This window comes from Vibrio scophthalmi LMG 19158, assembly GCF_000222585.1.
Lineage (GTDB): Bacteria > Pseudomonadota > Gammaproteobacteria > Enterobacterales > Vibrionaceae > Vibrio > Vibrio scophthalmi.
This window is the reverse complement of record NZ_AFWE01000220.1, coordinates 1-57671: the sequence shown is the minus strand read 5'-3', so window position 1 is coordinate 57671 and position 57671 is coordinate 1. Positions and strand designations below refer to the sequence as shown.

Here is a 57671-nt window from a genome sequence, read left to right as displayed (position 1 = left end):
TCTAAAGAACAAATCAGCAAAAAATGGCGTTAAAGAAATCGCGGTAAACCAACTCAACATCAAAGAGATCAATAACACCGTAAATAAAGTACCGCAATATTCACCCGTTGAGTCTTCCGAGAGGCCGATAGGGGCAAACGCTGTCACCGCAATCACTGTCGCACCGAGCAATGGCCACTTGGTTTGCGTGACAATATCAGTTGCAGCTTGTAGTCTTGTCCTCCCTCGCTGAGTACCAATTAAGATCCCTTCCACCACCACGATGGCATTATCCACCAGCATCCCAAGCGCAATCACTAATGCACCTAAAGAAATACGTTGTAAATCGATTTGGAAATACTTCATAAAAATGAAAGTCCCCAGAACCGTCAGCAATAAGATCAAACCAATCAGCAAACCTGATCGCAGCCCCATAAAGAACAACAGCACAATGATCACAATCGCAACGGCTTGCCCCAAACTCACCACAAAGCCTTGTACCGATTTATCAACTTCTTTCGGTTGGCTGTAGATTTCAGAAATCCCCACACCGACCGGTTGTTGATACTTCAGCTCCGCCAGTCTGCGATCAAACCGCTCGCCAACCTCGACGACGTTGACACCTTGAGCAAAAGAGACCCCAACATTGAGCGCTAATCGACCATTAAACGTAATAATATTGCTCGGAACTTCAATATAACCGCGGGTGATGTCCGCTACATCGCGTAAATAAATCAACCCTTGCGCACCACTTTCGGTAATGATCAAATCGCCAAGTTGGTCGACATTTTCAAACTCGCCAGTGGGATGAATACGGATATACTCATCGCTAATCCGCACCGCTCCCGCAGAAGAGACGATGTTTTGAGTGGAAAGTAAGTCGAAGACGGTATTGGGGGCAAGACCAAGACTGCTCAAACGTTTCATCGATATTTCAATAAAGACTTGTTCTTGCTGCTCGCCAGAGACTGAGACCTTGCTGACACCATCAATCAATTCCAGCTCACGCCGCAAATAATCAACATAGTCCAACAGTTCTTTATAGCTATATCCTTCACCAGTGACCGCGAGCAAAATACCGTACACATCGCCAAAATCATCAATGACCTGTGGGTCGTTAACGCCCGGAGGTAGCTGGCCTTTAAGATCGTTAACTTTGCGACGTAATTCATCCCAAATTTGCGGCAGATCATCCGGCCCATAGTTATTTTTCATCGTCACGGTAATTTGTGATAAGCCACGACTCGAGATGGAGTTAATTTCATCGACATACGTCAGTTGTTGAATCGCTTTCTCTAGCGGATAGGTCACCTCTTCTTCCACTTGCTGCGGTGTTGCCCCCGGATAAGAGGTCACCACCATGGCGTCTTTGATGGTAAAAGCTGGATCTTCTAAGCGGCCCAAACCAAAAAATGAAGCCACGCCACCAATTAAGAAAATTAAGGCAATCATCCAGCTGATCACACGATTACGAATAAAGTAAGCCGCTACGCCTGTGATTTCACTATCATCTTGCGGTGTGTTTGAGGTATTACTCATTATCAGCCTCCTTGCCAATGACCTCGACTTTCATACCATCTCGAAGCTTCGCTACGCCTGCTACCACCACTCTTTGCTTAGCCTGTAACCCAGCCAGCACTTGAATCGTTTTCTGACTTGCTTTTCCTACCGTTATTTTTTGTTTGGTCACCGTACTGTCATCGTTTAATACCCAGACGAACTTGTTGCTTGGATCCAAATCATCACCATCAGCGTTAAAGATCGCCTCAATCGGAATTTGAACTCCACGCTTTAAGTCCAAGCCAACTTGCTCACTCCTAGAGGTCACTTCAACGGCCATGCCATCCAAGATATATTCATCTTCGGGCATTGGCAGTGAAAGCGTAACATTGAATGTGCCTGTTTTTGGATCTGGCTCAGTGGTGAATTCTTTGATGGTGGCGTGATATTCTTTACCACTTTGTACTTTGACGATGGCGTCTATACGCGCCAAATTATCTTGCTGTGGCTGATTAACATAGATGCGGTCTGGTAGTTGAATTAAAACCTCCACATCATCAAGACTGTGAATATTGACGATTTGCTGCCCCACTTGCACATTTTCAAACTGATCGACTGACACGCGCGATATGATGCCATCCACTGGAGCTTTTAATTGTGTAAAGGACAAACGTAGCTGTGCTAGTTGCAATTCAGCCCACGCAATTTGGCGCTGTGCAGCAATTTCATCAAATTGTGACTTAGCCAGCAGCCCCTTATCAACTAATGGCTTTGAGCGACGATACTGGCTGTTGATTACCGAATAGCGCGCAGAGGCATTATCCACATCAAGTTGAAAATCGGTCGGTTCAAGTTGGGCAATCATCGCGCCTTGCTCAACTTTGTCGCCTTCTTTCACGTAGAGCTTGTTGATTTCACCAGAGACACGAAAACTCAAATGAGAGCGCTCGGCGGCATTCGCCACAGCGGGAAAATAGAGACTGTCTCCTTGAGAGGCGCTATCAATCGTGACCACCGTAACCTTAGGCAAACCAAAATCGGCGTACTCCACTTTTTCCCCACAGCCAACCATGGCAAGTACGACGGTTATTGTGGATAAAATCACTGTAGTTTTCATTTTATAATCCCCGTTCTTTCACCCACTCACGTACTTTGATGCCCGCTTGAATACCACTAACGCCGGAAATCACAATTTGATCGCCATCTTCTAAGCCCGAAACAACTTGTTGACGGTCATTAAGTTCTACCGAGACTTTCTCAACAATCCCATCGGCTTTTACACGCCATACGCAGGTATTGCCGTTCTCTTGAAATAACGCAGACCCGGGAATACGAGTTGCCGTCGATGAAGCGGCAACCACCTGAACCGCCCCTGACATACCGGGTAAAATGCCAACATTAGCCGGGCGCTCCATCACCATGGTGACTTTATATGAACCCGTTTTAGGATCGGCCTCAGTATCTATTTCTTGAAACGTAAGCGGGTACTGACTATCAGGAAACGCATCAAATATCATATTTGCTTCAGGATCAGCACCGCTTGAAAAACGGTTGAGGAGATGATCAGGCAGTTGGAAGAATACCTTGATCAATTGATTGGTTTGAATATTCATCACCCCTTGTTTCGCGGCAATGTACTCGTAGTTTTCACCGGGGATCAGTGAGATAGTGCCATGATAAGGCGCAATTAACTGGGTGTATCTGAGGTTCGCTTTCGCTTGATCTAAAGTGGCACGCGCTGAGTTGCGATTGGCTTTGGCTTGATCAAAATCTTGCTCGGAGACCACTTTATTCTGGCGCAGTTTTCTGTAGCGCTGATACTGCACATCTGCTAAACGAAACTGCGCTTGAGCTTGCTGAGCAAGCAGTTCATATTCATCTGGATTCAGTGAGGCAAGTACATCACCTTTTGCCACCGCCTGACCTGCAACCACATCAATCATTTGCAGTTGGCCGGGTACCCTAAAGGCCAATACCGCCCTATCGCCCGCTTCTGACGTAGCAGGAAAAGTGCGTACAAAGGCCGAATTACCAACAGTAACAGAAAAGAGTTTTGCGGGACGCGAGTCGGGTTCAGGAACGGGGGGGAGATCTTTACCGCAGCCATAAAGCATGATAGCCATGGCGAGTAGAAGACAGGTCTTGTGCATAATCAATCATCCCTAATGCTGGCTAACAAATTGCTGGCAAACAAAGCCTTAAACCAAAGATAGATGACCGTTGCATACTCTGCCACTTTGCGTGGCACTTTTCCCATGGATGATTCATTAATAAAATGAACAGTTTGAGAGGTGATGAACACCCCTCAACGCTGTCAATCACTTGCGCTATAACCGTTTTCTGTGGTGATTATAACTTGCTAAACTCTCGGTTAACTTTAAACGTATCAGACGTCACGTAGGCTTCTATACCACGCACTTTACCCTCCAACTGTTCAAAGTCTTTCTCCAGTGTGTTAAGTAGCTGCTCCGGAGATTGACCTGCTTGCCACGGTTTATTTTTCAGCTTGTGCTCTTGCTGATTCTTCAAGCTCTCAACATAATTATCAGGCTGCTTTTCCAGCATAAAGCTAAGCGCGACATAGGCCAACAGCACTAAGAAAGAGCCTCCCAGCAAAGCGGCTGAAATGAATAAAATCCTCACCAACCATACTTCTGCACCGATGTAGTGAGCAAGACCTGCACACACGCCGCTTAATTTACCATTGCGCGTGTCGCGATAAAGTTCTTTACTCATAACGGCGCCTCCACGTTGGCGACTCCGCATCTAAAATGCGTTCGAGAGTGTCGACGCGTTTTTGCATCGATTCTGCACGCTCTGACAACTTTTCTAAACGCTGGTAATCTTCTTGCGATAAACCACTGCTGGTTTTTCGCTTACTGCGATAATGGAGAATCAGCCATATTGGAGCCACAAAGATCATAAAAACGACCAGTGGTAATGCGATCCAAAACGAAGACATAAGTCACTCCTAAATTAGTCATTAGGCAGGCTGTTAACCTGCCATCTAGTTATTTTCCGTCTAGCAAAGTAGCCAATGTGCTGATTACTTTTTCTCTTCCATTTGCTGCTTGAGTTTCGCCAGCTCTTGTTCGATTTCGTCTTGCGCTTGCAGTTCTGCAAACTCTTGATCAAGCGATTTACCTTGGCCGGTTTTCGCGTAAATATCCGCTTCGGCTTCTAACTCATCGATTTTACGTGAATATTGATCAAACTTTGCCATCGCCTCATTAGTACGAGCGGTATGCAAATGACGCTGAACATCACGGCGGTTTGAAGCCGTTTGACTGCGAATAGCTAACGCTTGTTGCTTAGCGCGTGTTTCGGTAATTTTACTTTCTAGTTTACCGATTTCGCCCGTCAATTTATTAATGGTCTCTTCCACCAGTGTTTGCTCTGTGTGCAAACCTTTCAAAACGTCTTGCAGTTTTTGCTTTTCAATCAATGCTGCACGAGCCAAGTCGTCGCGTTGTTTTGTCAGTGCCAACGTGGCTTTTTGTTGCCAATCTTGCACTTGATCATCAATCGCTTCCACTTTGCGTGCTAACTCTTTCTTATCCGCAATCGCTTTAGCAGAATTAGTACGAACCTCAACTAACGTGTCTTCCATCTCTTGAATAATGAGGCGGATCATTTTTTCTGGATCTTCCGCTTTGTCTAAAAGCGAACTGATGTTTGAATTTACGATGTCGGCAAAACGAGAGAAAATACCCATGAATGACTCCTTATCAATGTTCATATCTGCGTAGCTTACTTACCATTACCTATATCAAATCGCATGCCAACTTTAATTAGAAGCAAAAACAAACACTTACAAAAACTCGTCGTAAACAAGACTTGTATGCATGACAATTTTAACCAACTATAGGTAAAATTTACCAATCGGCTTACTGACTCTTAAACTGGACAGGTAAATCCATTGATTGCTCCACTACGCTAGCTTTAGGTGAACTATGAATCAGAACCTCATCGGCGAGTCCCCTGCTTTTCTCGCTGTCCTTGATAAAGTATCAAAACTTGCCGCAATTGAGCGTCCTGTTCTTATCATTGGTGAACGAGGCACCGGCAAAGAATTAATTGCCCAACGCCTGCACTACCTATCAAAACGTTGGGATCAGCCTTTAATCTCCCTCAACTGTTCAACACTGAGCGAAGGTTTAATTGATTCGGAACTGTTTGGCCACGAGTCAGGATCATTCACAGGGTCAAAAGGCCGCCATAAAGGTCGCTTTGAGAGAGCAGAAAATGGCACTCTATTTCTTGATGAATTAGCCACTGCACCTTTGTTAGTGCAAGAGAAGCTGTTGCGCGTAATTGAATATGGTCAATATGAACGTGTTGGCGGCCATGAATTACGCAATGCGAATGTACGGTTGGTGTGTGCCACCAACGCTGATCTACCAGCGATGGCCGATCAAGGTAGTTTCCGTCCGGATTTACTTGATCGTCTCGCGTTTGATGTCATCCACCTACCTTCGCTACGTGAACGTCAGGAAGACATTTTGTTGTTGGCGCAGTATTACGCCATCAAGATGTGCCGTGAACTCGGTTTCGACTATTTTGTTGGGTTTAGTGAACAGGCACAGCAGAGTCTACTCAACTACCCTTGGCCGGGCAATGTTCGTGAACTTAAGAACGTCGTTGAACGCGCGATTTATCAACATGGTGAATCTGAGTTTATGATTGACACATTAGTGTTTGATCCCTTTCAGCGACCAAATGAAACCGAAACCAACAAAGAGACTGTCACGCAAACGAGCGACACCGCTGCCCCAATCGGTTTTCAATTTCCTCTCGATTACAAAGCGTGGCAAGAGCAGCAAGATCAACAACTACTCAATGCCGCACTTGAACAAAGCAAGTTCAATCAACGCAAAGCGGCCGAACTATTAGGCCTTAGCTACCATCAATTACGTGGCATGGTAAGAAAGTACGACCTAACACGCGAAGATTAGCTGCCAAACATCGATTAGGCAGGAGTTCCATCGAGGGGGCTTCTATATTGACGGTATCGGTATAAACTAATAACAGTCGAGTTGATTGATCAAATCAGGTTGAAAAACCGTTTGTCATCAACAATTAGTAGTCAATGGAGTCTTGAATCGGGCATAATGGGGAGTTCCGTTGTGCTTTAAAAGCCAAAATTATATGAAAGCATTCATACAACTGACCCTGAGCTTTGTCGCCGCTGGCTTATTAGCCGGATGTGGGGAAGAAATCAGTCACGAAAAAATACGCCAAAACGGTTTTGTGTTTTGTGGTCAAGCCGGCCCTACCACATTTAACCCACAATTGGTGGACAGTGGCATTACGTCAGAAACATTAAGCTCTCAGCTTTTCGATACCTTATTAACACTTGATGCCAACACTTACCAACCGGTCGCAAGTTTGGCTGAAAGTTGGCAAGTAAACGAAGAAGGCACCGAGTACATATTCACGCTTAAGCCGAATGTCGCGTTTCAAACGACTTCATGGTTCACGCCTTCGCGCACTTTAACCGCTGATGATGTCGTGTTTAGCTTTGAGCGCATTATCGATACCAACCATCCATTCCATTACGTTGGCGGTGGGCTTTACCCTTGGTTTACCGGTATTGATTTACAAAATTTGTTAGTCGATGTCCAAGCTCTGGACGAGTTGACGGTTAAATTTACCCTTGCACGCCCTAATAATACTTTCCTATCAAATATTGCGACCAGTCATGCGGTCATCCACTCAAAAGAGTATGCCAATCAATTACTATTGAGTGACGAGCTTTCAATGATTGATAGCCATCCGGTAGGCACAGGGCCTTTCTATCTGGATGATTACCAGATCAATGATTTGGTTCGCCTAAAACGCCACTCGCAATACTGGGCGGGACAAGCAAAAATGCAACAAGTGGTGTTCGATATTTCTCATCGCGGTACAGGGACGCTAGCTAAATTGCTGCGCAATGAATGCGATGTACTTACCGCCCCTCGTTCCAGCCAAATTCCAACTATCGAAAATCATGATGCGATAACGCTTACCGCTGATCCCGCCATGAACATTTCGTTTATTGCCGTCAATACAGCGCATAAAGCCTTGAGTGATTCACGTGTGCGTAAGGCTCTCAACTACGCGATCAATCGCCAAAATATCTTAGATTCGGTTTATTACGGCACCGGTAGCCAAGCATATTCGGTATTACCACCAAGTTCGTGGGCTTATAACGGCGACAGCATTCAAGTGCGTTATGATCGCAATTATGCTATTGCGCTGTTACATGACGCAGGCTACAGCAAAGGATTGACCTTAAATATGTCAGTGCCTCTGGAGCCACGTTCATACAACCCAAGCCCACGTAAAACGGCCGAGTTAATCCAAGCGAACTTGGCTGAAATTGGCATAACATTGAACCTGTTTATGGATGATCGCCTCGACCGTTCTGAAGTGAAAAACATCGACGATATGGACCTATATCTAACGGGTTGGATTGCTAACACCGGCGATCCTGACAACTTTTTGCGTCCATTGCTCTCTTGCGACTCAAAGCGAGCTGGCTTAAACGTTGCCAGTTGGTGTGACCCTGATTTTGACTTCTTGCTCGATCTCGCACTGGAAGTTGATAAGCCGCGCTATCGCCTTAACTTGTACAAGCAAGCGCAAAATATTTTGAATGAAGAGTTTCCGGTGATTCCATTGAACCATGGCATGCAATTCCAAGCTCATGATAATTCGTTGACCGGCTTTAAAGCGAGTCCATTTCACGCTCAGCCTTTTGATAGTATTGAGAGGATAAAATAGATGTTGATCTATACCATCCGCCGACTAAATCTATTTTTCATCACCTTGCTGATCTTAACGATTATCGGTTATAGCCTATTACGTCTCGATCCAACCTCGCCGTGGGCTCTGCAAGAGTACTGGAGTGGTTGGACGACCTACCTTGGTGAACTTTCACACCTTAACTTTGGCGTCAACAAAGCCGGCGTGCCGATCATTGATGAACTTCGCGCTGTTTTTCCGGCGACACTTGAGCTGTGCATCATCGCCTTTACCATCTCACTTCTGGTCGGTATTCCTATTGGTACGATCGCCGGAATGAAACAGGGTAAATGGCTAGATACGGTGATTTCATTTACCTCTATGTCAGGATCTTCTGCACCGCTGTTTTGGGTTGCGTTAATGATGATCATGATATTCTCGCTCAACTATCAAATCTTTCCCGTTGCAGGCCGTTATGACTTGCTCTACCAAATTGATCACATTACGGGTTTTGCTCTCATTGATGCCTTCCTAACGGAAGGGCCTTACCGTGCTCATGCGCTGCAAAGCGTCATTGACCATCTGATCTTACCGTGTTTGGTGCTGGCGCTCGCCCCAACCACGCAAGTTATCGGTTTGATGCGTACCTCAGTGGCAGAAGTGATGAGCAAAAACTATATTCGCGTGGCAAGAATTAAAGGTTTAGCAAATCACGAAATCGTCACCCAGCATGTACTGCGTAACGCGATTCCACCGATTATTCCCAAAATTGGCGTGCAGTTAGCCAGTATGTTGACTCTTACGATCATCACCGAATCGATCTTTAACTGGCCGGGCATTGGCCGCTGGCTACTTGATGCATTGTCAAACCAAGATTATGTCGCGATACAAGCAGGGGTAATCGTGGTAGCCACCTTGGTATTAACGGCCAACATTTTGTCAGACTTGATCGGTGCGATGATCAATCCGTTAATTAGGAAGGAATGGTATGCTAACCGATAATATCTATCAAGAAGAGCGCATTCCGACTCAATTCGAGCGTTTTTGGCGCAGCTACAAAGCCAATAGTTTGGCTATGTTTGGCCTTTGGTGCTTAATTCTTATCGTCTTAATCACGCTACTTTCGCCATGGCTCGCACCTCACGATCCACAAGCGCAAACCAGTGAACTGCTTCTCCCCCCTTCTTGGAGCCCAGCTGGCACCGTAGAGTACTTTCTTGGCACTGATGATTTGGGCCGAGATATCCTCTCGCGTCTGATTGCCGGAACTCAACTGACCTTTGGCGCCGCAGTATTGATCACCGCAATCGCCGCTGCGATTGGTTGTGCTATCGGTATTTTGGCAGGCATGACCAAAGGGTTACTTTCAAGTACCCTGAACCACCTACTCGATACTGTCATGTCGATTCCGTCATTACTGCTAGCGATTATTTTCGTCGCCTTCTTAGGCTTTGGTGAGTTCAACATTTTGTTAGCGATCTGCCTTGCGCTGATCCCTCGTTTCATTCGTTCGGTCTACATCGCGGTGCACAACGAAGTTGAAAAAGACTACGTGATGGCAGCCCGTCTTGATGGGGCGAATGACTTCTACTTATTGTGGAACTCAATCTTGCCAAACGTATTAGTCGTGATTGCTAGCGAAGCGACTCTTGCTTTGTCGATTGCGATTCTCGACATCACTGCACTTGGCTTTCTCGGCCTTGGCGCGCAAGCACCGAGCGTCGAATGGGGCGCAATGCTAGGTGACTCTGTCGAATTGATCTATTTAGCGCCCTGGACCGTGACACTACCCGGACTTGCTATCATGTTTACTGTCGTGATGGTCAACTTAGTCGGTGAAGGTGTACGCCAAGCTCTTAACGCGGGAATCGAATAATGCCGTTATTAGATATTCGACACTTAACCATTGAAATTGAAACGCCACAAGGATTGGTGAAAGCGGTTGATCGCATGAGTTTGACCATGAACGAAGGTGAAATTCGTGGTCTAGTAGGTGAATCAGGCTCAGGAAAAAGCTTAGTCGCCAAAGCGATCGTCGGCGTATGTAAAGATAACTGGAAAGTCACTGCCGACCGAATGCGTTTAGGTAACATCGACCTATTGCAATTGACTCCGCGCGAGAGACGCCGCGTCATTGCGCGCGATATTGCAATGATTTTCCAAGAACCATCGACTTGTTTAGACCCTTCTGAAGAAGTGGGCAAACAGCTATTAGAATCGATCCCTCATCGCGCGTTTGAAGGCAAATGGTGGCAACGACTGACTTGGCGTAAAAAACAAGCCATCGCTTTGCTGCACAAAGTAGGCATCAAAGATCACAAACAGATCATGAGCAGCTATCCGTATGAACTGACTGATGGTGAATGCCAAAAAGTCATGATTGCGATGGCAATCGCCGCTAAGCCTAAACTGCTGATTGCTGATGAACCCACTAACGACTTAGACCCCATCACTCAGTCGCAGATTCTGCGTCTGTTAAGTCGTATGAATCAGGTGCATAACACCAGTATCATGCTAATCGGTCACGACTTAACGACCATTACTCAATGGGCGACACGCATTACCGTCATGTACTGCGGCCAGTCAGTTGAGTCGGCAGATACCGACAAAATTCTCGCCCAACCCAAGCATCCATACACGGTTGCACTACTAAAAGCGATGCCGGACTTTGCTGAATGGATCCCACATAAAGAGAAGTTGCAGTCGTTGCCGGGCAGTATTCCACCGCTGCAGCATCTGCCGATTGGTTGTCGATTAGGCCCTCGTTGCCCGTACGCTCAGCGTCAATGCGTCGAGATCCCAACGGCTAAACGGGTTAAAAACCATAAATATGCGTGTCACTTCCCGCTTAATATGGAGAAGAAATCATGAGTGCTCTGTTAGAAGTGACAGGCTTGTCGAAAACCTTTAAGACTCGTTCTGGCTTGTTTGGTCGTAAAGAGCAGCACGCGGTTAAACCGGTTAACTTCACACTAGAAGCTGGACAGACGATTGGCTTTATTGGTCAAAATGGTTCTGGTAAATCAACCCTAGCTCGCATGCTTGCCGGTATGGTTGAACCAACGTCAGGTGAAATTCGCGTTAACGGCGATTTGTTGGAGCATAAAGATTACTCTACGCGCTGTAAGCTGATCCGTATGATCTTCCAAGACCCAAATACCTCGTTGAATCCACGTATTCAAATTGGTCGCATCCTTGAAGGTCCATTGAAACGAAATACCAGCATGCCACAGGAAGCGCGTATTAAACGCGTTAAAGATACTTTACTGCGCGTTGGCCTGCTGCCTGAACATGCCTATTTTTACCCACAAATGCTAGCGACAGGTCAAAAGCAGCGTGTCTGTCTCGCGCGAGCGCTTATCCTGCAACCCTCCATTATCGTCGCCGATGAAGCGCTCAACGGTCTCGATATGGCGATGCGTTCGCAGATCATTAACCTGTTCCTCGAACTGCAAGAAGAGATGGGCGTTTCATTTGTCTATGTATCGCAGCATATCGGTATTGTGAAGCACATTACCGATAAGGTGATGGTGATGCACCAAGGTGAAGTCGTTGAAGCAGGTGATACTCAACAGGTACTTAGTTGCCCAGAGCATCCGATTACTCAGCGATTGATTGAAAGCCACTTTAATAAAGCACCTTGCTTTAAATAAAGAGTGACCAAGCGCTAGCAACTCACCTAAAAACAAAAAACACCGTATTACAGACGAAAAAAAACCATCCACTCGGATGGTTTTTTTATTTCTACGCTGTCATTCAGTGACGACAGGGTCGATAGCTTACACTAGCTCAGTTTGTAGCCAAGGCCAGCCTTGTTTCTTACGGCTTAGCGTGTTTTCCATCATTAGCATGCCTTCAACTTCATGTTTTAGAAGTTTTTCAGACCACTCACCTTTATGTAGCAGACGAGTTTGTGCTGTTGTGATGTCAGTAAGCATTACTGCTGCAAATGCTAGGTTTTCTTCGATACAACGACGCTCTAGATCGGCTTCTAATGCTTCGATCATCTCTGCAACTTGCTCTAGCGTTGCTAGCTCAACTTGACCTACAACAACATCACGACCGTTGAAAGGGTAACCTTTCAGGTCTTTCTCAACAAGTTCTGCAGCCGATAGACCTTCGATGTTCGTTTTTGCGATCAATAGATCTTTGATGAATGCGTCAACATCTTGTACGTCTGCGATTTGAGCAAGTTCTGCAACTGCATCTTTATCTTTTTGCGTACAAGTTGGTGATGCAAAGCCAACGGTGTCAGATAGGATTGCTGACATCATTAGTTTAGCGATTTGAGGCTTGATTTCGTGACCTTCAATCTTGAACATGTTGAACAGTACTGTGTTAGTACAGCCTACAGGCCAGATCCAAGCTTCCATTGGGTTTACGGTCATCACATCACCTAGACGGTGGTGATCGACAATACCAAGAATTTCAGCGTCAGCCACATCGTCTGGAGCTTGTGCAAGATCTGAGTAATCTACTAGCCAAATTTGTTCACCAGCAACGCTTGTACGTAGCTCTGGAGAAACGGCACCCGCTACATCTAGGATGTGTTGAGTTTCGCGGTTGATTTCGCCTTGGCGAATTGGCATCGCTTCAACGCCACGTGCTGTCAGTAGCTCAGTCGCTACGATTGCACTACAGATACTATCACTATCAGGGTTCTTGTGACCTACAACTAAAATCATTGCTCTTCCTATTAAGTCTTATTTCGTACCTCCACGTTTTACATCGTGGTTTTCACGCTTTTAGTGTGATTTAGGCACTTTACTTACGAAAGTCGATACTTTACCTGATTTTTATCATTTGTCATCGCTTTCAGCGGATGGCAATCAAAAAGAAGCTTCAATATAAACATTTTGTTGCAAATAATTCTCATTTGCATATATTAAGAATGAGAATCATTTTTATTGAGCGCCTTGTATGAATCCTATATCTATTTCATCGCTACCTAACTGGCTGTCGTTAGGACAATTTAAATTAGCTTACAAACGTCTAATATTACCGGTCATTCTTATCGCATTGGTCGCGACGGATATCACTCGTAATGTAACCGTAAACACGCTTTCTGATGCCTTTTGGGCCGTCTCCAGTTACGTTGCCTTCACTTTAGCCATTTACCACTACGCTTCTTTATTTATGAATAAAGAAAGTAAGCTCATTTCGCTCTACAACAAGTCTCGCAGTCATCAAGTTGCGTTTGCAGCCCTTCTTGGCGCACTGCCTGGATGTGGTGGTGCGATCATTGTTACGACGCAATTCGTCAGTGGCCGTGTCGGGTTCGGCGCCATCGTGGCGGTACTAACCGCGACCATGGGTGACGCAGCCTTTTTATTGCTCGCCAGCAAACCCGATGTGGGATTAGCCGTCGTCGCCATGGGCGTCATCGTTGGCTGCTTATCTGGTTGGGCGGTCAATGCTATTCATAAAGATGATTTTCTAAGACCGGAATTAAAAGAAGCTTTTCAAGCTAGGGCATGCAAAGCGAATTCAGTACCAACGCAATTGGAAGAAAAGGCCATCAACCTGCAAGGTACGTTTTGGAAATGGCTGATTGTGCCGGCGACTATCATCGCAGGTTTAGGCTCATTCCAAGTGGATATCAATCAATTATTGCACCTACCTGAAATGAGCATTGAATGGATTGGTACCGTACTGATCATCGTCAGTATGCTGTTATGGGCGATGACCAAAGAAATTGAAGACTATGAGTCAACCGTGTCTGAAGATACAAAATGCGTCTCTTCACATCCTTTACAAAAAGCGGCGCAAGATACCAACTTTGTGACTGCATGGGTGATTGTTGCTTTTATGGCGTTTGAGCTGACCACCTATTTTGGTCATATTGATTTACCAAGCGTATTTTCTGGCTGGGGAGCTTATATGCCTCTTATGGGACTCGCCGTAGGCTTGTTGCCAGGTTGTGGGCCACAAATTTTAGTCACCAGTTTATATATTTCTGGCGCGGCACCGCTCTCGGCGCAATTAGCCAATTCGATATCGAATGACGGTGATGCGCTCTTCCCTGCCATTGCACTGGCCCCGAAGGCTGCGCTGGTGGCAACATTTTACTCAGCAATTCCAGCCTTAATCGTCGGCTATGGGTTCTATTTCTTGTTTGAGATGTAAAAGCGAGAAGCGAGAATAAAGGGTTACCTAGGATAGGCAACCCTTTATTTTATACTAGAGCGATTTATTGATGACGCTCTTTAAGCTTGTTAATCACATCGTTAAATGACAAGCCTTGATCTTGTAACAGCACAAACAGGTGGTAAATCAGATCCGCAGATTCACACACTAATTCCGCCTTGTCACCCGACGTTGCCGCAAGCGCGACTTCAACGCCTTCTTCGCCCACTTTCTGCGAAATACGTTTGGTGCCACGAGCGTAGAGGCTGGCGGTGTAAGACGAATCAGGATCGGCATTTTTACGATCAGCCAAAAGCTGTTCAAGTTGATGAAGCCACACCAGCTGCGACTCTGCTTGCTTATCGCCATCCCAACATGTCGTTGTTCCGGTATGACACGTTGGCCCAACCGGAGTCACTTTGACCAATAATGTATCGTTATCACAATCTAACGCAGCATTAACCAGTTTTAGTACGTTGCCAGAGCTCTCACCCTTGGTCCATAGGCGCTGTTTAGTACGTGAGAAAAAAGTCACATGACCCGTTTCACCTGTCGTCACCAGCGCATCTTGATTCATGTAACCCATCATCAACACTTGGCTAGAAAGAAAATCTTGTACAATCACTGGGACCAAGCCATCGACTTTTTGCCAATCGATACGCTCAATCAGGGCGCTCACATCGCTTGTTTGAAAACTCATAATTTCACCTCTACCGGCCTAGCTTCGACACCTTGACGAATCAAGTACTGCTTCAACTCACCAATATTAATCACTTGTTTATGGAACACCGATGCAGCAAGTGCGCCATCGACATTGGCTTTATCAAACGCTTCAGCAAAGTGCTCCATCGCACCTGCGCCACCAGAAGCGATCAGTGGCACATGGCACACTTCACGTACCATATTAAGCTGCTCGATATCATAGCCATTGCGCACGCCATCTTGGTTCATCATATTCAATACGATTTCACCCGCGCCACGCTTTTGCACTTCTTGCACCCAATCACGGGTTTGCCACTGTGTTGCTTTGGTACGAGCTTCATCACCCGTAAATTGGTAGACCTGATATTGTCCCGTCTCTTTATCGTAATAAGAGTCGATGCCTACCACGATACACTGCACACCAAATTTATCGGCTAAATCAGTAATCAATTGTGGGTTAGCCAGCGCAGGAGAATTAATGGAAACCTTATCCGCACCAAACTCTAATATACGCGCCGCATCTTCAGCCGACTTAATACCACCAGCGACACAAAATGGAATATCAATCACTTCGGCAACACGTTTCACCCAGCTTTTATCGACCACACGACCATCGCTTGATGCCGTAATGTCATAAAACACCAACTCATCAGCGCCTTCTTGCGCATAACGCTGTGCCAGTGGCACGATGTCACCAATGATTTCGTGGTTACGAAACTGTACGCCCTTAACCACCTGACCATCACGCACATCAAGACAAGGAATTATTCGCTTTGCCAGCATGCAAATGCCTCCTCTGCGGTAAATTTGCCATCAAGCAAGGCGCGACCAACAATCACACCCGCTACACCCGAGCCTTTCAAGGCAGCAATATCATCTAAGCTGCCAATACCGCCTGAAGATTGAAATTGCACTTGTGGGTATTGCTGACACAAATCGATGTATAGCTCAACGTTCGAGCCCGCCAATGTGCCGTCACGTGAAATATCGGTACACAGTACGTGCTTTAGGCCAACCGTAAGGTAGTCGTTAATCAGCGCTTCAATCGTCACACCAGAGTCTTCTTGCCAACCTGAAATCGCCACTTTACGCGTACCATCCGCATCGATATTAATATCCAATGCTAAAACGATCTTTTCTGCGCCGTACTTTTCCATCCAACCTTTAACAAGTTCTGGTTGTTTTACCGCGGTAGATCCCACCACCACGCGCTGCGCACCCGCTTCAAGTAAATCAACCACATCTTGCTCGCTACGCACGCCACCACCAATTTGAATAGACGCAGGTGTGCTGGCAAGCAGCTTGGCAATTAAATCCAACTGACGCGCGGTGGTATCTTTTGCGCCAGTCAAATCCACTAAATGCAGCCAATTTGCGCCGGCTTGATGGTAGAGGTTAAATTGCTCTGCTGGATCGACTTTGTATTCGGTTACTTGACCGTAGTCCCCTTGATAAAGGCGAACCACTTGTCCTTCAATTAAATCTAATGCTGGAATGATCACAAATAATTCCCTTTATAAGTTTAAGAAGTTTTCAATAAGCTTTGAGCCCGCTTTACTCGAACGTTCTGGGTGAAATTGCACGCCGTAATAGTTGCCACTTTGTACTGCGGCAGTAAATGGATTGCCATAATCACATTCCGCAATAGTGTACTCTCCGACTGGCATGGCAAAGCTATGCACAAAGTAGAAATACTCGCCCTCTTCAATCCCCTTAAACAATGGATGTTCAGGCACTGATTTGACGGTATTCCATCCCATGTGAGGAAGCGGCAAATGCCCCGTTTCCATCCGTTTTACTTCACCCTCACACAAACCCAAACACTCAACCTGTTGGTCTGCCTTTTGGCCCTTCTCTTGTGATGATTTGCCAAGTAACTGCATACCAAGACAAATACCTAATAGCGGTTTTTCTACTTGCTTAACCAAGCTGATCAAATCACGCTCTTGCAAGTTTTTCATCGCTTCACTGGCCGTACCGACACCGGGAAGAAATAGCTTGTCAGCACTCAGAACCACTTGGGGATCTTTCGATATTTCCACCGCAAAACCCAAGCGTTCAATGGCGAATTTTACCGAAGAAACATTGGCACAGCCGGTATCGATAATGACGACTTTCTGCTCGCTCATGACCACTCCTTACAATACGCCTTTGCTGCTTGGCAACTCGTTACCTTCCACTTTAATTGCTTGGCGTAACGTACGGCCAAACGCTTTAAATAAGCTTTCGATAATGTGGTGATCGTTATCACCCGTCGATGATAGGTGTAAAGTACACGCTAACGTATCCGTCAATGAGCGGAAGAAGTGCACCACCATTTCAGTCGATAAATCACCCACTTGTTCGCGGCTAAATTGGGCATCAAATTTAAGGTACGGGCGGCCTGAAAGGTCCAAAGCACACTGGGCCAAACATTCATCCATCGGCAAGCTAAAACCAAAGCGGCCAATGCCGCGCTTGTCACCAAGGGCATCTTTTAGCGCTTGGCCAAGAGCCAAAGCGGTATCTTCAATGGTATGGTGATCATCAATGTGGAGATCCCCTTCCACGGTACACTTCATTTGGAAACCGCCATGCGTCGCTATTTGATCAAGCATGTGATCAAAGAAGCCCAACCCCGTCGATATCTCATTACCGCCCTGTTCATCCAAATTAACAAACACTTTGATGTCGGTTTCTTTGGTGGTGCGAATCACTTCCGCTACACGCGCCTTAACGGTGAGATCTTTGAGAATTTGCGGCCAATTCATGGTTTTCGGGTGGTATTGGATACCTTGAATTGCCATGTTTTCAGCTAACTGAAGGTCTGTTTGACGATCACCGATCACAACCGAGTGTTGGAAGTCGACTTTACCGTTTTGCAGGTACTCTTTTACCATACCAAGCTTAGGTTTACGGCAAGAGCAATTTTGCTCTTCAAAGTGCGGACAAATCAATACATCATCAAACTTGACGCCTTGCGATGCGAAAATCTCCATCATCATGTCATGCGGTGCGTCAAAATCGGCCTGTGGATAGCTATCCGTCCCCAAACCATCTTGATTGGTCACCATCACTAAGCGGTAACCAGCATCTTGCAACGCTAACAAGCTTGGGATGACATACGGCTCCAGCTTTAACTTATCTAAACGGTCAACCTGAAAATCAACCGGCGGCTCAACAATTAAGGTGCCATCACGGTCAATAAAGAGTATTTTTTGCTGCTTGCTCACTCGAACATCCTTATTTCTATTTTTACCCTCTTAATTAAACAAAAGGGTTTTCATTATTATTGCTATGCAAACTCTTAACGTTTTAGGGGGATTAAGCGTAAAAGTTGCGGATAAAGCCAACCGTTTTTTCACACTCATCACGGTTGCCAACACTGATGCGAACACAATTTTCTATCGGTGAATTACGCAAAATAATGCCGGTATCCCATGCCGCTTTAAACAGAGCATCACCATCACTAAACTTAACTAATAAGTAGTTGCCCCAACCTTCAAACACTTCGACGCCGGCAATCATTGATAGACCCACTTGTAAGTAAGCACGGTTGGCATTGAGATCGAGCATTTGGTATTTAGCGCGTGCAAGGCCCGCTTCAGAGAGCGCTTGAATGGCAATATCAGCAACCGGCACTGGTACTGGGTAAGGCGCGATCACTTTGAGCAAGACATTGATGATCTCTTCGTTTGCCAAAGTAAATCCACAACGCAACCCGGCAAGAGCAAACGCTTTAGATAAGGTGCGCAAAATCGCCAAGTTAGGATATTGTTCCAGCAAATCAACCGTCGACGCTTCAGGGCAAAAATCGATATAGGCTTCGTCCATAACGACAATAGCGCGATCCTTGGTCATTTCTAATAGTGAGACAATATCTTCACGCTTGACCAAGTTACCCGTTGGGTTATTTGGGCTACAAACAAACACCAGCTTAACCTTCTCTAGGTTTTGCTCGATAGCCGCTAAATCCAATTGCCATTCTGCGGTCAGTGGCACCACATTACGCGCAACGCCCATGGTTTCAGCACTAATGCCGTACATTCCATAAGTCGGCGGGCAAAATAGAATGGCATCTTCATTTGGCTCACAAAAAGCGCGAATGAGCAGCTCAATACCTTCGTCAGCACCACGAGAAGTGAGCGTTTGCTCTGGCTTCACGCCTGCATAAGAAGCATAAGCCTCAATCAACTCTTTCGGCTGGCATTCGCTGTAACGGTTAAGACGTGCAAAATCGGTCTTGTATTCATTATTAAATGGCGATTCATTGGCGTTAAGCCATACATCACCGCTGCCACCAATACGGCGAGCTGATAAATACGGCGTTAACTGTTGGACCTGCTTACGCGCTAACTTTTCCATTATGCGTCTCCTCGTTGAAGCAATTTTTCAACACGAATAGTCACCGCACGTTTATGTGCATCAAGACCTTCTGCCTCTGCCATTGTGACGACCGTTGGTGCTAATGCTTTTAAACCTTCCGCCGACAACTCTTGTATTGTCATGCGTTTAGAAAAATCAGCCAAACCAAGGCTTGAGTAAGTGCGAGTATAACCATAGGTTGGTAATACGTGGTTGGTCCCTGAAGCATAATCACCGGCAGACTCCGGCGACCAGTCTCCTAAGAAGATTGAACCGGCGTTATCCAGTAACGGCAGCAATTCACGTGGATTTTTGGTCTGCACAATCAAGTGCTCTGGGCCATAGAAGTTTGAAATCGACACTGCTTGCGTCAAGGATTCCGAAATAATAATCAAACTAGAGGCAAGTGCTTTTTCGGCAATATCCGCACGCGATAATTCTTTTAGCTGGCGCAGTACTGCATCTGCCACTTGATCGGCAATGACAGGAGAAGGAGTGACAAGAACCACTTGAGAATCAGGACCATGCTCCGCTTGGCTAAGCAAATCTGAGGCGATGAACTCTGGATCAGCGGTTTCATCTGCAATAACGAGCACTTCAGAAGGGCCTGCGGGCATATCAATTGCCGCCCCGCGAAAATCATTGCTCACTTGACGCTTAGCCTCGGTCACATAAGCATTGCCCGGGCCAAAAATCTTATCGACTTTGCTGACCGACTCTGTGCCATAAGCCATCGCCGCTATCGCCTGACCACCCCCAACGTTATACACCTCGTCGATGTTACATAGCTTAGCGACGTAAAGGATTTCATCAGCAATCGGCGGTGGTGAACACAGCACCACTTTCTGACAACCGGCAATTTGTGAAGGAACACCGAGCATCAACACTGTCGATGGGAGTGGTGCACTACCGCCAGGAATATACAATCCCACATTTTGGATCGGGCGTGTCACCTGCTCGCACATCACTCCCGGTTGTGTTTCGACTTTGATCGGCTGCGGCTTCTGTGCTTTATGAAACTTGGCAATATTGCTATACGCTTGTTCAAGTGCTTGTTTCATCGTGTCGGTTAGGCGCGCTGATGCTTGATCGATTTCTTGTTGAGAAACGCGAATCGAGCTTGGCGTTACGCGATCAAATTTTTCTGTCAGTTCAAGCACTGCAGCATCGCCCTGTTGGCGAACTTGCGCGATCACTTGCGACACTGCCGCTGTGATATTTGCCCCTTCTGCAATCGCTGGACGCTCTAACACCGCATCTTGCTGTGTTTCGCTTAGAGACTGCCATACCACTGTTCTCATTGGCTTACTCCATCATTTTTTCGATTGGAAGGACTAGAATTGAACTTGCACCTAATTCTTTAAGCTGTTCCATGGTTTCCCAGAAAAGGTTTTCGGTACTCACAAGGTGAACCGCAACTTTTTGTTTATCAGCAGAAAGAGGCAACACCGTTGGATCTTCCGCCCCCGGTAGCAAGGCTTTCACTTGCTCTAAACGATCTACAGGCGCGTGTAACATGATGTATTTTGATTCTTTTGCTTGTTGTACACCTTGCATACGAGTCAGCAGCTTGTCGATTAACGCCTGTTTGTCAGCGGCAAATTCACCAGTGCGTTGAATCAGAGTCGCTTTAGAGCGGAAAATGACTTCTGCTTCTTTCAAGCCATTGGCTTCAAGTGTTGCACCCGTTGACACAAGGTCAGCGATTGCATCGGCTAAACCCGCACGAGGTGCAACTTCGACCGAACCAGTCAGCATACAAGTAGAGAATGGGATACCTTGCTCATCCATATAGGCTTTCAATAGGTGTGGATACGTAGTTGCGATACGTTTACCCGCCAAATCTTGTGGCCCTTGGTATTCTTGATCTTTGTTAATCGCAATAGAGAGGCGGCAACCACCAAAGTCTAAACGGCGTAACTGTAGAAACTCGTTTGGCTCACCGAGCGCTTTGCGATCTAAGCGAACTTCCTCTAGTTCGTTCTCGCCAATAAAGCCCAAATCAACCACACCATCCATAATCAAACCAGGAATGTCGTCGTCACGAACCAGTAACAAATCAATTGGCATATTTTGCGAATGAACCACTAGGCGCTCACCCATGATTGTGAATTTTACGCCGCACTGTTTCAGCAGTTGCTGACACTCTTTACTTAGGCGACCTTTCTTTTGAATTGCGATTCTTAGGCGTTGTGTTTGCATTGCGATATCCCTGTGCAAATTTCTGATAATTCTTAGTTTTCAAGCCATTAAAATTGAAAAACCCTCGGAAGATGTGAGTCTCCCGAGGGTTAATTCTAAAAATCTTTGATTTAGCCTCCGGGAGTTTCCTGTCCCCCGGGTATGCGTTCATCTCCCGAAAGACTACATTGGGTGATGGTGATGATGAATATTCATTACTAATTTACGCATACTTATAAGCTCTTCAATTCCGCTTGGTTGATTACCACACTAACCAAGCCATTAACTTTTTTCAACCTTTAATTTAAGTTTTTTTAAACGCACTACACACACTTATTCGATCGACTGCCTTAACTGAGTTAGCTTAAAACAAAAAAGAGGACCTAAGCCCTCTTCATCAAACAAAGTCACCCAACTGTGGTGGTTACTGTGTCGTCATTTTTGATTTTGACAGTATGTTCAATACAAAACACACCGCCACAAATGCAGCACTACACGCGGTTAGAGACAACATTATTGATTCTGTCATACCCAGCACAATAAAGCCGATACATGAAATCAGCGCCACCGATAGTGCATAGGGTAGCTGCGTCGTTACGTGGTCAATATGGCAACAACGAGCACCGGTTGAAGACAGGATGGTCGTATCTGAGATTGGTGAACAGTGATCACCGAATACTGAACCGGCTAGTACCGCACTAAGCATTGGTAGCATAAGCGTAATGTCGGTATTCCCCGCCATATCGCCGGCAATTGGCAACATAATACCAAACGTGCCCCATGAACTGCCGGTTGCAAAAGCCATCACACCAGACAATAGGAATAGGATTACTGGCAACCAGTGAGGATTCACATTACCTTGCGCCATCGTCGAAAGGTAGCTACCTGTTTGCATATCACCAATCACAGTGCCAATTGACCAAGCAAAGATCAGAATTAAGATCGCACCAAACATCGATTTTGCGCCAATGACTAAAGTACGCGTCACTTCAATCGCTGGAATGCGCTGACGAATGACCGTAATCAAGGCAACAATTAGACCAACTGAACCGCCGTAGATAAGTGAAATGCCGACATTGGTATTTTCAAATGCGCCTAATAGTGCAAATGGCTTACCACTTTCTGCCAACACTTGACCACCGGTGTACAACATAGAAGCAACGGTCGCAACAATCAGCAATACAATCGGCAGGATCAAATCAGACACTCGACCTTTGTCGCTTTCACGAATATCAAGTTCTTCATCCAATGAACGCGCTTCTTCAAGCTCATCCATTTGGTTTTCATCATCAAAACCACGCCCTTGTGAAGCTGAGATCTCGTGCTCGCGCATCTTACCAACCGATAAGCCAAACCACGCTACGGCAAATACCATTAACAACGCAAAGATAGCGTAAAAGTTCATTGGTACTAAGCGCATGTACGCGCCTAAAGCAGAATATTCCGTAATGCCGTGCGAGACCAAAATACCACTAATAATGGTCATGATGTATGCACCCCAGCTAGAAGCGGGCATCACAACACACATTGGCGCAGCAGTTGAATCAAGAATATAAGCAAGTTTCGCGCGTGATACATAGAAGCGGTCAGTCACAGGACGAGAAATCGCACCCACTGCAAGGCTATTAAAGTAATCATCAATGAAGATGAAAATACCTAAAAATGCCGCTAATAGTTTCGCACCGCGTTTACTTTTAATGCGTGATTGAGCCCAGTCAGCAAACGCGCGTGTACCACCAGACAATGTCAGCAGGGCTGTCATCATGCCAAGCAGTAATAGGAAGCCAATAATGCTCATGTTGCCAGCATTCAAAGAGCCATCTTCAACAAAAACACCGAATACGGTATTTTTCACATAGCTAGTCGCACCACCAAGTGAGTAATCTGCAAGTAAAATAGCGCCTAAAACAATACCCGCACCCAAAGAAAGCAGTACGCGACGAGTAATAATAGCCAAGCTAAGAGCGACTACCGGAGGAAGCAATGATAAAGGGGATGTAGCAAAATCGATTAAATTCATGATCTTCAAAAACCAGTAATAATTGGTTAGAGATCTACTGCAGACGCATAAACTACATAGATAGCCTATACATTTAAAAATTAGCGATAGGAAAGTGAATACTTATCCCAAGCCTACAGTAGCGCTCCATAGTTATACAAATAATAGACTATGGCAGTGTTGTCCCTATTCGAGTACAACCCCAGCGAGAGATATTGATGTATCAGCTCACTTCGGCGGATAAGACCTTTTACGTTTGCTCATTGGCATCACCCCAACAAACGCGACTCATTCATTCCGCTCCTCTACCGCACTATCCAAAGACAATGCTAAATTAAACAATGTTTAACATAGCTTTAACTAAGATAACGCATCAGGTGACGACCATTGTACTTATCTTAAACATCATTTCAATACATCGACCTAAACTTTTATTGCTCTTTTTTAATTACTCCAACCCTTTTCAAACGGGGCCTTTATATGCAACTAGACAAGAGAGACCACTCAGTAAAAAACGCATATATTTCATACCGCAGTGTAAAGAGGCCGTTAATAACCACTTATATCGACACACTGAATTTATAAAACACCTGCAATCATCATGACAAATAATTTTTCTTTCTGACTAGCATATATGAAACAACGCACTAAACTTAAAGTCGTTACTTCTATCTAAATTGAAGTATGAGGTAAACAATAGAATGTGAAGTGAGCTTAAAACTTACTTTCAAGAAAATCGTTCGTATTATTTTTTATTTTATTTTATATAATTGAATTGTAATATCCACATTACCGGATTAATATCCATTTATCGCTTACTATATTGGTGCAATTTATGTCGGAATTAACAAAAACACTTTTAAACATTCGTAGCCTACGTGCTTTTTCTCGTGAACTAACTCTAGAGCAACTAGAAGAAGCACTAGAAAAATTATCGCTTGTTGTTTCTGAGCGTAAAGAAGCTGACGAAGCTGAATTAGCAGAACGCGCTGAGCAAGAAGCAAAGCTTGCTGCTATTGCTGAACAAATCGCAAAAGACGGTATTGATGTAGAAGCACTAATTAGTGCACTTGCTGGTGAAACTAAAACAAAAACTAAAGCAAAACGTGCACCACGCCCTGCAAAATACAAATATGAAGATGCTAACGGCGACGAAAAAACTTGGACAGGCCAAGGTCGCACTCCATCAGCAATCCAAGCTCTACTAGATTCAGGCCGTAAGCTTGAAGAGTTTTTAATCTAGTTTAACGATAGATTAAAATGAGATTTAAAAAAGGCTCCTTATTAGGAGCCTTTTTTTCATCAATTAAAATAATACCCGCTTAATAGCAGGTATTATTTGAACAACTATCTTTCCCAGTATGCTTCTTCCAAGCTATCTTCGCGTTCCGGTAGACCACGAGATAAACGAGGGGAATGTTGCACTAATACTTCATAGCTTGCTCGATTAGAGTATTTGCACACTTGTGAGAATGACGAATACGTTAAGAAAGCGTGAGCATGCTTACTTGAGTTCGGCACGTTTTCTCTATGGTACTTATTTGCTGCCATATCATGCAATAAAGCCGATAACGCAGCATCACCAGCGCCATTAGTATTCTTAATTTTTTCTGGGCCACCCATATAAGGTGAAATATGTGAATAGACTTTAATCGGTTCTTCACACAATGCTTTCACTGCCGGACGGCTGAATTCATATTGGTTAAATTCCGCAATACAACCCGGTAATAACGGTAATGAAGTTTCGCGTTTAGCGCCCTCTTCCGTATAACCTGCCATGTAAAGACCTACAGGGCCTGCAGTACAAAGTACAAGATCAACCCAATCTAACGCTTTATCTGAAGCCGCTAGTGGATCAACTTCACCTGTTAAAGCTTCTGCTTCATCTTCATTCATCGCCACAACAGAAACATGGTCGCGTAAAAAGTCTTGCCAGAATTTAGGGTCGTCTTGAATAACGAACTTAGTACCAAGTGTTAATACCACTGGTACATCATATTTCTTCGCGTATTCAATCGCGCGCATGGTTGCTTCAGGCATAGGGTCGCCTGGCTTACAACGCACTAAATAAGCAGTAAGTACTAAGGCTGATGCATTTTTGAAAATCTTTTCAGGAATGCTATCAGGGCGAAGTTGGTTCATTTGACCTTCGCTAATCGCAAAAGTACGTTCGCCATCTTCGGTAATCAATGCAAAACAACGGCCAATCGCACCTTCAACACCTTGTAGGTAGTTAAGATCCATTCGGCTCGATGTATTACACAAATAACGGTAGCCGTAGCTGCCAATTTTAATATCTTGGCTCATAACACCCAGTAATGTTGAGCGGTCATCTGCCAACACTGAGTAGTTATGAAGTGTATTACCAATGGTACCACCCGCATATTCGTTAGTAATAAGCGCTTGGTCTTTCAATTCGTTATATAACGCTTCTGCCGTTTGGTCATCAATAACCAATGAGTGTCCCTTACTCAGTCCGTATTTTTCGATCAGCTCCGAACCGACTTTCGCTTCAATGTCCACTAACGTCTGATCGATACCAATAATATGGGTACGAGACATCTTCTTGCTCTCTTGCGCTTGGCTTACCAATGGGTCGCGAGCATGGACGGGAAAATAGTGCTTCGATTTACGTTGACCAGGAAATTTCATAACTATGATTCTGATTAAGGGATGACAGGAGCGCGGATTCTACCGCGCTGTGGATAGCGCGGCAATAACTGGGATTATAGCAAACGTTTGCCCTATTCACCTTCCATAAAGTAGAGGTCTGGCAGGCTATCTAAATGCTCAGAATAACGCTTCAAATTAAATTCTCCGCCATTTTTCATCACATCAAAAATTTCAATCGAAACCGCACAAGCCATCATCGCAACGGCATCATCACGACTGGTACCACTCATACGCAAGCGCATTAGAGTCTCTGTCACTTTTACTGGATTACGATCTTCAAGCTGATTCTCAATCACTTCAATCAAATCGGCTTCTTCTAATACTTGGTTTTCATCTGTCACTTGGTTGTACCTTCAACTTACCACTTGAATTTTCGCCACTATGCCATATATAGAAGACTTATACCCAAATTACTTGAACATTTAACCGATGGCACGAGTGCCCCTCGAAAGGCCAGCGACATCCGACAGCGAGCACAACAAGACAAGGCCCCATACCACGGTAACATCAAGTAAAACGGCTATATCATTAATCGTTAATGCAGACTCTTTAAGCAAAGTGGTTAAAATCCCTTAAATTCGAAGTGTGATTTCGATCTCGGATCTGTCACCGTGAAATGCTTTCTGTTAGAATCTGCCTCCAGTAAATTTTTGTGGTGTTAAGCAATGTCTGAGAACTGTACTGACAACAGTCAAAAGAAAGTCATCGTTGGTATGTCTGGCGGTGTTGATTCATCGGTTTCCGCGTATCTTCTAAAAGAACAAGGCTATCAAGTCGAAGGTCTTTTCATGAAGAACTGGGAAGAAGACGACAACGAAGAATACTGTACCGCGGCCCAAGATTTGGCCGACGCGCAGGAAGTTTGTGACAAGCTTGGCATCCATCTGCACAAAATTAACTTTGCCGCAGAATATTGGGACAACGTGTTTGAGTACTTCCTGGAAGAATACAAAGCAGGTCGCACCCCAAACCCGGATATTCTTTGTAATAAAGAAATCAAGTTTAAAGCGTTCTTAGAGTACGCAGATGAAGTGCTCGATGCCGATTACATCGCCATGGGTCACTATGTTGATCGCTCTTTCCCACAAAACGGTGAAAAACCGCAAATGCTACGTGGTAAAGACAGCAACAAAGACCAAAGCTACTTCTTGTACACGCTAAGTCACGAACAAGTTGGCCGTAGTCTATTCCCTGTTGGTCAGATTGAAAAACCTGAAGTTCGCCGTATTGCGGAAGAACAAGGCCTGATCACAGCGAAGAAAAAAGACTCTACCGGCATCTGTTTTATTGGTGAGCGTAAGTTTACTGACTTCCTTGGTCGTTACCTACCGGCGCAACCCGGTAAAATCGAAACACCTGAAGGTCAAGTAATCGGCGAACACCAAGGTTTGATGTACCACACATTAGGTCAACGCAAAGGCTTACATATTGGTGGCCAAAAAGGCGGCGGCGGTAACGAAGAACCTTGGTACGTAGCAGAAAAAGATCTAAAACGTAACGTGCTTATTGCAGTGCAAGGTGCTGACCACCCACTTTTGAAATCTAATGGGTTGGTTGCATCACAATTACACTGGGTAGATCGCACCCCGATTAAAGAACCGTTAAAATGCACAGTGAAAACACGTTATCGTCAAACTGACATCGCGTGCACTATCATTCCGGTCGATGATGAAACCATCAAAGTGATCTTTGACGAACCACAAGTCGCGGTAACCCCTGGGCAATCCGCTGTATTCTACCAAGGTGATGTTTGTCTTGGTGGTGGTATCATCGAACAACGCATTTAATTGACGTATAACTAGGAGTAACTCTACGTGGCGAATACTCTTTATGACCGTACCATCGCATTTGCTGGTATCTGCCAAGCAGTCGCTTTAGTTCAGCAAGCAGCAAAAAACGGCCATTGTGACTCAGACGCGTTTGAAACTTCACTAAAGGCGATACTAAACACTAACCCAAGCAATACCGTGAGCGTATTCGGCCGCGAGGCCGATTTAAAACTTGGCTTAGAGTGTCTAGTAAAAGGCATTGACAGCACTCCTGCTGGCAGTGAAATTACGCGTTATATCATTAGTTTAATGGCGCTTGAGCGCAAACTAAGTAGCCGTAATGATGCCATGTCTCAGCTTGGTGACCGCATCAAAATGCTTGAAAGACAAGCTGACCATTATTCGTTGACTGACGAACAAATGATGAGCAACTTAGCGAGCGTTTACCTTGATGTCGTTAGCCCTGTAGGCCCTCGAATTCAAGTGACTGGCACACCATCTGTACTGCAACAGTCGAGCAATCAAAATAAAGTACGCGCCTTGTTACTTTCTGGTATTCGTTGTGCTGTATTGTGGCGTCAAGTCGGCGGAAAACGCCGCCACTTAATTTTTGGTCGCAAGAAAATGATTGAGCAGGCGCAGATTCTACTCGCTCGCATGTAAATAAAATTAAATAAGAGCTCGCATCAATTGCGAGCTTATTTTTTTAAATCAGACAACCCTTGCGCAAACGTTTGCGCAATGTTCGTGACAATTGCCACAGTTATTGGTATAAAGCACACGAATTTTAGAAACCCAATTCAGGAGAAAATCATGGAATTGTCAGCATTGACAGCTGTTTCACCAGTAGACGGTCGTTACGGAAGCAAGACGATTGCGTTACGCGAAATTTTCAGTGAATACGGTCTATTGAAGTACCGTACTATCGTTGAAATCCGCTGGTTACAAAAGCTTGCTGCTACCGCTGAAATTGCGGAAGTTCCAGCATTTAGCGCGGAAGCAAATCAATTCCTAGATAACCTTGCAGAAAACTTTTCTGAAGCAGACGCACTACGCATCAAAGAGATCGAACGTACCACAAACCACGATGTGAAAGCGGTTGAGTACTTCCTTAAGGAAAAAGTCGCTGGTATTCCTGAACTACACGCAGTAAACGAATTCATTCACTTTGCTTGTACTTCTGAAGACATCAACAACACTTCTCACGCTCTTATGCTTAAAGAAGCACGTGAAACTGTGATTCTTCCAGAAATCCGCAACCTAATTGACGCTATCAGCAAGCTTGCTGCTGAGTACCGTGATATTCCTTTCCTATCACGTACCCACGGCCAACCAGCATCTCCTTCTACCATGGGTAAAGAGATGGCGAACGTTGCTTACCGTATGGAGCGTCAATACAAGCAAATCGAGAATGTTGAAATTCTAGCTAAAACCAACGGCGCAGTGGGTAACTACAACGCTCACCTTTCGGCTTACCCAGAACTAGATTGGCACAAATTCAGTGAAGAGTTCATCACTGAATCACTCGGCGTGACTTGGAACCCATACACTACGCAAATCGAACCTCACGATTACATCGCTGAACTATTTGATGCAGTAGCACGTTTCAACACCATCCTAATCGACTTTGATCGTGATGTTTGGGGTTACATTGCACTGGGTCACTTTAAGCAAAAAACCATTGCTGGCGAAATTGGTTCTTCAACCATGCCGCACAAAGTAAACCCAATCGATTTTGAAAACTCAGAAGGCAACCTTGGTCTAGCGAACGCAGTATTTGGCCACCTGGCGCAAAAACTGCCTGTTTCTCGCTGGCAGCGTGACCTAACCGACTCAACCGTTCTACGTAACCTAGGTGTAGGTGTTGGCTACGCAATCATTGCTTACACTTCAACACTAAAAGGCATCAGCAAGCTTGAAGTAAACCGTGAAGCGCTACTTGCTGAGCTTGACCGTAACTGGGAAGTATTGGCTGAGCCAGTACAAACCGTTATGCGTCGTTACGGCATTGAAAAGCCATATGAGAAGCTGAAAGAGCTTACTCGTGGTAAGCGTGTTGATGGTGAAGCGATGCGTAACTTTATTGACGGTCTTGAGCTTCCTGAGCACGAGAAAGCGCGTCTTAAAGAGATGACACCAGCGAACTACATCGGTCAAGCAATCGAACTAACTGACAAGCTGTAATCACCATTAGAAATACCGCAAAAGGGTTGCCCTAGTCTTCTAGGGCAACCCTTTTTGTTTCTCTATGCGTTTATTGTTTTTGAAAGAAGATCGTCACCTGTCCGACTTCTAAGCCGAATTTACTGATTTTGGTAATATTAAACAGGTGCTTGTCATCTTGACGGTAGAGCCAATCGTCCATTGAAACTTGAGTTGTTCCCTCTCCCCAAGGCAATTGCAGATCATATTGCCAGTGCATCACATGCCCCAACTCAGCCCCTTTTGCTACCCCAATTACATCGTTGGCCGTGCCTTGATAGCGTCCATCAGATTGACGCTCAATAACCCAAATTCGTTGTTGCTGCTCTCCATCGTCAAACACAAAATCCTCAACCAAAGTCAAACGATCGCCTTCAACGCTCCCGACTATCACCACCTCAAAACGGCGAGTTTGCTTATCGCTGAAGTCTTGTACCATGCCCCATGCGGTCGTTTCGCCTCTAAAATACTCAAACAGATTAAAGGTCGGGGTCGACGTCTTTGAACGGTAATCACTGAGCTGAGTATTACAACCTAGCAGCATCCCAATGAAAATAATGATAAACGCGAATTTTGTCTTCATTTTGTTTGCCCTATTAGATTCCTACGCAGGTCTGCATACTCCGTTTTAGGCGATAACCAAATCGCTAAAAAAGCATCGTTAAGCTGCTCATCATCAATCGTTCCCAACGCTTGGGTTGACTTCGCATTTGGGGAAAACTCAAAGTAACCACGCTCTCCATCTGTAATGTAGGTTAATCTCTCTCCCTGCTTCACACTGGGAAAAATAGAGGTCAACTCCTCTATCCATTGCTTCGCTTGTACGCGGTTGTAGCCTTGCTTTATCCACTGCTCATAGGTGGCATCCAACAGCTGTACCCGACTGATACTGCGCTGATATTCAATGCTTAATGCTAAGGGATGTGGGCTCAGATCTTGAGTTACCTGATAGCGCCCAGTCGGGCTCAACAATGTAGAGTTATAAACATCAAAAAAAAGCACACTTAGCTCAGCGCGACCAACCGTAGGCCACTGTTGCCAAGCACAGGACTTGCACTGATCTTTTTCGGCGACATTAACAGCAAATGCGTTGATGCTTATTAACGCTAAAGCCGCAGCAATCAAATACTGGACCAGTAATAATCGACTAACCCATCCTTGCTTCTTCATCTTGCAAACTCCTGATACACAACGCCGTAATTGCAGCCCAAACAAAAAATAACCAAGTAAAGGTAAACGGTATTGAGTAGCCCAATTGAACCGCGCCGAGCTTGTAACCAGCCAAGTAGCTTAAACTGCCAGCTAGGCCCCCAATAAGTGATACGAGCGCAAGTGGATAACGGCTCACAACAGGGACCAGAAACTGCGCATACCACATAAACATTGCCCAAAGTACGATTAACCACAGAGGCAGAAAACGGGTATCAAATATCAATATCCCAAAGTGTAAATTGACCATATCGATGCCTATACCAATCCCGGTTAACAGCAACCATTTTTGCCAAACTATCGCCCTCAATCGCGCACTCAGGCCCAAGGTAATCAGTAAGCAAGCCAACGTCAGCCATTGCCATTGTTCACTGCCAACGACGGCCACAAACCAAATAACTTGAAACCAAGTAGAAGCAATCAATAACCTCTTAAACTGGCTCATCAGTTTTGCCTATGGTCTTTGAAAGGTCATGTGAACCGTGCTAATGGTTTTGGCTCGAAAACCGCCTTCGCAATAGCAGAAGTAATAGTTCCACATACGAATAAAGCGCTGATCAAAACCGAGCTCTGTCACCGTATCGAGATTGCGATTAAATCTGTCATGCCAATGGCGCAGTGTTTTTCCATAATCTTCACCAATATCGAAGAGATCTCTCATCACTAAATCACTATTTTGCGTCGCAGCTCCAGTCAGTGCGGTAATAGAAGGCAAAAAACCGCCGGGAAAGATATATTTTTGTATAAAATCAACATTGTTGCTGTAACTTTTATAACGTTGATCCGCGATAGTAATCGCTTGAATTGCCATTAACCCTTGTGGTTTCAGTAAGGTTTGGCACTTGTGAAGATAAGAAGAAAGATACTCCTTGCCGACCGCTTCAATCATTTCAATCGAAACTAATTTGTCGTATTGACCTTCCAACAAGCGGTAGTCTTTTTTAAGTAACGTAATTTGTTGGGTTAAACCAAACTGTTCAATCTTATTTTTGGTGTAATCAAACTGGGCATCAGAAATAGTGGTTGTGGTGACTTTACAGCCATAATTTAACGCCATGTATATCGCCATAGCTCCCCAACCGGTACCTATTTCAACCACATGATCGGTTGGTTTCAATTGTAACTGTTGGCACAAGCGTTCCATTTTATTAATTTGCGCTTGGGCTAAAGAGTCTTGATTCGATTCGAATATCGCTGACGAATAGAGCATATTCTCATCAAGAAAAGTCTCATAGAGCGCATTACTCAAGTCATAATGCGCAGAGATATTCTTTTGCGAGTTTTCGACCGTATTGCGATTCAACCAGTGACTAAATTTATTTAACAGCGTCGAGAGAAAGCTGCTGCGGCTTTCAATACTATCCAGTGCGGATAAATTTAATGCCATTAATTCCATTAACGCGGTCAAATCAGGAGACTCCCACCAGTCATCCATATACGCTTCTGCGGCTGCGATACTGCCGCCTTTCAACAGGCAACTATAAAATGCCGGATTTTTCACCGTAATCATCGCCGCTGGCTGATTAGGTCTATGTTGGCCAAAACGTTCGCGATGCACCACTTTACCCGGCTCAAATTCTTCGGTGATATTCAAAGTGCCTATCGACAATTTACACAAACAATTAAATGCGACGCTACGTGCGGTTTTATCTAATGTACTGAGTTGCTTAGGAAGTGTCAGTGTTTGAGTAGCCATATTCCTATGCTCCTTGCTTATCGTTGCTGTTATTTGGGCGACTATTGGTACTGTCATATTTTTGATGCTCAGGCATCGTTTTATTTGCCGCAGTTAACTTGGTATGGGTGTAAATTGGTGCACCTTTTATCCACAGCTTGAAGGCGTGCCAATAAATTCCAACGACGACTTTTACTGCCATCATAGGCGTTGCGATCAAGTGACGTACGAGATTATTTGAACGCAACGGCGTTTTTTTCATCGCCATCGTCGCTTCAAACTCTTTACTTCCTCGATGACACTCGAGATGAACATTGAGCGATCTATCTAACGGCTTAATACGCCATCGGTAGGTTTGTTCGATTGGATTAAATGGCGAAACATGGAATGCTTTCTGATGCTCAAAACATCCAGATTCTGTCGCAGGAATAGCGTAGTAGTGGCGTTCATTCCACGGTGTATTGCTCACTTCTGCCAACAAATAACGCCATTCGCCTTGTCGGTCATAAACGTAATAGAAGTTCACCGGGCTGAAGTAGATACCCAAGTAACGCAAATGAATAACCGCTTCAACCTTGCCTTGCAACCGCTCCCCTGTTAACTCTTCGACCTTATCAAATACCGCTTGTTTTAAGTCGCCTTCTCCGAGGTAATCCGCTCGACGAAACCTCGCCCAATGCCACCAGCGTTGGCCTATTCCCCACACCTTTGTGAATACGCTATCCAGTTCATCGAGATCCAGACACGGCATAAACATCGGGTAGTTCAGCTCATGCTGAATTGGCTCACGCCGCTTGTGCCTCACCATGCCGACCAATAAAGAACTGTTCATATCAAGCCGCCCCTTGCTGTAAGCGAGGCGCTACCTTTATCTCAGCTTGAGACTCAATCGCTTTAACTACATCTAGCGCACTGCGCACGCCATCTTCATGGAAACCGTTGTACCAATAAGCACCACAGAACCAACTATTCATCTCGCCATTAATACTGTCTCGTTTGGATTGAGCCATCATCGACTCACGACTAAATACCGGATGGCTGTAATTAAAAGTACGCAATATTTTGCTCGGATCAATTTGGCTATCACTGTTTAAGGAAACACAAAACGTCTCTTTGCTCTCGATATGCTGCAAAATATTCATGTTGTAGGTCAGCGTCGGCGGTACACTCTGCTCAACATCGGATCCTGTTAGGCGATAATTCCAAGCCGCCCAGGCAGCTTGTCGCTTAGGGAGTAAGCTGGTATCGGTGTGTAACGTCACTTGATTATTTTGATACGCAAGGTTGGAGAGAACGTCTTGCTCCTCAGAAGTCGCATCGTTTAACATTGCGAGTGCTTGGTCACTATGGCAAGCAAAGATAATTTGGTCAAAATGCTCCACCTCACCATTCACCATCACCTGTACCCCGCTCATATCACGCCAGACCGATTCAATCGGTGATGACAGGCGAATACGCTCAGCAAACCCTTTAGTGACAGCCGGTATATACGCCCTTGAACCGCCATCAATGACATACCATTGCGGACGGTTAACCACATCAAGCAAGCCGTGGTTAAGAAAAAATCGGGCAAAGAAATCCAGAGGAAAGGCTCGCATATCTGCCAAGGTGGATGACCATATCGCCGCCCCCATGGGCAAAATATAATTGTCACTGAAATAATCGTTAAATTGGTACTGACGTAAAAAGTCACCGAGAGTTTGCTCCCCATGACTTTGGTGAGGTTCAAGCGCTGCAACGTGATTTTTGACTAAACGGTTAAAACGCAAAATATCGAAAATAAATTTATAAAATCCAGGTTTGAACCAATTGCGCTTTTGAGCAAATAACGTCGTAAGAGTATGGCCGTTGTACTCCAGCCCGTTCGCTTGGTTAGAAACACTAAAACTCATTTCCGTCGCAACGCCTTTCACCCCTACCTCATCCATTAAATTAATAAAGTTAGGATAGGTACGATCGTTGTAAACAATGAAGCCTGTATCTACGGCATACTCGATTCCGTGACTGACAACATCAACCGTTGCGGTATGACCACCAATATAGTCATTAGCCTCAAACAGAGTAATATCGTGCTCTCGATGTAAATAGTAGCCGCAAGTCAATCCTGATATACCGGTGCCAACAATTGCAATTCTCATGATTATCGTTCCTTTATTCTTGGATTAATTTGGCCGTAATTCGGTTTTGCCAGCGATAAGGGAGTAAGCCAAGCAAACGCAGAATCAAGGTGAATCGTGTAGGGAAATAGATATAGCTATCACCGCGCTCAATACCTTTGCGAATCGCTGCCGAGGCTTGGTCGACATCAACCATCATTGGCATATCGAAGGTATTTTTGTCAGTAAGAGGTGTGCGCACAAATCCGGGGTAAACCACAGTAACGTTGACGCCGTCGGGTTTTAGTGTCTGTTGCAATGTTCGGCCGAGATAACTCACCGCCGACTTTGAAGCGCCATAAGCCTCGGCTCTGGGTAATGCCAGCTCACTGGAAATCGAACCAACAATAATCACCTGCGTGCCGCGAACAAAATGCGGTTGCGCTGCTTCTATCGCATACACCAACCCCATGACATTAATTTCAAACACGCGACGAATGATGTCACTGTCCAATTGCCCTTTTTCGATATACTCACAGTCACCGGCATTAAAGATCCAAACATCCGGGATGAAAGGCAGGGTTGAGAGAATTTGCTGCGTTTGCTGTTTGTCTGTCAGATCAAAACACAAGGTCTCTAAGCCGTTATAGTCTCTGCCTAGACTCTCCAGTACTTGTTGATTTCGGCCACAGGCAATCACTCTGTGCCCCGCTTTTAGGTAATCTTGCGCTAATTGAAGGCCAATGCCTGAGGTTGCTCCAGTGATAAATACCGTCTTCATTCGCCTAGCCTCTGTTTAATGGTACGGATAACCGAGCCAAGCAGCGGCAAATTCTCATACAGCATCTCACCGAGATCAAAATAGTCACGGTGATAAATAACTTTACCCTCTGCAAACTTTATATGGCTGACACCATTCACATAGATGGTGTTGCCACGATGAAGCTTGGGATGTTCGAGTGCCATCGTCCATGTGATAAATCCAGCCGATCCCTGCTGTTGTAGATCTTGAATATCAAACTCACAGCGCTGGACATTGCTATACAAGTTTACAAAGTAGCGCTTTAACTCATCCCACCCCTCAAGGCGATGTGCTGCATCTTCAAACACAACATCTTGGTGATAGACGTCATTCAAAAGATACAAGTTCGATTTGTTAAGTTGTTGGTATATTGAACCAACGTCGGCAACGTCCATGCTATCCCCTTAACTAACTTGTACAGTAATTTTTAATGTACAATAAACGTAGAACAATAAATTAAGTTGTACAAGATTAATTTTGTATAACTTATTTGACTTACGTAAGCGAAGATAGATGGATCAAAAAAGGCTTGGAGATTATCCAAGCCTTTTGTCGTAAATTGATGAGGTTAACTAAATCGTTACAAACCGTTACGCAGTGCTGCAATACGTTTGTCTAATGGCGGGTGGCTCATTAGCAGTTCAGTCATTGACGCTTTACCATTAATACCAAATGCCATCATTGAGCCTTCAAGTTGAGATTCGTGGCTCATTTTCAAACGCTCTAGTGCAGCGATCATTTTCTCTTTGCCGACCAATTGAGCAGCACCAGCATCGGCATAAAACTCACGATGACGGCTGTACCACATCGTCAAGAAGCTCGCTAAGAAACCAAACACCAGTTCAAGCACCATCGAAACACCGAAGTAAACCATCATGTTGCTACCGCCTTCACCTTCTTCATCACTGTTCGATGAAACGATGTTAGCGATAAATCGCGATAGGAAGATAACAAAGGTATTCACCACACCTTGCATCAAGGTCATCGTCACCATGTCACCGTTAGCAATGTGACTCACTTCGTGTGCAAGAACCGCTTCTGCCTCATCACGAGTCATATTGTGTAGTAGACCAGTAGAAACAGCCACTAGCGAATCATCACGCTTAGCACCTGTCGCAAATGCGTTAATATCACCCGATTCGTAGATCGCGACCGTTGGCATACCAATACCAACTTGTTGAGATTGGCGGCGAACCGTTTCTAGCAACCAATGTTCAGTTTCATTACGTGGGCTCTCAATCACCATGCCGCCAACTGAGCGTAGGGCCATACCCTTTGACATCATCAATGAGATAAATGAACCACCAAAACCAAATACAGCCGCCATGACCAATAGGCCAGATAGACTACCAGGCTGCATCCCCGTAACAGCATAAACAATATTCAGAACAACACTTAAAACCAAAACGACGGCTAAGTTGGTTGCAAGGAATAACATGACTCGTTTCATTACTTTTCTCCGAAACAGAAAGCTTTTTGTTAGTGGCTAACGTGCATAGCATATCGAGTTAAAGATAAATTACACCGCAGCCTTTAGTCTACCATCTGATTCCACTCATCCGGTTAGCATATAGATATAGTCTAATCACTTTAAACACAAGGGCTAGAAGTAAATTGAAACATTTGTTTGCACCTTAAATTAAAAGCTCAACCGCCACAAAACAGATAAAGGGCAGAATACGGCTCAAGACGTTAGACTTTGGTCTTATTGTAGACCACGAGAAAAGTGCTAAATTTCTAAAGATACAGTTATTTCGCTTGTATCTATATTTCATGCAACAACGTCAAAGGAATGCAAAATGGTTGAAACAAATAACTATCAAATGGCTATCGATCTTTTGTGCTGTCACCTTGGCATTACTGAAGATGAAGCAAAGCAACAACTAGGCTTAACCACTGATCAACAAATGCAGCAGCGCGTTGCAGAAACGCAATCAGCCCTGTTTGGCATGACCGCTGAGATGTAATACCACCACGGCCATAATCTGGTTGGTGTACACTTATTTGATAAAAAAAGGCTGCCAAATGGCAGCCTTTCTTTTTTCGAACGCTTCTTTTATCAACCGGTATTTCTACGCAAGTAGTGGAGAAACATCAATATACTTAGCGAGATCTTTTCTCTTTACTGCGGGTACATACGGGATTTCACCAATTTTTGGCGCACTGATTTTTTGCTCCAGCATTTCAATGATTTCCGCGTAGTTTTCCGTACCTGGGTTAATGCGGTTCGCTACCCAACCGGCTAACTCAAGGCCATCGGCTTTGATTGCATCCAAGGTCAGCAATGCATGACTCAAGCAACCTAATTTAATGCCAACAACTAAAACGACAGGCAACTTCTCTTGCTGAACCCAAGTTGATAGGCAATCCGTATCGGAAACAGGAACGCGCCAACCACCCGCGCCTTCAACCAATACGATGTCTGAGTTTTGCTTGTGTTGAGCAAGCTTCTCACTTAATAGCGCATAATCAATCACGACATTTTCGCGCTTAGCCGCAATATGTGGCGAAGCCGGTAGCTCAAGCGCATAAGGGTTTACATCCGCATAATCAACATTAACCGTCGCAGCATTCTGTAAATATAAGGCGTCTGAGTTACGCATGCCTTGTTCTGTTTTGTCGCTACCGGCCGCAACAGGCTTATAGCCTATCGTCTGTAAATTCTTTGCCGCTAACGCGTTCAAAATCGCTTTTGATGCGACTGTTTTCCCAACATCGGTATCCGTACCTGCAATAAAAAATGCATCAATCATAGATTAATTATCCCCAAACAAACCTGATATGTTGCGGGTAGAAGACCCTGATGTTCTTGACGAAAGATCTGATATTCGCGCTCAAGCTGTCTCAACGAATGTCGACTCGTTAAACCTTGAGAACGCCCTACAACATGATTTGCCCCAATGCCTTTTAAATCTCGCATCAAGCCAAGTGCAGAATCATACCAAACCACAATTGCTGGCAAGTCTAAGTGATGGGTATGACAGTGAGATTGAGCTAACGCAATATTTACCTGATTGAGTGAGATAAAATCGTTGACGTGTTGATATGTGTCAATTTTCGCCCAAGCCTGTTTAAGTTCGCGTAAAGAGCCATCTAACAAAGTCGAAAACAACAGCTGTCCACCGGGTTTGGTGACTCTGCGCATTTCTCGCAGTGGCACCGCAAGATCTTGGCACCATTGCAACGCTAAACTTGAAAAAACATAATCGAATTGATTATCAGCAAAAGGCAATTGCTCTGCATCGCCCTGCTGATAGTGGACTCTTTCTTCCCCGCAACGATTTTTAGCTTGCTGCAACATCGCCCTCGAGAGATCAAACGCAACGACTTCTGCCCCTCGATCTCTTAACTGCTGGCTAAAATAGCCTGTCCCACAACCGACATCGAGAATACGATAAGAGGAGAGATCGCTCGGTAATTGGTTGATCAAACGAGTCCCCACATCACGCTGGAAAGCAGCGTGCTGATCATAACCTAATGCCGCTTTGCCAAACGCCTCGGCAATCGCGTTCTTATCGATATAACTTACATCCATATCGAGTTCATCGACTCGTAAAGCAGGATTCATAAATCAGTTCTCCAACGCCAATTTCAACTCTGAGGCCAACTGAGCCACTTGTTCTAGAGTGTGATTCGCCGTTAAGGTTATTCTCAATCTCGCACTGCCAACGGGAACGGTCGGCGGCCTTATCGCGGTTAGCCAGAAGCCCTTCTCTTTAAGTCGCGTTGCCAGCGACAATGCTCTCTCACTGGATCCGACTAACAGCGGCTTGATCGGTGTTTGAGTATCGACATAGCCTGGTAGTTGTCCACACAAGTCGTGATAACACGCTTGCAGCTGTTGGAGTTTATCGCGACGCCATTGCTGGCTATCAATCATATCGATAGCATGAGTCAGGGTGTATGCGAGGCTGGGAGGTATCGCCGTGGAATAAACATGATGACGAGCAAATTGGGTGAGGTAATCGCCCGTTGGCTCATCACACAGTATCGCCGCCCCCGATAAACCAAAGGCTTTACCAAATGTCACGACCAATAACTGGGGTCTGACTTTCGCCTGATCACAACTGCCACGGCCCTGTTGACCTAACACACCAATACCGTGGGCATCATCCACCGCCAGCCACGCCTTATCACAAGTGATGTCTGCCATTGCTCGCAAAGGTGCGAGGTCGCCATCCATACTAAAGACGCCTTCAGTCATCACTAACGAATGCTCTTCGATAAGATGCTGTAGATGAGTGAGGTTATTGTGCTTAAAGCGTTTCATTGTCGCTTCTGACAACATACCCGCTTCCATTAATGAGGCGTGATTGAGTTTATCTTGCAGCAATAAATCGCCTTTTTGCAGCAAAGCAAATATCAACGCTTGGTTGGCAGAAAATCCCGAACTAAATAAAATCGCACGCGAGTAACCCAACCATTGGCATAAACGCTGCTCTAGCGCTTGATGAGCATGACTAAACCCAGTAACCAGAGGAGAAGCACCGCTGCCATTACCAAACCGATCAATGCCTTTTTTCCAGACTCCCGCCAGCTCTACATCACTCGCCAGCCCCAAATAATCGTTACTGGAAAAGTTAATATAACTCTGATCAGCTTGATATAACTTGGCGGTATTGGCGCAATCCAAACGCGTCAGTTGTCGCTGAAGTCCATGCTTATGCCGTTCAGCAAGTGCTTGGCTTATGCGCTGATCAAACGTTAGCTTCATAAAAAAGATCATCCGCCGAAGGTCTTGCTGCTACCCGTTCCACAACGCGATCAAGCAATTCGTTTTCTTCGATCTCATCAGGGCGTTGCGACACTTGCTGACTATTGATTCCCAGCTTGTTAAATAGCTGCATATCTTTGTCTTCAGACGGGTTTGGTGTGGTCAGGAGTTTGCAACCATAGAAAACCGAATTCGCGCCCGCCATAAAGCATAAGGTTTGCATCTGCTCATTCATGTTTTCGCGCCCTGCAGATAGGCGAACTGCTGACTGCGGCATCATAATTCGGGCAATCGCAATAAGGCGGATAAAGTCGAACGGTTCAACATCATCGACGGTTTCTAGTGGCGTGCCTTTTACCTTAACCAACATATTAATCGGTACACTTTCAGGGTGAGTGGGTAAGTTTGCTAACTCAACCAAAAGACCAGCACGATCACTGGCACTTTCTCCCATGCCGATAATGCCACCGGAGCAGATTTTCATTCCCGCATCACGCACGTGAGATAAGGTATCAAGACGATCTTGGTAAGTACGCGTGGTAATAATATTGCCGTAAAACTCTGGCGAGGTATCAAGATTGTGGTTGTAGTAATCAAGGCCGGCACCGGCGAGTTTTTCAGCCTGATCTGGCGTGAGCATACCCAAGGTCATACACGTTTCTAAACCCATGCCCTTCACACCTTTAATCATTTCGGTCAGGTGTGGCATATCGCGCTCTTTAGGGTTTTTCCAAGCCGCCCCCATGCAGAAACGGGTAGAGCCGGCATTTTTCGCTTTTTGTGCCGCATCTAGAACACGTTCAACTTCCATCAAACGTTCTTTCTCGACATCGGTGGTATAACGAGCACTCTGCGGGCAATATTTGCAATCTTCTGGACAAGCGCCCGTTTTAATTGAGAGCAACGTACTGACCTGCACATAGTTATGTTGTTGAAATTGACGATGAACCAACTGCGCTTCAAACAACAGATCCATGAACGGCTTTTCCATTAGCTGCTGCACTTCTGCAACAGTCCAGTTATGACGAACTTCCACGTGTTTTCCTTTTTATATCCCTGCTAGTTCATGATGAAACTAGAGTGCTCACTTGAATTTTGCTCTTGGCTAGTCTAACCACAGACGTTAGACTGTCAACACAAATGAAAAACCAAAGTTTACAATTGGTTATTTATTAATCAAATTAATCATGGAAGTACTTATGGACTTAGCGTTTGATCGTCGTCATATCTGGCATCCCTACACATCAACCCTGACACCTCTGACCTGCTATCCTGTCAGTCGCGCCCATGGCGTGTATCTACAATTAGAAGATGGTCGCGAGTTAATCGATGGCATGTCCTCTTGGTGGTCAACCATCCATGGTTACAATCATCCGCATCTTAACCAAGCTGCTCATCAGCAAATCGATCAGATGTCCCATGTCATGTTTGGTGGCATTACCCATCAACCCGCAATCGATTTATGTAAGCAGTTGGTTGCGATGACAGCCGAGCCTCTCCAGCATGTTTTTCTCGCCGACTCCGGCTCGGTTGCTGTAGAAGTCAGCCTAAAAATGGCGTTGCAATATTGGCAAGCGAAAGGGGAATCGCGCAGCCAATTTCTTACCCTGCGTGATGGTTATCATGGTGATACCTTTGCGGCAATGTCCGTCACCGACCCTGATAATTCAATGCACTCGCTCTACAAAGGCTTTCTGCCTCAACATATCTTTGCTCAATCGCCAAAAACCAGTTTTTGGCAGCAATGGGATGAGTGTGATCTCGATGATTTTAAAGCCAAACTTACCCTGCACCACCGTGATATTGCAGCGGTGATCTTAGAGCCAATCGTGCAAGGTGCTGGCGGGATGCGTATTTATCACCCGAAATTTTTACAGGGTGTACGCCGTTTGTGTGATGAATTTGGCGTGTTGCTGATCTTAGATGAAATCGCGACAGGCTTTGGCCGCACAGGCAAGTTGTTTGCGTATGAACATGCGCAAATCGAACCCGATATACTCTGTTTAGGCAAAGCGCTCACCGGCGGTTACATGACACTTTCTGCCACGCTGACCACCTCACATGTTGCCAACACGGTTTGCGGTGGGGAAGCCGGTTGCTTTATGCATGGACCTACCTTTATGGGTAATCCCCTAGCCTGTGCGGTTGCCAACGCCAGCATGGAGATTCTTGCGCAAGGAGAATGGCAAGCGCAAACGCAAGCGATTGAAACCCAATTTGCACAGCAACTGCCGCTTTTAGCCGAACATCCTTTAGTAAAAGAGGTTCGTTGGCTCGGCGCGATTGGGGTTGTCGAAGCCACCAGCGCGGTGAATATGGAAGTCATCCAAGCGCACTTTGTTGAGCAAGGGGTTTGGATTCGCCCATTTGGCAAACTGATTTATATGATGCCGCCATTTATTACTACGCCACAACAAATCGACGCACTCATTACTGCAGTCCACAATGCATTAAATCGCCCTGAGTGCTTTCAATCCCACTCGTAAACGAAAAAGGGTTGGCACTGTGCCAACCCTTTAAAATCTGTTTATCGAACTCAATTACTCTTGATCGATCATCCAGCGACGGAACTCTTTACGTTCTTCTTTGCTAGCTTTCAAATACCAAGCTTTCAGCTGTTCAACATTCTTCACTGCAGCTTTAGGTGCATGAGTAGTTGCTTTTGTAGTGCTATTTGCAGTTGCTACTGCCGATGCCGTCGCAACAGCTACTGGAGCCAATTCAGCCGCTGCTGGCGCATCAATCAACTGACCATCTTGGAAGTAAATGCCGCGTTGCTGATTATGTTTTGCAACGATCTCATCCATGCCTGCGTATGGCATGAAGCCTTTCTTTCCTTCGACTACCGCTTGAGTAAATTCAACCGGTTGACCATCTGCTTCAACACCCCAACCCGGTTTTGCTTTCGAAAACTCTTCAGTAGCAGCCATCTCACTGTAAAACTTAGGAAATGTGATTTTGTAATCTTTATCTTGAGCATCAAAATTGATCACATAAGGTTTTGAAGTAAACACATTTCCTTTACCTAATTTGTCATCTAAACGGACAACAACCTGAGTAAATCCTTCACCAACCTCATTGATACCTATTTTTTGCTCAGCCGCTTGACCGTTAATATACAGAATAGAAATTCCTCTGTCAGCGCTCAGTTCAGCAGCTTGAAGAGGAAGTGCTAGCAATGTTGCTGCAAATGCAAATAAACCTTTAGCGTTCAAAAGAATCTCCTAAAAAATAATATCTGTTTGATTTAATAATTGAAAAAGCCACCCGAAGGTGGCTTTAGTATAACTATGCTAGCTCATTCTTAGAATGATGCTTTAACACCTACTGCGAATGCAGTTGTGTTGTCACGAAGTTCTTTGTTAACTTCTGTTTTGCCGTCGTTACCAGCAACTTCAGCGTAAACTGTCGTGTTAGGCGCTAGGTTGTAACCCGCGTTTAGGAACCAGCTGTTTACGTCTTCAGCATTTTGTTGTGCAGCTAGAGAGTAAGCAGTTGCGAATGTCCATTTGCCTAGGTAGTAGTCAGCACCAAACGTGTAAACGTCTGCATCTGCGCCTTCACCATCAAGATCAGTAGCGTAGTAACCAAGACCTAGACGGATGCTTTCTAGACCAGCGTAATCAACTTCAACACCGTAAGCGTGCTCGTCATGTTTACCAGCTTCTTTGTGGTCTAGGTTTGCGTAGAAAGCAGATAGGTCAAAGTCAGCTACACGGTAACCAAAGCGAGAGTCGTAGTAGTTTACGTCTGTTGCTTTAACAGTTGTAACATCACCAGTTTCGCCTAGTTTAAATACGTCTGGGTTACCCATCTTGTCTTGTACGAAGCCAAGAGTAGTGTAGAAAGAACCGTTGTCGTAATCGTAACGGATTGCTTCGTCATGACATGCGAAGTCACCAGACGCACCGTTGTACAGTTTGTTTACGTCAAATTGGTAATCGCTCGTGATGCCACCTAGGTCATCGACAGCAGTACATAGACGACCAAACTTGATAGAACCGTAAGTTTGAGAGTAAAGCGCTACGTAGATGTCGCCGCTGCGAGTTACTTCTGCGTTGTTAGAATCAGAGCCGTCGTAACCCCAGAAAGCACCGAAAGTAAATTCTTCGTTTAGAGCGTAACGAGCATCAAAACCGAAATCTGCATCTTCAATTTGTTGCTTCATTGAGCTGTCAGAGAAAGAGTTTTGGTAAGTAACTTCGATATCACCAACTAGATCAACAGTTACGCCATCTTGGTTGTAAAGTTCGATCGCTTGTGCAGATGTTGCTGCAAAAAGTACTGAAAGAGCTACTAGAGTCTTTTTCATAATAATCCACTGCCTTTTCTTTAGAGAGGAAATCCGTATCCGGTTCCCTTTATGTTTGGTGGCGATTTGTGCTCTTTAATGGCTCAATATCACCGCTCTCAAATTTCGAAGCCTAGATTGCAAAAGATTATTCTGCGTGTCAAATCTTATAAAAACCAAATATAAAAAAACATAAAAACCATTAAAAACAGCGATTTACATAATTTACACTCCATTTTTCGATTAACTTCTAACCATTATGATGCTTTTGTCACTAGATGAAGCTCGTCGCAAAATTAGTGCATTAACCTTAATTTATGCGACAAAAATCACCACGACAGGATTTTATGCTATTTTTGATGTCATTTTGCTTGAGGATATTTTTCACATTTAGAATTAATTCTAAGTTCATGAAGGTTCAATCTTTTTTTGTGAAGGAGATCGAGATTTAGCTGAAAAGGATTCTATTTCGTGAACTACGTAACGCTTAGATAAGTGTGCTACACTCGCTTTCCGTGAGAAAGGCGCCCGTATGTCAAACAGTAAAATACAACAATCAATTCGCAAAAGTTATCAAAACCTCCAAGCTCAACTGGATAACTTTGTCCCCCGTCGAGCACAGAACTACCTTGTTGCAGAAATTACCAAAACATTGTGCGGTGAGTACCATAAATCAAACCGCATGATTGTCGCTGAGGCAGGAACAGGGATCGGAAAATCACTCGCCTATCTGATGGCTACCATACCTGTTGCGGTACAAAGTAACCGCAAAGTAGTGATTTCGACTGCAACCGTGGCGCTGCAAGAACAGTTAATCGATAAAGACTTACCTCTATTTCGTCGCATCACCGATCGTGAGTTTTCATTCCAACTTGCCAAAGGCCGACAACGCTATTGCTGCGCGGAAAAGCTAGCGACCGCCTGTGGCGCTGACGGTGGCCAACTCGCCATGTTTGAATCTAAGCCAAAGAAGAAAGATATCGAACTGCTTGAGCGCTTACATAAAGCATTCCAACAAGGCAAGTGGGATGGCGACCGTGACTCATGGCCAAAAACCATTGACGACGAATTATGGCTGCATATCGTCAGTGATAAGCATAGCTGCAACAACAGTATGCCTTCACATCGAGGCTGTCCTTTCCAAAAAGCCCGTTCAGAGCTCGACAAGGCCGACGTAATCATAGCCAATCACAGCTTAGTGATGGCGGATGCCGATCTTGGTGGTGGCGTGATCTTACCTGAACCTGAAAATACCATTTATGTGTTTGATGAAGCGCACCACCTACCACATGTGGCGCGAGATCACTCCTCGGCCGCCGCTAGCCTAAAAGGCGCAGCAACATGGTTGGAACGCCTTAACCAATCGGTGACCAAGTTTGCTAACTTGGCGGATGAAAAGCGCGTAAGTCGCTTTCGTAATGAACTTCAAGATTCAATCCAACAACTGATTCCCTCATTAACACAGTTATCAGGCCGTTTCGATCCTGCCCACTTTGTTGATGGTCTCTACCGTTTTGAACACGGTGAATTGCCGAATTGGTTAGAAGAAGAATCAAAGCAGCTAAAAATCCTGTCTCATAAAGGCGCACAAGCAACCGCTAAAATTGCCGACCTGATTGCCGAACGTGTTAAAGAGGGTGAAATTGCTGCGCGTCTCGCTGAACCAGCGCTGGCTGAACTGGGTTTCTATATCCAACGTATGGATAACCTCGCCCAAGTTTGGCGCCTAATGGCAGAGCCACAACGAGAAAAAGGCGCCCCACTGGCACGTTGGTTAGCCGTCAGCCCTGAGCGAGAAAGTGATTTTGTCGTGAATGTGTCACCGTTAGAAGTTGGCTGGCAGTTAGATCAGCAAATTTGGAGCCGCTGCTTAGGCGCTGTATTGGTGTCAGCGACGATGCGCGCACTCAATTCATTTAGCTTCTTTTGTCGTCAAGCCGGTATCAGTGAGAAAAACGAGGATGGCACTCGCTTTCTGGCGCTCGCTTCACCGTTTGATTATCAGAATCAAGCGGAATTACACATACCCAAAATGAAGTATGAACCGCAAGCGAGTGAATTTACGGAATATCTTATTGATATTCTGCCTAACCTAATTGAAGACAAACAGGCCAACTTAGTTTTATTCTCTTCTTACTGGCAGATGAATCAGGTCGCGCAAGCACTTGAATCTCTATTTATAAAAAAAGGTTGGGCTTTACAAGTTCAGGGGAAAGAGTCGCGCACTGAAATTCTCAATAAACATAAAACCTTAGTGCAATGTCAAAAAACCAGCATATTGTTTGGTACTGGTAGCTTCTCCGAGGGGTTAGATCTTCCCGGCGAGTTATTAGAAAACTTGATAATCACTAAGATTCCGTTTGGCGTACCGACTTCACCCGTAGAACAAGCTCACGCAGAGTACATTGAGCAAAAAGGCGGTAATCCGTTTATGCAAATTACTGTACCTGACGCGAGCAAAAAGTTGATTCAATCGGTAGGACGTTTAATACGTAAAGAAAGAGATTGTGGCAAAGTGATTATTCTTGATAGACGTATCGTGACTAAACGCTATGGTCAATCACTACTGGACTCATTACCTCCGTTCAAACGAATCATTGAATAAATTAAGTGGTACAAGCTAGCGACATACGATCTAGCCGATATAAAAATAGAACCACGGACAAAGAAGAAGACTAAATGGAAATGTTAGAGCCAACCATGTTGTTGGTATTAGCGCTTGTCGCATTTTTTGCTGGATTTATTGATGCTGTTGCTGGTGGGGGTGGCATGTTAACCGTGCCTGCCCTCCTTTCTCTCGGGTTACCGCCACATGTTGCGCTTGGCACCAACAAACTTGCGGCCAGTTTCGCCTCTTCTACTGCGGCCTTTACCTACTATAGAAAACGCTTATTCAACCCTCGTTGTTGGGGACGCTCTTTCGTTGCAACCTTTATTGGCGCGATTATTGGTACGCTAGTGGTGGACTCGATTAGCACCCAATGGCTTGAAAAAACGCTGCCTCTGATTATTTTAGCCGCTGCGATTTATACCATTTGGCATAAAACACCGAAAAATAGCAGTAATGAACCACCACCACCCTGCCCAACCTTCCACAAAAAACAGGTTGGCCAAGGCGTCATTCTCGGTTTTTATGATGGCGTGGCAGGGCCTGGAACCGGTGCGTTTTGGACCGTTAGTACCATGGCACTCTACCGCCTCAACATATTAGTGGCCTCAGGTGTTGCCAAGGCGATGAACTTCACGAGTAATTTCACCTCACTGATCACTTTTGCTATCTTAGGCCATATTGATTGGGTACTCGGTTTAACAATGGGCGTATGCTTGATGGCAGGCGCTTTTGTTGGTGCACACTCCGCCATCCGATTTGGCGCCAACTTTATTCGCCCGATCTTTGTTACTGTCGTCAGCATACTGGCGATAAAACTGGCTTATAACGCGTGGTTTGTGGCTGTATGAATCAACTAAAACAACTTGTCGCGACACTCGACCAACTCGCCATCCAAGCGGCGCAGATCGATCGTCGCCGTAATGAACACCATCAACCCCTGTTTGATGAAACCCTTTTTCACTGCAAAGCTCGTTTATTGGTTCCTTGTGTCAAAGAAACGCACTCAACGCTAGATACGATTATTCGCGAACAAGATAGCGGTCGACTGACCTCATTACGAGCCGAGTATTTAACCGAACGTTTATACGCTCAATTGGCGGCGCTGCAACGCGAAATCGCCACTCAGCCAATCCGTAAAAACGAGCCGAAGCACTATAGCCATTACCAAAAGCCGATCAATGTGCTCTATCAAGAACTTGCCCAACATCAAGATTGGGAAAGACGCCTGATGGAAATGGTTCGCGATAAACTTGCCGAACTTGAAAGTGCTCCCCCGTTTGCACAACAAACCGCTCAACAAGCGTTACTTTCTACTGAGCAGCGTCTAGAACGCTGTCGTGCTGCGAAGCTCAAAATAGAAAAACAAATTACCTACCGTGAGAGACATCAATAACTATGACGCAATCTGTAAGCGGCCTTGATAATGCGCCAGATGAGATAAAGCTGGCCGTCGATCTTATCTATCTATTAGAAAGCAACGAAGTGGACCCTCAAACCGCATTAGCCGCGCTTGAAATCGTCCAATCGGATCTTCAAGCCAAACTGGCCACCCAAGCATAACGGAAAGAGAGATGTTCACACTCAATATCAACATCGCCGAGTTTCTAGAAACTTATTGGCAAAAAAAGCCGGTCGTGATCAAAAATGCGTTCAAAGATTTTGTTGACCCGATTTCCGCTGAAGAAATTGCCGGTCTCTCGCTAGAAGAGATGATCGATTCCCGATTTGTCACCAACAAAGATTCACAATGGACAGCCCAACACGGCCCATTCGAGGAATCTTTCTTTGACGATTTACCAGAAACCCATTGCCAGTTGATCGTTCAGGCTTGCAACCATTGGCACAGTGAAACCGCACAACTGATCGAACCTTTTAAGCAGCTGCCTCAATGGCTGTTTGATGATGTCATGGTTTGCTACTCCGCTCCTCACGGTGGTGTCGGCCCCCACATCGATCAATATGATGTTTTCATCATTCAAGGCCAAGGCAAAAGAGAGTGGAGAGTTGGCGCTAAGGACATTGGTCAATACCAAGAAGTCATTCAAGGCGGTGCGCTGCGACAAATCGAAGGTTTTGATTCAATCATCGATGAAACTTTGCAACCGGGCGATATGCTCTATATCCCGCCGGGTTTCCCTCATGAAGGGACAACATTAGAAGCCAGTTTAAGTTATTCACTTGGCTACCGTTCACCGACGGAGCAAGAGCTATTGAGTCATTTTGCCGATCATCTGATCGCTCATGATATTGGCAACACTCACATGCATGACCCAGCGCTTCCAGCACAAGCCCAGCACGGTCAAGTTGGTACGCAAAGCCTCAACGTGTTAAAGCAAATGCTGCGTAACGCTCTAGAAGATGATGATGTCATTGATCGCTTTATTGCGACACAGCTAAGTCAATCTCGCCACCAAATGAATATCATTGAAGTCGAACCTGAATACAGCCTCGAAGAAATCGATCAACTATTGGCGCAAAATACGGTTTGGGAAAAGGTAGCTGGATTAAAAACGCTCTATCTCAGTGAAAATTCAGAGCAGTTATTCGTCAATGGTGAATGCTTCGATATCGACAGTAAAGATAAGCAAATTATTAGCTTACTGTGCGATCAAGAATCCTTCAGCAGTGACGACATTCATCGCGAATTGCAACCTAAAACTCGTCATACCTTAATGACGCTGATTAATCTCGGCTATTGGTACGTAGCCTAACCATCGTATCCGAAAAATGAATGAGATAAGGAATCAAACATGAAAGTAGTTTCTTTTAATATTAATGGCTTGCGTGCAAGACTTCACCAACTCGAAGCGCTAATTGAAAAACATCAACCTGATGTCATTGGCCTACAAGAAATCAAAGTTCATGACGAAGCTTTCCCGCTAGAAGCTGTCGAAGCGATGGGTTACAAAGTTTACTATCACGGCCAAAAAGCCCACTACGGCGTCGCAATGTTATGTAAACAAGCACCAATTTCGGTACAAAAAGGGTTTCCAACCGATAACGATGAACATCAAAAACGCATGATCATGGCAACATTTGAAAATGCGGCGGGGGAAAAAGTGACGGTGCTAAATGGCTATTTCCCTCAAGGTGACAATATCAACCATGAAACCAAATACCCATACAAGCGCCAGTTTTATAAAGATCTGATGAACTACTTAAATGATCATCACAGCAGCGATGAACAAATTATCGTGATGGGTGATATTAATATCAGTCCACTCGATAGTGATATTGGTATTGGCGAAGTGAACCGTAAGCGCTGGCTAAAAACGGGTAAATGCTCATTCCAATTAGAAGAGCGTGAATGGTTAAAAGATCTACTTGATTGGGGATTCATTGACACCTTCCGCCAAATTCATCCTGACGTGACCGATAAATATTCGTGGTTTGACTACCGCTCTCGTGGCTTTGATGATAACCGAGGTCTACGTATTGACGTTATTCTTGCAACAAAATCATTAGCTGAACGTTGTATTGAGTCCGATATTGATTACCCTCTGCGTGGTATCGATAAGCCATCCGATCACGCACCAATTTGGTCAACGTTTAAATAAAAACAATACCAACAAATTATTTCTACATAATTAAAGGGTTTCTTAAAAATAGGAAACCCTTCATATCCATCTGATTTTAAACCATAAATTTTTACCGAATATTATTCAAAGCTAATATTCGCCATTTGTCTTCCTCGCTCTATTGATTATTACAATGTTAGGATTGCGTTAATTTTTCGCGATGTAGCATTGGTTGATATGGAAATCAAAAAGAAAGATTGGGAACAACTTACCCCATTTAACAAAAAGGTATTCTATACCCTTATTATGGCGGGGTTTGTTCTTAACGCTCTTATTTTGGTTGTTCCGATTTACAGCCTACAAGTTTTTGATCGCGTACTCACTAGCCAAAGTCTCGATACCTTATTTTTAATCAGTATGATTGTTTTGTTTTTACTGATTATCCAATCTATTTTAGACATTTTAAAAAATCGTTATCTACACCAAAAATCTGCCAAGTTAGATGCGTTGATTTCCAGTTTTTTCTATCAAAGACTGACGATAAGTAACGGTAAAAATAGCGCCAGTTTGCAAGATGTGCGCGAGATAAAATCCTTCATGACCTCTCCGGCATTTTCGCTCGCCTTTGATATGATTTGGGCACCATTATTTCTCCTGGTGATGTTTCTTCTCCATCCTGTCGTGGGCTTTGTCGGTCTAAGCGCCGTTTTACTTGTGGGTGGTTTTTCTCTCTATATTTATAGAAGTAAAACGCAGCAACATGCAGACTCACAAGTTGCAACGTCTGCGTGTCGTTTTGCGAGCGAACAAGCCACCACCCAGCGTGACAATATACAAGCTCAATACCTAGCCGATGGCCTCAATCAGCAATTTCAACACATGACAGCAGAAAGAGTCTGGTTTGATCAACAGCTTGGCTTGACCTCAACAACATTGGCTTCTATCGCCAAATGTCTACGTTTCACTTTGCAGATAGCCATAATGGCTGTTGGTGCTTGGCTGGTTATTGAAAACACCATGTCCGCTGGTGGCATTATTGCAGGTTCCATTCTTATGTCTCGTGTGCTGCAACCTTTTGAGCAACTGGCCAGTACTCTGCAAGCATGGCAACATGCCAATGCCGCCAATCAACGCATTTGCGCCTACTTTGCCAATCTACCTCAAAGCAATAACACCACCCAGTTTAGCGACATTAATGGTTCACTCCATATTGACAATGTTTCTTGGTATCCACCAAAAGCAAAGCTACCACTACTCAAAAATATTCGCCTTAAGTTGGAGCCCGGCAACCGTGTCATGATTATGGGTGCCAATGGCTCGGGAAAAACCGCTTTATGTCAGCTATTGGTCGGCTTATCACAACCCAGCTCAGGCTCTGTGAGAATCGATACTGCGAGCTTACCGCAGTGGGATGCCAATCAACTAAAAGGGGTCATTGGTTACGTACCACAAAAATTTGATTTTTTGCCGGGAACGATCAAACAAAATATCGCCCATTTTGATCAGAACATGAATGATAGTGACGTTATCAGTGCAGCCAAAGCCATCGGCATCCATCAGGATATTGTCCGCCTTGAGCAAGGCTATAATACGCCGTTGGGCCCCACTGCTCTGCCTATTTCAATGGGACTTGCGCAAGCAATCGCCATTGCCCGCGCCCTCTACTATCGCCCTAAGCTGCTGATTTTCGACGAAGCAAATGCCCACCTCGACAACATCAGGCTCGGTGCTTTCAAGCAGCTACTCCTACAACAAAAACAGCAAGGTAGCGCTGTGGTGATGATTTCTCATCAACGCGATCTGATTGCGTGTGTCGATTGGGTGGTAACACTAGAGCAAGGTGAAATTACAACGGCGAAAAAGGCGGAACAAATCACTGCCGAACAAGAAAACAAAGTGCGCGAAATAAAACAGGCGGTATCCCATGGCTGATCCTATGTTTCACCAAATAAAAAGTGAAGGTATCGAGTATCAAGATTCACGCAGTTTGAGTTTTGATCCCAGTACCACCAGCAAAATAACGCTTGGTGTTGTTCTATTAATGTTGTTCGGCTTTATGCTCTGGGCAACCTTTGCCAAGCTGAGTAGCGCCGCGATCGCTCCAGGCGTCATCATTGTTGAGTCAAAACGTAAGCCGATCCAACACCTAGAAGGGGGAATCGTTAAAACCATTCATATCGCCGATGGTCAAGCGGTTGAACGAGGCGATCTATTGATCACCCTTGATGCGTCACAAGCACACGCTCAACTTTATGGTTTACGTGCACAATGGCAAAGTGATCTTGCGCGACTAAATCGATTACAGTCCGAACTCAGTGACCAAAAACGCATTCAATTTGATCCTCGCTTAATTGAACTTAAAGACGATCCTCGTGTGCAAACCATACTCGACACACAAGCGAAGTTATTCGATAAACGCCGCTCATTACGTCGTGGTGAGGATAAAATCCTCAACGAAAAAATTGCTCAAGCGAATCTCGATCTTGATGGGCTGCGTAAACGTTATCAAGCCGATGAACAAGGTTTGGTTTACTTAACTGAGCAGTTAGAAATGCACGAAACTCTGCTTGAGACAGGTAATACATCCAAATCTCGTTTGCTCGATTTAAAACGAGAATACAGCGATTTAAGCGGCAACCTAGCGGAATTAGATATCAAGATTAATCGCGCTCAACGTGGTGTTTCAGAGGCACAATTGCAAGACACCAATGCCGACTTCGATTATGCCAAGCAAATTGGTGAAGAGATTCAACAACTCGAGCGTTCAATCAACGAAACCAATCAAGCCATGATGAATGCCCAACAAGTTCTGAAGCGAATTGAAATTCGTGCGCCTCAGTCAGGCGTCGTGGTTGGCCTCTCTGTATTTGCTCAGCAATCGGTCATCTCGCCTGGGGAAAAAATCATGGAAATTGTTCCTCAGCAAGATCAACTGATTGTAGAGGCTTTGTTGAAACCAGAAGATATCGATGTGGTTTACCTTGGACTGGATACCCAAGTTCGACTCTCCGCGTACAACTTTCGCCGCACCCCACCAGTAAGGGGAAAACTGGTCCACATTTCTGCTGACCGAATCACCGACCAAGCATCTGGATCTTCAGCGTACCTTGCCCAAATCGCGCTAAATCAAGACGATTTAGCCGTACTGCAAGACGTGACGTTATACCCAGGTATGCCCGCTGAAGTAATGATACTACTCAATGAAAAAACACCGCTTGATTACTTACTTAGTCCATTATCGGTCAGTGCGTATAAAGCGATGCGAGAAATTTAGTTAAGGGAAATGAGCGGGATATCTCCCTTTGTTTTACTAGTGCCAATCTACATCACTACAAAGCAGATTAGTACAGCGATATCCCAAACAACATAACAACGAGAAAAGCCAAACCTATCGCGAGGTAGGGACGGAAAGCTGCAGGTCTCATTCCATTGAGATGGCTGAGCCGCCTCACATTAATCATCCGATTGATAGAGGAAATTTTCATGACAGTTAAGCACCAACAATCCGATAACAGCGAAAACCGCTTGGCAGCCCTAGATGTTGCACCCGATGCTCTAGAATTACCTGAAGATCAGGTTGTTATTGATGTCGACGGCATTGACAACATCACAACCCAAGATGGTAATGACATCATTCTTGGCCTTGATGGCCATGATGATATTCAAGCCAACGGGGGTGACGACATTATCGATGGTGGTACCCAAGGTGACTTCATTCAAGCCGGTTCCGGTGATGACTTTGTTAATGGCGGCAGTGGTTATGATCACGTTGTAGGAGAAAACGGTAATGATGTTTTACTGGGTGATGACTTCTCGCAGCATCTGATTCTCGATCCTATAAGCGGTGAACTGACTGTCGATTTTAGCCATGCGACAACGGCCGATATGGGCCAAGCAAAGGTATTCAACCCAGATGGCACAGAAGCTGTACTGTTTGAATCTAATGGCCGATTTGGCGTTATTGGTAATGATGAAAGTGGCGTTGCAGCACAGATTGGCTACAGCTTTGAAGATGAAGGGCAAAAAGGCGATCGCACAGGCGCATCAGAAGTGCTTTCAATCTCTGTGGATGAACACTCCTACGCCGCGCAAGTTTCTATCGACAAGCTCTTCAAAGATGAAGGCAAATCGGAAGGGTCTAAAGTTCGTGATATCGATGAAGTGGGTGTTTGGACAGTATTAAGAGACGGTATTGTTATCGAACGTGGTTATTTCACGGCTGGTGAGTTTGATCAAGCTACCCTGGATGCCTACGGCCTAGACCCTGCAACGGATAACCTTAAAGTGCTTAGCGATGGCAATGGCCGCTCTAACGGCATCTTTACCATTGAGCCGGAAGATACTGGTTTTGTTGCCTTTGACGAAATCCAATTTTCAGCCGCTATTGGTCACTTTGATAAAAGTGGTTATGGCTACTTAGATTCCAGTGACTTCTTTGTCCGTGAAGTTAAAACGGTCGCACTAGAGAGTGACCCAAGCGACAGCACTTTTGATGACCTTTATGGCGGTAATGATGATGTGCTCCTTGGCGGTGACGGTGCTGATTGGTTATTTGGTGATGATCGACATAACTTTGAAGGCACACCAAGTATCGATTTGTCCGCCGCAAGAGCAAGTAACCCGGTTTCAGGTACTGGGGTAGTTAGCCAAGGTCAAGATGGTGGTGTCGGCGTAGAAGGCAATCAAGAGTCCGGCGTTGCCGATCAGCTTGGTCATACTTTCGACCCTGATACTCTACAAGGCGAATCTGAAACCCTCACTTACAACCTTGGTGAAGATCAGTATGCCGCTCGCGTGCAAATTGATCGTCTGTTCGCAGATGAAGCGCTTAATGGAGCCAATGAAGTAGGTGTATGGACAGTATTTAATGACGGTAAGATTGTTGCTTCTGGCTACTTCACTTCCAAAGATATTGATCCTGCGACCCTTGAGACCTTTGGCATAGACCTAAGCGACAATATCAAGGTACTGGCAAATAATTCAGATTCAACCGATGACGGTTTCTTTGATATCACCCCACAAGACACTAACGGTCAGAGTTTCGACCAAATTCAGTTTTCCGCTGCTGATGGCGTGTTTGATAAAACGGGTAGCCAATATTGGGACTCGAGCGATTACTTTATTAAAAGTATCACCGTTCTCGATAGCGATTCACTTGAGGGAAGCAACCCAGAGGGCAATGACTGGCTTGATGGTGGTGCCGGTAATGACCTTTTAGAAGGCGGTTATGGTCAAGATGTGCTTATTGGTGGCACAGGAGACGATATTCTCATTGGTGATTACACCCAAGCCACCACGATTACGGCAGGCACTGATGAAACCCTCGATGAGGCTATTGCACTCAACCCTGATGGCAGCATCAGCGATTTAGCCGAAAACAATAATGGTTTTGGTGTTGAAGGCAATAGTGAAAGCGGCGTTTCAAGCCAAATTGGCTTTAGTTTTATTGATGATGGCGCAGGTGATATCAGTGGCGAATCAGAAACACTCTGCATTGCGGTGGATGACAATACAGCCGCAGCCAATCTATCCGTCGATAAACTCTTTGCCGATGAAGCATTTAATGGCGCGAACGAAGTTGGCGTATGGACTGTCTTCGATCAAGGCGTTGAAGTGGCCACGGGTTACTTTACGGCCGGTGAAATGGACGATGCAACACTAGCGACTTACGGTATCGATCCTACCGCAGACAACATTAAAGTGCTTGAGCAAGGCGATGACTGCTGCCATGGTGAATTCATCATCTCACCATCCGATACAGCAAACACCACTTTCGATGAAATCCAGCTCTCAGCGGCTAAAGGTACCTTTGATAAGAGTGGCTTTGGTGCAACCGATGCCAGTGACTACTACTTGTCGTCGATCACCACCTATCAAATGGATGACTTACTGGTGGGCGGCGAAGGTAATGATCTTATCGCTGGCGGTCAAGGTTTTGATGTTATTGATGCCGGTGAAGGTAACGATTTGATTCACGACAATGGCAACGATTATATCGATGGCGGTGATGGCTTTGATGTGGTCACAACTCAAAAGGTCGGTTATTTCTATTCAGAAACTAACGTTGCAGAGAGTGTGAAACATGCGGTGGATTTTGAAGTAACGCAAAGCTCAAAACTACAAAACATCGAAGCGGTCATCGGCACTGATCAACAAGATACTTTATTGCTGGATCTCAACGTCGTCAGTGAGTCAACACAATCTCTGACAGGCCAATCATCGGATGCTTTCTTTGCTTCGAATATTGAGCAACTGACTCTGGCTAATGATGACTTCCAGCTCGCAGCCGTCAATGAGGCACATGTTGCCGATCTCGATAGCGCATTGCAGTCTCATCTTGAACAATTGGGTGTTGATGGTGCGATCTACAGTTACACTTTTGCCAACGGCAGTGATACCGTTTCTGTTTATAGTGATGTCGAGTGGGACTACCTTGAGCCAGAAATTGGCGTATAAATAGTCTTTGAATAATGACCATGGTCGATAACGAAAGACCGTTCGTTATCGACTCTCTTCGCAAACCTTGGCGACAGAGAGAGACCTTATACCAA

Annotated in this window: 55 protein-coding genes, 2 riboswitches and 1 other annotated feature (1 of these 58 running past the window's edge); of the genes, 22 read left to right on the top strand and 33 right to left on the bottom strand. The window is 45.1% G+C overall.

Annotated features, from left to right (window positions below; all coding sequences use genetic code 11):
- The 6 genes from RH88_RS20445 to pspA all read right to left on the bottom strand — a co-directional run.
- On the bottom strand, positions 1–1518 hold the start of the coding sequence (locus tag RH88_RS20445; RefSeq protein WP_005599616.1) for an efflux RND transporter permease subunit. 1581 nt of this gene lie to the left of the window's left edge; the window shows 1518 of its 3099 coding nt (coding positions 1–1518); its start codon is at positions 1516–1518; its stop codon lies beyond the left edge, outside the window.
- Complete coding sequence (locus tag RH88_RS20440) at positions 1511–2596, bottom strand: efflux RND transporter periplasmic adaptor subunit (protein WP_005599614.1); 1086 nt, start codon at positions 2594–2596, stop codon at positions 1511–1513. Before RH88_RS20440 ends, RH88_RS20445 begins: the two co-directional genes overlap by 8 nt.
- A 1-nt stretch (position 2597) precedes the next feature.
- The gene (locus RH88_RS20435; RefSeq protein WP_005599613.1) at positions 2598–3629 is read right to left on the bottom strand and encodes an efflux RND transporter periplasmic adaptor subunit; all 1032 of its coding nucleotides are present in this window, start codon (positions 3627–3629) and stop codon (positions 2598–2600) included.
- Between the two features lie 199 nt (positions 3630–3828).
- Positions 3829–4245 carry an envelope stress response membrane protein PspC gene (pspC, locus tag RH88_RS20430; RefSeq protein ID WP_174269675.1) on the bottom strand — a complete coding sequence of 139 codons (417 nt, stop codon included), beginning with the start codon at positions 4243–4245 and terminating at the stop codon, positions 3829–3831.
- Positions 4208–4441 (bottom strand): envelope stress response membrane protein PspB, encoded by a 234-nt coding sequence (pspB, locus tag RH88_RS20425; RefSeq protein ID WP_005599608.1) that lies wholly within the window; start codon positions 4439–4441, stop codon positions 4208–4210. The genes pspC and pspB overlap by 38 nt, the downstream gene beginning before the upstream one ends.
- 84 nt (positions 4442–4525) lie before the next feature.
- On the bottom strand, positions 4526–5194 hold the full coding sequence (gene pspA / locus RH88_RS20420; protein WP_005599606.1) for a phage shock protein PspA: 669 nt from the start codon (positions 5192–5194) through the stop codon (positions 4526–4528).
- Positions 5195–5432: 238 nt separating this feature from the next.
- On the opposite strand from pspA, the gene pspF reads away from it, so the two are divergent.
- The 6 genes from pspF to RH88_RS20390 all read left to right on the top strand — a co-directional run bounded on the left by pspF (position 5433) and on the right by RH88_RS20390 (position 11861).
- Positions 5433–6434, top strand: coding sequence for a phage shock protein operon transcriptional activator (gene pspF / locus RH88_RS20415; protein WP_005599604.1), 1002 nt, complete (start codon positions 5433–5435; stop codon positions 6432–6434).
- A 193-nt stretch (positions 6435–6627) separates the two neighbouring features.
- Positions 6628–8247, top strand: a complete 1620-nt coding sequence (locus RH88_RS20410; RefSeq protein WP_005599602.1) for an ABC transporter substrate-binding protein — start codon at positions 6628–6630, stop codon at positions 8245–8247.
- Complete coding sequence (locus tag RH88_RS20405) at positions 8248–9210, top strand: ABC transporter permease (RefSeq protein WP_005599601.1); 963 nt, start codon at positions 8248–8250, stop codon at positions 9208–9210.
- The gene (gene sapC / locus RH88_RS20400; protein WP_005599599.1) at positions 9197–10084 is read left to right on the top strand and encodes a putrescine export ABC transporter permease SapC; all 888 of its coding nucleotides are present in this window, start codon (positions 9197–9199) and stop codon (positions 10082–10084) included. The genes RH88_RS20405 and sapC overlap by 14 nt, the downstream gene beginning before the upstream one ends.
- Entirely contained in the window at positions 10084–11079 is a 996-nt protein-coding gene (locus tag RH88_RS20395; protein WP_005599597.1) for a peptide ABC transporter ATP-binding protein, read from the top strand. The genes sapC and RH88_RS20395 overlap by 1 nt, the downstream gene beginning before the upstream one ends.
- Positions 11076–11861: a peptide ABC transporter ATP-binding protein gene (locus tag RH88_RS20390; RefSeq protein WP_005599595.1), complete on the top strand. Its 786-nt coding sequence runs from the start codon at positions 11076–11078 to the stop codon at positions 11859–11861. Before RH88_RS20395 ends, RH88_RS20390 begins: the two co-directional genes overlap by 4 nt.
- Before the next feature lie 126 nt (positions 11862–11987).
- On the opposite strand, the gene RH88_RS20385 is transcribed toward RH88_RS20390, so the two are convergent.
- Positions 11988–12893: a manganese-dependent inorganic pyrophosphatase gene (locus tag RH88_RS20385; protein WP_005599593.1), complete on the bottom strand. Its 906-nt coding sequence runs from the start codon at positions 12891–12893 to the stop codon at positions 11988–11990.
- Between the two features lie 235 nt (positions 12894–13128).
- On the opposite strand from RH88_RS20385, the gene RH88_RS20380 reads away from it, so the two are divergent.
- A complete protein-coding gene (locus RH88_RS20380) occupies positions 13129–14334 on the top strand; it encodes a putative manganese transporter (RefSeq protein WP_005599591.1) in 1206 nt (401 codons plus the stop codon).
- Positions 14335–14398: 64 nt separating this feature from the next.
- Here the strand turns inward: RH88_RS20380 and hisIE are convergent, their stop codons facing one another.
- From hisIE to RH88_RS20335, 9 genes are all read right to left on the bottom strand, one after another.
- Positions 14399–15034, bottom strand: a complete 636-nt coding sequence (gene hisIE / locus RH88_RS20375; protein ID WP_005599589.1) for a bifunctional phosphoribosyl-AMP cyclohydrolase/phosphoribosyl-ATP diphosphatase HisIE — start codon at positions 15032–15034, stop codon at positions 14399–14401.
- Positions 15031–15819 (bottom strand): imidazole glycerol phosphate synthase subunit HisF, encoded by a 789-nt coding sequence (hisF, locus tag RH88_RS20370; RefSeq protein ID WP_005599588.1) that lies wholly within the window; start codon positions 15817–15819, stop codon positions 15031–15033. The genes hisIE and hisF overlap by 4 nt, the downstream gene beginning before the upstream one ends.
- Positions 15801–16538 (bottom strand): 1-(5-phosphoribosyl)-5-[(5-phosphoribosylamino)methylideneamino]imidazole-4-carboxamide isomerase, encoded by a 738-nt coding sequence (gene hisA, locus RH88_RS20365; RefSeq protein WP_005599587.1) that lies wholly within the window; start codon positions 16536–16538, stop codon positions 15801–15803. Before hisA ends, hisF begins: the two co-directional genes overlap by 19 nt.
- Positions 16539–16550: 12 nt before the next feature.
- Positions 16551–17165 (bottom strand): imidazole glycerol phosphate synthase subunit HisH, encoded by a 615-nt coding sequence (hisH, locus tag RH88_RS20360; RefSeq protein ID WP_005599585.1) that lies wholly within the window; start codon positions 17163–17165, stop codon positions 16551–16553.
- A gap of 9 nt (positions 17166–17174) precedes the next feature.
- Positions 17175–18248: a bifunctional histidinol-phosphatase/imidazoleglycerol-phosphate dehydratase HisB gene (hisB, locus tag RH88_RS20355; RefSeq protein WP_005599584.1), complete on the bottom strand. Its 1074-nt coding sequence runs from the start codon at positions 18246–18248 to the stop codon at positions 17175–17177.
- A 91-nt stretch (positions 18249–18339) separates the two neighbouring features.
- Positions 18340–19380, bottom strand: coding sequence for a histidinol-phosphate transaminase (gene hisC, locus RH88_RS20350; RefSeq protein ID WP_005599582.1), 1041 nt, complete (start codon positions 19378–19380; stop codon positions 18340–18342).
- Entirely contained in the window at positions 19380–20681 is a 1302-nt protein-coding gene (gene hisD, locus RH88_RS20345; protein ID WP_005599580.1) for a histidinol dehydrogenase, read from the bottom strand. Before hisD ends, hisC begins: the two co-directional genes overlap by 1 nt.
- Positions 20682–20685: 4 nt before the next feature.
- A complete protein-coding gene (hisG, locus tag RH88_RS20340; protein WP_005599578.1) occupies positions 20686–21582 on the bottom strand; it encodes an ATP phosphoribosyltransferase in 897 nt (298 codons plus the stop codon).
- A 52-nt stretch (positions 21583–21634) separates the two neighbouring features.
- Positions 21635–21769: a sequence feature (His leader region), on the bottom strand.
- A 216-nt stretch (positions 21770–21985) separates the two neighbouring features.
- Complete coding sequence (locus RH88_RS20335) at positions 21986–23581, bottom strand: Na+/H+ antiporter NhaC family protein (protein ID WP_005599577.1); 1596 nt, start codon at positions 23579–23581, stop codon at positions 21986–21988.
- Between the two features lie 111 nt (positions 23582–23692).
- Positions 23693–23876: riboswitch (Lysine riboswitch) on the bottom strand.
- A gap of 519 nt (positions 23877–24395) precedes the next feature.
- Between RH88_RS20335 and RH88_RS20330 the strand changes: the two genes are divergently transcribed.
- Positions 24396–24803, top strand: coding sequence for an H-NS family histone-like protein (locus RH88_RS20330; protein WP_005599573.1), 408 nt, complete (start codon positions 24396–24398; stop codon positions 24801–24803).
- Positions 24804–24907: 104 nt separating this feature from the next.
- On the opposite strand, the gene RH88_RS20325 is transcribed toward RH88_RS20330, so the two are convergent.
- Positions 24908–26212: an inosine/guanosine kinase gene (locus RH88_RS20325; RefSeq protein ID WP_005599572.1), complete on the bottom strand. Its 1305-nt coding sequence runs from the start codon at positions 26210–26212 to the stop codon at positions 24908–24910.
- A 92-nt stretch (positions 26213–26304) separates the two neighbouring features.
- Complete coding sequence (locus RH88_RS20320; protein ID WP_005599571.1) at positions 26305–26574, bottom strand: hypothetical protein; 270 nt, start codon at positions 26572–26574, stop codon at positions 26305–26307.
- Between the two features lie 324 nt (positions 26575–26898).
- Here RH88_RS20320 and mnmA point away from each other — a divergent pair, with 324 nt between their 5' ends.
- The 3 genes from mnmA (at position 26899) to purB (ending at position 30186) form a co-directional block, all read left to right on the top strand.
- Positions 26899–28020 (top strand): tRNA 2-thiouridine(34) synthase MnmA, encoded by a 1122-nt coding sequence (mnmA, locus tag RH88_RS20315; protein ID WP_005599570.1) that lies wholly within the window; start codon positions 26899–26901, stop codon positions 28018–28020.
- A gap of 27 nt (positions 28021–28047) precedes the next feature.
- On the top strand, positions 28048–28665 hold the full coding sequence (hflD, locus tag RH88_RS20310; protein WP_005599569.1) for a high frequency lysogenization protein HflD: 618 nt from the start codon (positions 28048–28050) through the stop codon (positions 28663–28665).
- A gap of 150 nt (positions 28666–28815) precedes the next feature.
- Entirely contained in the window at positions 28816–30186 is a 1371-nt protein-coding gene (gene purB, locus RH88_RS20305; RefSeq protein WP_005599568.1) for an adenylosuccinate lyase, read from the top strand.
- A 70-nt stretch (positions 30187–30256) separates the two neighbouring features.
- Here the strand turns inward: purB and RH88_RS20300 are convergent, their stop codons facing one another.
- The 9 genes from RH88_RS20300 to htpX all read right to left on the bottom strand — a co-directional run bounded on the left by RH88_RS20300 (position 30257) and on the right by htpX (position 37436).
- Entirely contained in the window at positions 30257–30787 is a 531-nt protein-coding gene (locus RH88_RS20300; protein WP_005599567.1) for a DUF3833 domain-containing protein, read from the bottom strand.
- A complete protein-coding gene (locus RH88_RS20295; RefSeq protein ID WP_005599566.1) occupies positions 30784–31374 on the bottom strand; it encodes a chalcone isomerase family protein in 591 nt (196 codons plus the stop codon). Before RH88_RS20295 ends, RH88_RS20300 begins: the two co-directional genes overlap by 4 nt.
- Entirely contained in the window at positions 31352–31858 is a 507-nt protein-coding gene (locus RH88_RS20290; protein ID WP_005599565.1) for a DUF2878 domain-containing protein, read from the bottom strand. The genes RH88_RS20295 and RH88_RS20290 overlap by 23 nt, the downstream gene beginning before the upstream one ends.
- A 9-nt stretch (positions 31859–31867) precedes the next feature.
- Complete coding sequence (locus RH88_RS20285) at positions 31868–33109, bottom strand: SAM-dependent methyltransferase (RefSeq protein ID WP_005599564.1); 1242 nt, start codon at positions 33107–33109, stop codon at positions 31868–31870.
- Between the two features lie 4 nt (positions 33110–33113).
- Positions 33114–33920, bottom strand: coding sequence for a DUF1365 domain-containing protein (locus RH88_RS20280; RefSeq protein ID WP_005599563.1), 807 nt, complete (start codon positions 33918–33920; stop codon positions 33114–33116).
- 1 nt (position 33921) lies between these two features.
- Positions 33922–35226: an NAD(P)/FAD-dependent oxidoreductase gene (locus tag RH88_RS20275; protein WP_005599562.1), complete on the bottom strand. Its 1305-nt coding sequence runs from the start codon at positions 35224–35226 to the stop codon at positions 33922–33924.
- Between the two features lie 13 nt (positions 35227–35239).
- Positions 35240–35965, bottom strand: a complete 726-nt coding sequence (locus RH88_RS20270; protein WP_005599561.1) for an SDR family NAD(P)-dependent oxidoreductase — start codon at positions 35963–35965, stop codon at positions 35240–35242.
- Positions 35962–36381 carry a nuclear transport factor 2 family protein gene (locus tag RH88_RS20265; RefSeq protein WP_005599560.1) on the bottom strand — a complete coding sequence of 140 codons (420 nt, stop codon included), beginning with the start codon at positions 36379–36381 and terminating at the stop codon, positions 35962–35964. Before RH88_RS20265 ends, RH88_RS20270 begins: the two co-directional genes overlap by 4 nt.
- 185 nt (positions 36382–36566) lie before the next feature.
- A complete protein-coding gene (htpX, locus tag RH88_RS20260) occupies positions 36567–37436 on the bottom strand; it encodes a protease HtpX (protein WP_006714223.1) in 870 nt (289 codons plus the stop codon).
- 349 nt (positions 37437–37785) lie between these two features.
- Here htpX and RH88_RS23770 point away from each other — a divergent pair, with 349 nt between their 5' ends.
- Complete coding sequence (locus RH88_RS23770; RefSeq protein ID WP_005599558.1) at positions 37786–37953, top strand: hypothetical protein; 168 nt, start codon at positions 37786–37788, stop codon at positions 37951–37953.
- 105 nt (positions 37954–38058) lie between these two features.
- Here RH88_RS23770 and bioD read toward each other — a convergent pair whose 3' ends face one another.
- From bioD to bioB, 4 genes are read right to left on the bottom strand one after another with little or no spacing between them, the layout of a single operon-like run.
- Positions 38059–38739, bottom strand: coding sequence for a dethiobiotin synthase (bioD, locus tag RH88_RS20255; RefSeq protein ID WP_005599557.1), 681 nt, complete (start codon positions 38737–38739; stop codon positions 38059–38061).
- Positions 38736–39554, bottom strand: coding sequence for a malonyl-ACP O-methyltransferase BioC (gene bioC / locus RH88_RS20250; protein WP_005599556.1), 819 nt, complete (start codon positions 39552–39554; stop codon positions 38736–38738). Before bioC ends, bioD begins: the two co-directional genes overlap by 4 nt.
- A 3-nt stretch (positions 39555–39557) precedes the next feature.
- A complete protein-coding gene (gene bioF / locus RH88_RS20245) occupies positions 39558–40700 on the bottom strand; it encodes an 8-amino-7-oxononanoate synthase (protein WP_005599552.1) in 1143 nt (380 codons plus the stop codon).
- Complete coding sequence (gene bioB / locus RH88_RS20240; RefSeq protein WP_005599550.1) at positions 40684–41736, bottom strand: biotin synthase BioB; 1053 nt, start codon at positions 41734–41736, stop codon at positions 40684–40686. The genes bioF and bioB overlap by 17 nt, the downstream gene beginning before the upstream one ends.
- Before the next feature lie 163 nt (positions 41737–41899).
- On the opposite strand from bioB, the gene bioA reads away from it, so the two are divergent.
- Positions 41900–43186, top strand: a complete 1287-nt coding sequence (bioA, locus tag RH88_RS20235) for an adenosylmethionine--8-amino-7-oxononanoate transaminase (protein WP_005599548.1) — start codon at positions 41900–41902, stop codon at positions 43184–43186.
- A 54-nt stretch (positions 43187–43240) separates the two neighbouring features.
- Here bioA and RH88_RS20230 read toward each other — a convergent pair whose 3' ends face one another.
- Together RH88_RS20230 and RH88_RS20225 are read right to left on the bottom strand one after the other, a co-directional pair.
- Positions 43241–43915: a DUF2057 family protein gene (locus tag RH88_RS20230; protein WP_005599546.1), complete on the bottom strand. Its 675-nt coding sequence runs from the start codon at positions 43913–43915 to the stop codon at positions 43241–43243.
- A gap of 89 nt (positions 43916–44004) precedes the next feature.
- Entirely contained in the window at positions 44005–45012 is a 1008-nt protein-coding gene (locus RH88_RS20225; RefSeq protein WP_005599544.1) for a porin, read from the bottom strand.
- A 511-nt stretch (positions 45013–45523) separates the two neighbouring features.
- Between RH88_RS20225 and dinG the strand changes: the two genes are divergently transcribed.
- The 9 genes from dinG (at position 45524) to RH88_RS24035 (ending at position 57576) form a co-directional block, all read left to right on the top strand.
- Positions 45524–47596 carry an ATP-dependent DNA helicase DinG gene (dinG, locus tag RH88_RS20220; RefSeq protein WP_005599538.1) on the top strand — a complete coding sequence of 691 codons (2073 nt, stop codon included), beginning with the start codon at positions 45524–45526 and terminating at the stop codon, positions 47594–47596.
- A gap of 74 nt (positions 47597–47670) precedes the next feature.
- A complete protein-coding gene (locus RH88_RS20215; protein WP_005599537.1) occupies positions 47671–48450 on the top strand; it encodes a sulfite exporter TauE/SafE family protein in 780 nt (259 codons plus the stop codon).
- A complete protein-coding gene (locus RH88_RS20210) occupies positions 48447–48995 on the top strand; it encodes a primosomal replication protein (RefSeq protein WP_005599536.1) in 549 nt (182 codons plus the stop codon). The genes RH88_RS20215 and RH88_RS20210 overlap by 4 nt, the downstream gene beginning before the upstream one ends.
- Positions 48996–48997: 2 nt before the next feature.
- The gene (gene rsmS / locus RH88_RS20205) at positions 48998–49162 is read left to right on the top strand and encodes a pleiotropic regulatory protein RsmS (protein ID WP_005599535.1); all 165 of its coding nucleotides are present in this window, start codon (positions 48998–49000) and stop codon (positions 49160–49162) included.
- A gap of 11 nt (positions 49163–49173) precedes the next feature.
- Complete coding sequence (locus RH88_RS20200; RefSeq protein WP_005599533.1) at positions 49174–50313, top strand: ribosomal protein uL16 3-hydroxylase; 1140 nt, start codon at positions 49174–49176, stop codon at positions 50311–50313.
- 39 nt (positions 50314–50352) lie between these two features.
- Positions 50353–51159, top strand: a complete 807-nt coding sequence (gene xthA / locus RH88_RS20195; protein ID WP_005599531.1) for an exodeoxyribonuclease III — start codon at positions 50353–50355, stop codon at positions 51157–51159.
- A gap of 198 nt (positions 51160–51357) precedes the next feature.
- Positions 51358–53052 (top strand): type I secretion system permease/ATPase, encoded by a 1695-nt coding sequence (locus tag RH88_RS20190; protein WP_005599529.1) that lies wholly within the window; start codon positions 51358–51360, stop codon positions 53050–53052.
- Positions 53045–54394: an HlyD family type I secretion periplasmic adaptor subunit gene (locus tag RH88_RS20185; RefSeq protein WP_005599527.1), complete on the top strand. Its 1350-nt coding sequence runs from the start codon at positions 53045–53047 to the stop codon at positions 54392–54394. The genes RH88_RS20190 and RH88_RS20185 overlap by 8 nt, the downstream gene beginning before the upstream one ends.
- 97 nt (positions 54395–54491) lie before the next feature.
- A riboswitch (cyclic di-GMP riboswitch) is annotated at positions 54492–54571 on the top strand.
- Between the two features lie 32 nt (positions 54572–54603).
- Positions 54604–57576, top strand: coding sequence for a calcium-binding protein (locus RH88_RS24035; RefSeq protein WP_005599525.1), 2973 nt, complete (start codon positions 54604–54606; stop codon positions 57574–57576).
- The last annotated feature ends 95 nt before the right edge of the window (positions 57577–57671 follow it).

Coding starts and splice junctions, on each gene's coding strand:
- bioF (WP_005599552.1), bottom strand. CDS start 40,700: ATGAAGCTAACGTTTGATCAGCGCATAAGCCAAGCACTTGCTGAACGG.
- RH88_RS20200 (WP_005599533.1), top strand. CDS start 49,174: ATGTTCACACTCAATATCAACATCGCCGAGTTTCTAGAAACTTATTGG.
- rsmS (WP_005599535.1), top strand. CDS start 48,998: ATGACGCAATCTGTAAGCGGCCTTGATAATGCGCCAGATGAGATAAAG.
- RH88_RS20395 (WP_005599597.1), top strand. CDS start 10,084: ATGCCGTTATTAGATATTCGACACTTAACCATTGAAATTGAAACGCCA.
- bioC (WP_005599556.1), bottom strand. CDS start 39,554: ATGAATCCTGCTTTACGAGTCGATGAACTCGATATGGATGTAAGTTAT.
- RH88_RS20435 (WP_005599613.1), bottom strand. CDS start 3,629: ATGCACAAGACCTGTCTTCTACTCGCCATGGCTATCATGCTTTATGGC.
- RH88_RS20405 (WP_005599601.1), top strand. CDS start 8,248: ATGTTGATCTATACCATCCGCCGACTAAATCTATTTTTCATCACCTTG.
- RH88_RS20330 (WP_005599573.1), top strand. CDS start 24,396: ATGTCGGAATTAACAAAAACACTTTTAAACATTCGTAGCCTACGTGCT.
- RH88_RS20210 (WP_005599536.1), top strand. CDS start 48,447: ATGAATCAACTAAAACAACTTGTCGCGACACTCGACCAACTCGCCATC.
- RH88_RS20265 (WP_005599560.1), bottom strand. CDS start 36,381: ATGGACGTTGCCGACGTTGGTTCAATATACCAACAACTTAACAAATCG.
- RH88_RS20410 (WP_005599602.1), top strand. CDS start 6,628: ATGAAAGCATTCATACAACTGACCCTGAGCTTTGTCGCCGCTGGCTTA.
- RH88_RS20440 (WP_005599614.1), bottom strand. CDS start 2,596: ATGAAAACTACAGTGATTTTATCCACAATAACCGTCGTACTTGCCATG.
- RH88_RS20295 (WP_005599566.1), bottom strand. CDS start 31,374: ATGAAGAAGCAAGGATGGGTTAGTCGATTATTACTGGTCCAGTATTTG.
- pspC (WP_174269675.1), bottom strand. CDS start 4,245: ATGCGGAGTCGCCAACGTGGAGGCGCCGTTATGAGTAAAGAACTTTAT.
- purB (WP_005599568.1), top strand. CDS start 28,816: ATGGAATTGTCAGCATTGACAGCTGTTTCACCAGTAGACGGTCGTTAC.
- RH88_RS20185 (WP_005599527.1), top strand. CDS start 53,045: ATGGCTGATCCTATGTTTCACCAAATAAAAAGTGAAGGTATCGAGTAT.
- dinG (WP_005599538.1), top strand. CDS start 45,524: ATGTCAAACAGTAAAATACAACAATCAATTCGCAAAAGTTATCAAAAC.
- RH88_RS24035 (WP_005599525.1), top strand. CDS start 54,604: ATGACAGTTAAGCACCAACAATCCGATAACAGCGAAAACCGCTTGGCA.
- RH88_RS20325 (WP_005599572.1), bottom strand. CDS start 26,212: ATGAAATTTCCTGGTCAACGTAAATCGAAGCACTATTTTCCCGTCCAT.
- pspA (WP_005599606.1), bottom strand. CDS start 5,194: ATGGGTATTTTCTCTCGTTTTGCCGACATCGTAAATTCAAACATCAGT.
- RH88_RS20285 (WP_005599564.1), bottom strand. CDS start 33,109: ATGGCTACTCAAACACTGACACTTCCTAAGCAACTCAGTACATTAGAT.
- pspB (WP_005599608.1), bottom strand. CDS start 4,441: ATGTCTTCGTTTTGGATCGCATTACCACTGGTCGTTTTTATGATCTTT.
- RH88_RS20300 (WP_005599567.1), bottom strand. CDS start 30,787: ATGAAGACAAAATTCGCGTTTATCATTATTTTCATTGGGATGCTGCTA.
- hisG (WP_005599578.1), bottom strand. CDS start 21,582: ATGCAAACACAACGCCTAAGAATCGCAATTCAAAAGAAAGGTCGCCTA.
- RH88_RS20290 (WP_005599565.1), bottom strand. CDS start 31,858: ATGAGCCAGTTTAAGAGGTTATTGATTGCTTCTACTTGGTTTCAAGTT.
- bioA (WP_005599548.1), top strand. CDS start 41,900: ATGGACTTAGCGTTTGATCGTCGTCATATCTGGCATCCCTACACATCA.
- hisC (WP_005599582.1), bottom strand. CDS start 19,380: ATGGAAAAGTTAGCGCGTAAGCAGGTCCAACAGTTAACGCCGTATTTA.
- RH88_RS20215 (WP_005599537.1), top strand. CDS start 47,671: ATGGAAATGTTAGAGCCAACCATGTTGTTGGTATTAGCGCTTGTCGCA.
- xthA (WP_005599531.1), top strand. CDS start 50,353: ATGAAAGTAGTTTCTTTTAATATTAATGGCTTGCGTGCAAGACTTCAC.
- RH88_RS20385 (WP_005599593.1), bottom strand. CDS start 12,893: ATGATTTTAGTTGTAGGTCACAAGAACCCTGATAGTGATAGTATCTGT.
- bioD (WP_005599557.1), bottom strand. CDS start 38,739: ATGATTGATGCATTTTTTATTGCAGGTACGGATACCGATGTTGGGAAA.
- RH88_RS20335 (WP_005599577.1), bottom strand. CDS start 23,581: ATGAATTTAATCGATTTTGCTACATCCCCTTTATCATTGCTTCCTCCG.
- hisF (WP_005599588.1), bottom strand. CDS start 15,819: ATGCTGGCAAAGCGAATAATTCCTTGTCTTGATGTGCGTGATGGTCAG.
- hisIE (WP_005599589.1), bottom strand. CDS start 15,034: ATGAGTTTTCAAACAAGCGATGTGAGCGCCCTGATTGAGCGTATCGAT.
- hisD (WP_005599580.1), bottom strand. CDS start 20,681: ATGAGAACAGTGGTATGGCAGTCTCTAAGCGAAACACAGCAAGATGCG.
- RH88_RS20380 (WP_005599591.1), top strand. CDS start 13,129: ATGAATCCTATATCTATTTCATCGCTACCTAACTGGCTGTCGTTAGGA.
- RH88_RS20190 (WP_005599529.1), top strand. CDS start 51,358: ATGGAAATCAAAAAGAAAGATTGGGAACAACTTACCCCATTTAACAAA.
- RH88_RS20225 (WP_005599544.1), bottom strand. CDS start 45,012: ATGAAAAAGACTCTAGTAGCTCTTTCAGTACTTTTTGCAGCAACATCT.
- RH88_RS23770 (WP_005599558.1), top strand. CDS start 37,786: ATGGTTGAAACAAATAACTATCAAATGGCTATCGATCTTTTGTGCTGT.
- RH88_RS20280 (WP_005599563.1), bottom strand. CDS start 33,920: ATGAACAGTTCTTTATTGGTCGGCATGGTGAGGCACAAGCGGCGTGAG.
- htpX (WP_006714223.1), bottom strand. CDS start 37,436: ATGAAACGAGTCATGTTATTCCTTGCAACCAACTTAGCCGTCGTTTTG.
- RH88_RS20390 (WP_005599595.1), top strand. CDS start 11,076: ATGAGTGCTCTGTTAGAAGTGACAGGCTTGTCGAAAACCTTTAAGACT.
- hisH (WP_005599585.1), bottom strand. CDS start 17,165: ATGAGCGAGCAGAAAGTCGTCATTATCGATACCGGCTGTGCCAATGTT.
- sapC (WP_005599599.1), top strand. CDS start 9,197: ATGCTAACCGATAATATCTATCAAGAAGAGCGCATTCCGACTCAATTC.
- RH88_RS20275 (WP_005599562.1), bottom strand. CDS start 35,226: ATGAGAATTGCAATTGTTGGCACCGGTATATCAGGATTGACTTGCGGC.
- mnmA (WP_005599570.1), top strand. CDS start 26,899: ATGTCTGAGAACTGTACTGACAACAGTCAAAAGAAAGTCATCGTTGGT.
- RH88_RS20270 (WP_005599561.1), bottom strand. CDS start 35,965: ATGAAGACGGTATTTATCACTGGAGCAACCTCAGGCATTGGCCTTCAA.
- pspF (WP_005599604.1), top strand. CDS start 5,433: ATGAATCAGAACCTCATCGGCGAGTCCCCTGCTTTTCTCGCTGTCCTT.